Annotated in this window: 56 protein-coding genes and 1 pseudogene (1 of these 57 running past the window's edge); 31 read left to right on the top strand and 26 right to left on the bottom strand. The window is 71.6% G+C overall.

Features of this window, described 5'->3' with window-relative positions; all coding sequences use genetic code 11:
* On the bottom strand, window positions 1-355 hold the 5' portion of the coding sequence (locus Air01nite_RS23305; RefSeq protein ID WP_203705178.1) for a flavin reductase family protein. It extends 212 nt beyond the left edge of the window; the window shows 355 of its 567 coding nt (coding positions 1-355); the start codon lies at window positions 353-355; its stop codon lies beyond the left edge, outside the window.
* 106 nt (window positions 356-461) lie between these two features.
* Window positions 462-1,256 carry a hypothetical protein gene (locus Air01nite_RS23300; RefSeq protein WP_203705176.1) on the bottom strand — a complete coding sequence of 265 codons (795 nt, stop codon included), beginning with the start codon at window positions 1,254-1,256 and terminating at the stop codon, window positions 462-464.
* Between the two features lie 76 nt (window positions 1,257-1,332).
* On the opposite strand from Air01nite_RS23300, the gene Air01nite_RS23295 reads away from it, so the two are divergent.
* Complete coding sequence (locus Air01nite_RS23295) at window positions 1,333-1,872, top strand: hypothetical protein (protein WP_203705174.1); 540 nt, start codon at window positions 1,333-1,335, stop codon at window positions 1,870-1,872.
* A 152-nt stretch (window positions 1,873-2,024) separates the two neighbouring features.
* On the opposite strand, the gene Air01nite_RS23290 is transcribed toward Air01nite_RS23295, so the two are convergent.
* The 5 genes from Air01nite_RS23290 to Air01nite_RS23270 form a co-directional block, all read right to left on the bottom strand.
* Entirely contained in the window at window positions 2,025-3,260 is a 1,236-nt protein-coding gene (locus Air01nite_RS23290) for an FAD-dependent oxidoreductase (RefSeq protein WP_203705248.1), read from the bottom strand.
* A gap of 203 nt (window positions 3,261-3,463) precedes the next feature.
* A complete protein-coding gene (locus tag Air01nite_RS23285) occupies window positions 3,464-3,655 on the bottom strand; it encodes a DUF397 domain-containing protein (RefSeq protein WP_203705172.1) in 192 nt (63 codons plus the stop codon).
* 180 nt (window positions 3,656-3,835) lie between these two features.
* The gene (locus tag Air01nite_RS23280) at window positions 3,836-4,036 is read right to left on the bottom strand and encodes a DUF397 domain-containing protein (protein WP_203705170.1); all 201 of its coding nucleotides are present in this window, start codon (window positions 4,034-4,036) and stop codon (window positions 3,836-3,838) included.
* 657 nt (window positions 4,037-4,693) lie between these two features.
* Window positions 4,694-5,521 carry a helix-turn-helix domain-containing protein gene (locus Air01nite_RS23275; RefSeq protein ID WP_203705168.1) on the bottom strand — a complete coding sequence of 276 codons (828 nt, stop codon included), beginning with the start codon at window positions 5,519-5,521 and terminating at the stop codon, window positions 4,694-4,696.
* 273 nt (window positions 5,522-5,794) lie between these two features.
* On the bottom strand, window positions 5,795-6,244 hold the full coding sequence (locus Air01nite_RS23270) for a DUF6232 family protein (protein ID WP_203705166.1): 450 nt from the start codon (window positions 6,242-6,244) through the stop codon (window positions 5,795-5,797).
* 160 nt (window positions 6,245-6,404) lie between these two features.
* On the opposite strand from Air01nite_RS23270, the gene Air01nite_RS23265 reads away from it, so the two are divergent.
* Window positions 6,405-6,881: an NUDIX hydrolase gene (locus Air01nite_RS23265; protein ID WP_203705164.1), complete on the top strand. Its 477-nt coding sequence runs from the start codon at window positions 6,405-6,407 to the stop codon at window positions 6,879-6,881.
* On the opposite strand, the gene Air01nite_RS23260 is transcribed toward Air01nite_RS23265, so the two are convergent.
* A complete protein-coding gene (locus Air01nite_RS23260; protein WP_203705163.1) occupies window positions 6,878-7,456 on the bottom strand; it encodes a phosphoribosyltransferase family protein in 579 nt (192 codons plus the stop codon). The two genes, Air01nite_RS23265 and Air01nite_RS23260, sit on opposite strands and share 4 nt — an antisense overlap.
* A gap of 157 nt (window positions 7,457-7,613) precedes the next feature.
* Between Air01nite_RS23260 and Air01nite_RS23255 the strand changes: the two genes are divergently transcribed.
* Together Air01nite_RS23255 and Air01nite_RS23250 are read left to right on the top strand one after the other, a co-directional pair.
* Window positions 7,614-8,261 (top strand): septal ring lytic transglycosylase RlpA family protein, encoded by a 648-nt coding sequence (locus Air01nite_RS23255; RefSeq protein ID WP_203705162.1) that lies wholly within the window; start codon window positions 7,614-7,616, stop codon window positions 8,259-8,261.
* A gap of 73 nt (window positions 8,262-8,334) precedes the next feature.
* Window positions 8,335-9,456 carry a PP2C family protein-serine/threonine phosphatase gene (locus Air01nite_RS23250; protein WP_203705161.1) on the top strand — a complete coding sequence of 374 codons (1,122 nt, stop codon included), beginning with the start codon at window positions 8,335-8,337 and terminating at the stop codon, window positions 9,454-9,456.
* A gap of 6 nt (window positions 9,457-9,462) precedes the next feature.
* Here Air01nite_RS23250 and Air01nite_RS41630 read toward each other — a convergent pair whose 3' ends face one another.
* Window positions 9,463-9,597 (bottom strand): hypothetical protein, encoded by a 135-nt coding sequence (locus Air01nite_RS41630; protein WP_275408303.1) that lies wholly within the window; start codon window positions 9,595-9,597, stop codon window positions 9,463-9,465.
* Window positions 9,598-9,866: 269 nt separating this feature from the next.
* Between Air01nite_RS41630 and Air01nite_RS23245 the strand changes: the two genes are divergently transcribed.
* On the top strand, window positions 9,867-11,708 hold the full coding sequence (locus Air01nite_RS23245) for an acyl-CoA dehydrogenase (protein ID WP_203705159.1): 1,842 nt from the start codon (window positions 9,867-9,869) through the stop codon (window positions 11,706-11,708).
* A 19-nt stretch (window positions 11,709-11,727) separates the two neighbouring features.
* Window positions 11,728-13,548: an NHL domain-containing thioredoxin family protein gene (locus tag Air01nite_RS23240; RefSeq protein ID WP_203705158.1), complete on the top strand. Its 1,821-nt coding sequence runs from the start codon at window positions 11,728-11,730 to the stop codon at window positions 13,546-13,548.
* A gap of 10 nt (window positions 13,549-13,558) precedes the next feature.
* Here Air01nite_RS23240 and Air01nite_RS23235 read toward each other — a convergent pair whose 3' ends face one another.
* The 3 genes from Air01nite_RS23235 to Air01nite_RS23225 are packed head-to-tail and all read right to left on the bottom strand — an operon-like array spanning window position 13,559 to window position 15,790.
* The gene (locus Air01nite_RS23235; RefSeq protein ID WP_203705155.1) at window positions 13,559-14,314 is read right to left on the bottom strand and encodes a LamB/YcsF family protein; all 756 of its coding nucleotides are present in this window, start codon (window positions 14,312-14,314) and stop codon (window positions 13,559-13,561) included.
* The gene (locus tag Air01nite_RS23230) at window positions 14,298-15,191 is read right to left on the bottom strand and encodes a 5-oxoprolinase subunit C family protein (RefSeq protein ID WP_239090901.1); all 894 of its coding nucleotides are present in this window, start codon (window positions 15,189-15,191) and stop codon (window positions 14,298-14,300) included. Before Air01nite_RS23230 ends, Air01nite_RS23235 begins: the two co-directional genes overlap by 17 nt.
* The gene (locus Air01nite_RS23225; protein WP_203705152.1) at window positions 15,188-15,790 is read right to left on the bottom strand and encodes a 5-oxoprolinase subunit B family protein; all 603 of its coding nucleotides are present in this window, start codon (window positions 15,788-15,790) and stop codon (window positions 15,188-15,190) included. The genes Air01nite_RS23230 and Air01nite_RS23225 overlap by 4 nt, the downstream gene beginning before the upstream one ends.
* A 91-nt stretch (window positions 15,791-15,881) precedes the next feature.
* Between Air01nite_RS23225 and trhA the strand changes: the two genes are divergently transcribed.
* Window positions 15,882-16,562 carry a PAQR family membrane homeostasis protein TrhA gene (trhA, locus tag Air01nite_RS23220; protein ID WP_203705150.1) on the top strand — a complete coding sequence of 227 codons (681 nt, stop codon included), beginning with the start codon at window positions 15,882-15,884 and terminating at the stop codon, window positions 16,560-16,562.
* Window positions 16,563-16,605: 43 nt separating this feature from the next.
* Here the strand turns inward: trhA and Air01nite_RS23215 are convergent, their stop codons facing one another.
* A complete protein-coding gene (locus Air01nite_RS23215) occupies window positions 16,606-16,902 on the bottom strand; it encodes a DUF6458 family protein (protein ID WP_373310447.1) in 297 nt (98 codons plus the stop codon).
* A 72-nt stretch (window positions 16,903-16,974) separates the two neighbouring features.
* Here Air01nite_RS23215 and Air01nite_RS23210 point away from each other — a divergent pair, with 72 nt between their 5' ends.
* On the top strand, window positions 16,975-17,481 hold the full coding sequence (locus Air01nite_RS23210; protein ID WP_203705148.1) for a SixA phosphatase family protein: 507 nt from the start codon (window positions 16,975-16,977) through the stop codon (window positions 17,479-17,481).
* 3 nt (window positions 17,482-17,484) lie between these two features.
* Here Air01nite_RS23210 and Air01nite_RS23205 read toward each other — a convergent pair whose 3' ends face one another.
* On the bottom strand, window positions 17,485-17,958 hold the full coding sequence (locus Air01nite_RS23205) for a hypothetical protein (RefSeq protein ID WP_203705147.1): 474 nt from the start codon (window positions 17,956-17,958) through the stop codon (window positions 17,485-17,487).
* Window positions 17,959-18,453: 495 nt separating this feature from the next.
* Here Air01nite_RS23205 and pdhA point away from each other — a divergent pair, with 495 nt between their 5' ends.
* From pdhA to Air01nite_RS23180, 5 genes are all read left to right on the top strand, one after another.
* Entirely contained in the window at window positions 18,454-19,578 is a 1,125-nt protein-coding gene (pdhA, locus tag Air01nite_RS23200; RefSeq protein WP_203705145.1) for a pyruvate dehydrogenase (acetyl-transferring) E1 component subunit alpha, read from the top strand.
* On the top strand, window positions 19,575-20,564 hold the full coding sequence (locus Air01nite_RS23195) for an alpha-ketoacid dehydrogenase subunit beta (RefSeq protein ID WP_203705245.1): 990 nt from the start codon (window positions 19,575-19,577) through the stop codon (window positions 20,562-20,564). The genes pdhA and Air01nite_RS23195 overlap by 4 nt, the downstream gene beginning before the upstream one ends.
* A 5-nt stretch (window positions 20,565-20,569) precedes the next feature.
* On the top strand, window positions 20,570-21,970 hold the full coding sequence (locus tag Air01nite_RS23190) for a dihydrolipoamide acetyltransferase family protein (protein ID WP_203705143.1): 1,401 nt from the start codon (window positions 20,570-20,572) through the stop codon (window positions 21,968-21,970).
* 204 nt (window positions 21,971-22,174) lie between these two features.
* Window positions 22,175-22,318, top strand: a complete 144-nt coding sequence (locus Air01nite_RS23185) for a hypothetical protein (protein ID WP_203705142.1) — start codon at window positions 22,175-22,177, stop codon at window positions 22,316-22,318.
* 191 nt (window positions 22,319-22,509) lie between these two features.
* The gene (locus Air01nite_RS23180; RefSeq protein WP_203705141.1) at window positions 22,510-25,467 is read left to right on the top strand and encodes an LppU/SCO3897 family protein; all 2,958 of its coding nucleotides are present in this window, start codon (window positions 22,510-22,512) and stop codon (window positions 25,465-25,467) included.
* A 55-nt stretch (window positions 25,468-25,522) separates the two neighbouring features.
* Here Air01nite_RS23180 and Air01nite_RS23175 read toward each other — a convergent pair whose 3' ends face one another.
* The 3 genes from Air01nite_RS23175 to Air01nite_RS23165 are packed head-to-tail and all read right to left on the bottom strand — an operon-like array spanning window position 25,523 to window position 30,258.
* Window positions 25,523-26,740 carry a hypothetical protein gene (locus Air01nite_RS23175; protein ID WP_203705140.1) on the bottom strand — a complete coding sequence of 406 codons (1,218 nt, stop codon included), beginning with the start codon at window positions 26,738-26,740 and terminating at the stop codon, window positions 25,523-25,525.
* A 51-nt stretch (window positions 26,741-26,791) separates the two neighbouring features.
* Window positions 26,792-28,492, bottom strand: a complete 1,701-nt coding sequence (locus Air01nite_RS23170) for a GTPase (RefSeq protein ID WP_203705139.1) — start codon at window positions 28,490-28,492, stop codon at window positions 26,792-26,794.
* Window positions 28,489-30,258 carry an ABC transporter gene (locus tag Air01nite_RS23165; RefSeq protein WP_239090900.1) on the bottom strand — a complete coding sequence of 590 codons (1,770 nt, stop codon included), beginning with the start codon at window positions 30,256-30,258 and terminating at the stop codon, window positions 28,489-28,491. The genes Air01nite_RS23170 and Air01nite_RS23165 overlap by 4 nt, the downstream gene beginning before the upstream one ends.
* Before the next feature lie 146 nt (window positions 30,259-30,404).
* Between Air01nite_RS23165 and dnaK the strand changes: the two genes are divergently transcribed.
* From dnaK to Air01nite_RS23140, 5 genes are all read left to right on the top strand, one after another.
* On the top strand, window positions 30,405-32,300 hold the full coding sequence (gene dnaK / locus Air01nite_RS23160) for a molecular chaperone DnaK (RefSeq protein ID WP_203705138.1): 1,896 nt from the start codon (window positions 30,405-30,407) through the stop codon (window positions 32,298-32,300).
* Window positions 32,301-32,334: 34 nt separating this feature from the next.
* The gene (grpE, locus tag Air01nite_RS23155) at window positions 32,335-33,111 is read left to right on the top strand and encodes a nucleotide exchange factor GrpE (protein WP_203705137.1); all 777 of its coding nucleotides are present in this window, start codon (window positions 32,335-32,337) and stop codon (window positions 33,109-33,111) included.
* Between the two features lie 39 nt (window positions 33,112-33,150).
* Window positions 33,151-34,350 carry a molecular chaperone DnaJ gene (gene dnaJ, locus Air01nite_RS23150; RefSeq protein ID WP_203705136.1) on the top strand — a complete coding sequence of 400 codons (1,200 nt, stop codon included), beginning with the start codon at window positions 33,151-33,153 and terminating at the stop codon, window positions 34,348-34,350.
* An 8-nt stretch (window positions 34,351-34,358) separates the two neighbouring features.
* Window positions 34,359-34,820, top strand: coding sequence for a heat shock protein transcriptional repressor HspR (locus Air01nite_RS23145; protein WP_203705135.1), 462 nt, complete (start codon window positions 34,359-34,361; stop codon window positions 34,818-34,820).
* Between the two features lie 100 nt (window positions 34,821-34,920).
* On the top strand, window positions 34,921-35,775 hold the full coding sequence (locus Air01nite_RS23140; RefSeq protein ID WP_203705133.1) for an alpha/beta fold hydrolase: 855 nt from the start codon (window positions 34,921-34,923) through the stop codon (window positions 35,773-35,775).
* On the opposite strand, the gene Air01nite_RS23135 is transcribed toward Air01nite_RS23140, so the two are convergent.
* The 3 genes from Air01nite_RS23135 to Air01nite_RS23125 all read right to left on the bottom strand — a co-directional run bounded on the left by Air01nite_RS23135 (window position 35,772) and on the right by Air01nite_RS23125 (window position 38,139).
* Entirely contained in the window at window positions 35,772-36,203 is a 432-nt protein-coding gene (locus Air01nite_RS23135) for a hypothetical protein (protein WP_203705240.1), read from the bottom strand. The two genes, Air01nite_RS23140 and Air01nite_RS23135, sit on opposite strands and share 4 nt — an antisense overlap.
* Before the next feature lie 153 nt (window positions 36,204-36,356).
* Window positions 36,357-37,631, bottom strand: a complete 1,275-nt coding sequence (locus Air01nite_RS23130; protein ID WP_203705131.1) for a cation:proton antiporter — start codon at window positions 37,629-37,631, stop codon at window positions 36,357-36,359.
* A 7-nt stretch (window positions 37,632-37,638) separates the two neighbouring features.
* A complete protein-coding gene (locus tag Air01nite_RS23125) occupies window positions 37,639-38,139 on the bottom strand; it encodes a cation:proton antiporter regulatory subunit (RefSeq protein WP_203705129.1) in 501 nt (166 codons plus the stop codon).
* 70 nt (window positions 38,140-38,209) lie between these two features.
* Between Air01nite_RS23125 and Air01nite_RS23120 the strand changes: the two genes are divergently transcribed.
* The 8 genes from Air01nite_RS23120 to Air01nite_RS23085 all read left to right on the top strand — a co-directional run bounded on the left by Air01nite_RS23120 (window position 38,210) and on the right by Air01nite_RS23085 (window position 46,083).
* Complete coding sequence (locus Air01nite_RS23120) at window positions 38,210-39,298, top strand: beta propeller repeat protein (RefSeq protein WP_203705127.1); 1,089 nt, start codon at window positions 38,210-38,212, stop codon at window positions 39,296-39,298.
* 85 nt (window positions 39,299-39,383) lie between these two features.
* Complete coding sequence (clpB, locus tag Air01nite_RS23115) at window positions 39,384-41,981, top strand: ATP-dependent chaperone ClpB (RefSeq protein WP_203705125.1); 2,598 nt, start codon at window positions 39,384-39,386, stop codon at window positions 41,979-41,981.
* Window positions 41,982-42,067: 86 nt separating this feature from the next.
* Window positions 42,068-42,766, top strand: a complete 699-nt coding sequence (locus Air01nite_RS23110; RefSeq protein ID WP_203705124.1) for a hypothetical protein — start codon at window positions 42,068-42,070, stop codon at window positions 42,764-42,766.
* Window positions 42,767-42,825: 59 nt separating this feature from the next.
* Window positions 42,826-43,509: a hypothetical protein gene (locus Air01nite_RS23105; protein ID WP_203705123.1), complete on the top strand. Its 684-nt coding sequence runs from the start codon at window positions 42,826-42,828 to the stop codon at window positions 43,507-43,509.
* An 8-nt stretch (window positions 43,510-43,517) separates the two neighbouring features.
* The gene (locus Air01nite_RS23100; RefSeq protein ID WP_203705122.1) at window positions 43,518-44,285 is read left to right on the top strand and encodes an SDR family NAD(P)-dependent oxidoreductase; all 768 of its coding nucleotides are present in this window, start codon (window positions 43,518-43,520) and stop codon (window positions 44,283-44,285) included.
* 111 nt (window positions 44,286-44,396) lie between these two features.
* Window positions 44,397-44,936, top strand: coding sequence for an orotate phosphoribosyltransferase (gene pyrE, locus Air01nite_RS23095; RefSeq protein ID WP_203705121.1), 540 nt, complete (start codon window positions 44,397-44,399; stop codon window positions 44,934-44,936).
* Window positions 44,937-44,993: 57 nt separating this feature from the next.
* The gene (locus Air01nite_RS23090) at window positions 44,994-45,374 is read left to right on the top strand and encodes an ArsR/SmtB family transcription factor (protein WP_089254755.1); all 381 of its coding nucleotides are present in this window, start codon (window positions 44,994-44,996) and stop codon (window positions 45,372-45,374) included.
* 31 nt (window positions 45,375-45,405) lie between these two features.
* Window positions 45,406-46,083, top strand: a complete 678-nt coding sequence (locus Air01nite_RS23085; RefSeq protein WP_203705119.1) for a class II aldolase/adducin family protein — start codon at window positions 45,406-45,408, stop codon at window positions 46,081-46,083.
* 13 nt (window positions 46,084-46,096) lie between these two features.
* Here Air01nite_RS23085 and Air01nite_RS23080 read toward each other — a convergent pair whose 3' ends face one another.
* The 4 genes from Air01nite_RS23080 to Air01nite_RS23065 form a co-directional block, all read right to left on the bottom strand.
* Window positions 46,097-46,882 carry a DedA family protein gene (locus Air01nite_RS23080; protein WP_203705116.1) on the bottom strand — a complete coding sequence of 262 codons (786 nt, stop codon included), beginning with the start codon at window positions 46,880-46,882 and terminating at the stop codon, window positions 46,097-46,099.
* A gap of 74 nt (window positions 46,883-46,956) precedes the next feature.
* Window positions 46,957-47,595 (bottom strand): hypothetical protein, encoded by a 639-nt coding sequence (locus Air01nite_RS23075; RefSeq protein ID WP_203705113.1) that lies wholly within the window; start codon window positions 47,593-47,595, stop codon window positions 46,957-46,959.
* A gap of 178 nt (window positions 47,596-47,773) precedes the next feature.
* A complete protein-coding gene (locus Air01nite_RS23070; protein ID WP_203705110.1) occupies window positions 47,774-49,333 on the bottom strand; it encodes an LPXTG cell wall anchor domain-containing protein in 1,560 nt (519 codons plus the stop codon).
* A 29-nt stretch (window positions 49,334-49,362) separates the two neighbouring features.
* Window positions 49,363-50,841 carry a hypothetical protein gene (locus Air01nite_RS23065; protein WP_203705107.1) on the bottom strand — a complete coding sequence of 493 codons (1,479 nt, stop codon included), beginning with the start codon at window positions 50,839-50,841 and terminating at the stop codon, window positions 49,363-49,365.
* Between the two features lie 166 nt (window positions 50,842-51,007).
* On the opposite strand from Air01nite_RS23065, the gene Air01nite_RS23060 reads away from it, so the two are divergent.
* Complete coding sequence (locus Air01nite_RS23060; protein ID WP_203705238.1) at window positions 51,008-51,496, top strand: SigE family RNA polymerase sigma factor; 489 nt, start codon at window positions 51,008-51,010, stop codon at window positions 51,494-51,496.
* The gene (locus Air01nite_RS23055) at window positions 51,493-52,539 is read left to right on the top strand and encodes an LCP family protein (protein WP_203705104.1); all 1,047 of its coding nucleotides are present in this window, start codon (window positions 51,493-51,495) and stop codon (window positions 52,537-52,539) included. The genes Air01nite_RS23060 and Air01nite_RS23055 overlap by 4 nt, the downstream gene beginning before the upstream one ends.
* On the opposite strand, the gene Air01nite_RS23050 is transcribed toward Air01nite_RS23055, so the two are convergent.
* Entirely contained in the window at window positions 52,536-52,715 is a 180-nt protein-coding gene (locus tag Air01nite_RS23050; RefSeq protein WP_203705102.1) for an Rv3202a family protein, read from the bottom strand. The two genes, Air01nite_RS23055 and Air01nite_RS23050, sit on opposite strands and share 4 nt — an antisense overlap.
* A 111-nt stretch (window positions 52,716-52,826) precedes the next feature.
* On the opposite strand from Air01nite_RS23050, the gene Air01nite_RS23045 reads away from it, so the two are divergent.
* From Air01nite_RS23045 to Air01nite_RS23035, 3 genes are all read left to right on the top strand, one after another.
* Complete coding sequence (locus Air01nite_RS23045) at window positions 52,827-53,204, top strand: phage holin family protein (RefSeq protein WP_203705100.1); 378 nt, start codon at window positions 52,827-52,829, stop codon at window positions 53,202-53,204.
* A gap of 96 nt (window positions 53,205-53,300) precedes the next feature.
* On the top strand, window positions 53,301-54,326 hold the full coding sequence (gene fbaA, locus Air01nite_RS23040; protein WP_203705099.1) for a class II fructose-bisphosphate aldolase: 1,026 nt from the start codon (window positions 53,301-53,303) through the stop codon (window positions 54,324-54,326).
* Window positions 54,327-54,393: 67 nt separating this feature from the next.
* Entirely contained in the window at window positions 54,394-55,401 is a 1,008-nt protein-coding gene (locus tag Air01nite_RS23035) for an SEC-C domain-containing protein (RefSeq protein ID WP_203705097.1), read from the top strand.
* On the opposite strand, the pseudogene Air01nite_RS23030 reads toward Air01nite_RS23035, so the two are convergent.
* Window positions 55,398-55,703: pseudogene (locus Air01nite_RS23030) on the bottom strand (hypothetical protein); the annotation flags it as partial. The gene Air01nite_RS23035 and the pseudogene Air01nite_RS23030 sit on opposite strands and share 4 nt — an antisense overlap.

Genomic DNA, 55,703 nt, shown 5'->3' with positions numbered 1-55,703 from the left:
ACTCGGCGACCAGCGGCGCCTTGACGTGTCGCGCCTTCTTCTCCGTGAGCGCGAACCGCTCGAACTTGTCGACGTCGAAGCCCGAGCAGTTGCCGATGTCGACGACCTGCTCGGCCAGGTCGACTCCCGGCACACCGATCACACACTCACCGGTCTCGGCCAACGACTCCTGCGAGAAGTCCCCGGGCGAGATGACCGCGGCGAGCACGCCCTCGTGCGAGATCACCATGTGGAAACCCACGGTCATCAGATCGGCCCGCCCCGCCTTGTTGCGGGTCGAGACGAGGATGGTGGGTCCGGATTCGAGCACCCGGTAGGCCTTCGCGCCGGGCAACTTCCGCCAAGAGTCGGCCATGATCGCGCCCCCTCACCTGCGACCTTAGGTCGCGCCAAGGGCTTCGTGGGCAGAAATGTCCGTCTCGGACGCGGATCTGGCCGACGCGCCGGCCTCGATCCGGCCGTCACTTCGCGATCGACGCCAAATGGGCAACCGTTGCGTCGTCGGGGACCACTCCGGCTGCCTGTTCCGCTGCGCGTACCCGATGGATGATCTCTTCTGGGCCCAGGGTTTTGAGCGTGAGCAACGTCTGTGCCCAGTCGGCCAGGCCGAAGCGGTCGACGTAGCGGCTGGCGCCATTGGTCAGCAGCGCCGCGTCGGTGACCTCGCCGATGGGCAGCGTGCCGGTGATCGCCTCAGCGGCCGCGCGCGGATCGTCCTTGGCGAGCCAGAACCCGCCAGGCTGGTTGCGGTTGGCCCGCAACGCCTCGATGTAGACGCGCCGCGCCTCCACCCACTCGGCGCTCCCCTCGGCCGCGGCGTCGTAGACAACCTGATAAGGCTGCCGGAACGCGACCTCCCGGCGGTCGTCGACGACGAGCGCCCGAGAGCCATTGAGCAACAGAACCGAATCACCGAGTACGAGGTAGTCCGCCCGACCACCACCAAGGCGGAGAATGGCCACGGTCGCCGACGGGCTGCTCGGATCGGCCAGATCGCAGGTGTGCCGATGCGTGGCGGCAACGGCTTCGATGGCGTCGCCCAACAGTTGCGTGAGCGGCCCGCGCTCGAACGCCAGGCGCGCAACCAGTTCACCGCCGAGGCGCGTGGTGTACCAGGCCACACCGTGCCGGCAGATCGCCTCGATCCCGCGCGTCCCGGCACCGTCGAGCAACACCGCGAACCCGGGGCCGGCGAGAAAGAGGTCCTCGTTGACCGCATCCGGCGCACTCACGGAGGTGGCCATCGCCACGCGCATCGACACCCCTCCTCACCCACTCTGGCCGAAGGATAGAGCCTGAGGGCTAGACCAGGAGCCGGGTACGGTCGCGGGCATGTCTGACCGTGAACTGCTGGAGCACATCCGCGCGACGCCCTGGATCGCGCAGGCGTTGGCCGAGTTCGACTTCGATCTGTCCCGTGTGGACAACGGACCCGCGGAGGAGGTCCACCTGGCCAGCGGCGAACGGCTGGAGATGATCGCGGGTGACGCCGCCGGTGGCGCGTTCATGCTGGCCGGCGACGGTGCCGACCGCCCGGTCGTCTACGTGGGCTCCGAAGGCGAAGGCGGCCTGATCGCAACAACGCTGCGCGACGCGCTGGCCCTGATAGTCGGCCTGTCCAGCATCCACGACGCCACGGCTCACCCACTCGGCGACGACGGCGGGGCGAAGCTACGCGCCTGGCTGGCCGAAGCGGACGACGAGATCCGCGCCGACTGGCCCGACCTCGACGCGGCCCGCCAACGCCTCCGGACCGAGCTGCGGCTGCCCGCAGGGACCGACCTGCTCGCGGACCTGCACGCGGCCGCGGCCGACGACCGCTACCGCCCGATCAGCGACGCCGGCGACGCCTACGAGGCGATGGTGCATTGAGCCAATCCTTCGCGACCTTCGCCACGAATCCCCAGTGTCCTATCGGGAAGCTCGAGGAGGAGTCATGCGCAACCTCGTCCGCCTGGTCATCGCCGCGGCGGTGACCGGGCTGCTGGTCTGGCTGCCCACCGCTGCCCAGGCCGGCATCACGCTCAACGCGATCGACTGACGAAGTGCTCGGGCCGGACGCCCAGGCCGACCGCCCGCGCGGCGAGGCGTTGCAGCCACGGCGTCCGGTCCAGCACACGCAACGGCGCGGGGACCTTCACCGCGCCGGTCGTCGCCAACAGCGGGTCGACCACCCGGCGTTGGGCCAGCCGTTGCGCGCCCTGGGTGACCACGGTCGGAAAGCGGCGCCGGCGTTCCACCTTGGCCAGGTCGGCGTCGCGCAGCGTGCCGGCGGCCAGCGCCGGGCCGAGCAGGCGGGCTGTCGCCACCGCGTCCTGGACCGCCAGGTTGATGCCGACCCCGCCGATCGGGGACATCGCGTGCGCGGCGTCGCCGATCAGCAGTGCGCCCGGCACCGACCAGTGCCGCAACCGGTTCAGCTGGACAGTCAGCAACCGCACGTCGGCCCAGGTCGCCAGCTCACCCAACCGGTCAGCGAACCGCGGCGCCCGCGCCGCGACCCGCTCCCGGAACGCGTCGAGCCCGGCCGCCCGCACGGTCTCGTAGCCGCCCTTGGCGATCACGTACGCGCACTGGAAGTAATCCCCGCGGTCGATGCAGAGCATCAGCCCGCCCGCACCGACCAGCATGTCGAGCCCGGCCGGCTCGTCGGGACGCCGCGAGAGCCGGAACCAGAGCACGTCCATCGGCGCACCGAACTCGCGGGGCCGCAGCCCGAGCAACTCCCGCACCGCCGACGTCCGCCCGTCGCAGCCGACGGTGAGACGGGCCCGGACCTCCCGCCCATCGGCCGTGCGCACGCCGACGACTTGCGGACCGTCACGCAGCACGGAGACCACCTCGGCCGAGCGCAGCAGCGTGAAAGACGGCAACGTCTCCGCGGCGGCGGCGAGCAGATCGAGGAAGTCCCATTGCGGCAGGAAGAGGATGTGCCGGTGCGGGCCAGGCAGTCGGCTGAAGTCGGCGACCCGCACCGTGCCGTCGTCGAAGGTGACCCTCAGGTCGTCGACCGCGCGCCCGGGCCGCTCCGCCAGGGCCGCGCTGAGCCCGATCTCGTCGAGCAGGTTCAACGTGGACGGATGGACGGTGTCGCCGCGGAAGTCACGCAGGAAGTCGGCATGCTTCTCCAGCACGACGACCTCGACACCCTGCCGTGCCAGCAACAGCCCCAGCACAACGCCGGCTGGGCCACCACCCACGACACAGACCGTTGTCTCGACGACGACCTCCCTGCGGCCGTCACCAGAGTACGGCCGCAGGCGCAACGGCGGTCAAGGCGCGACGGACGGCGGTGTCGCGGTGAGCGCCTTGACCGGCTTCGCGAATGTCGGCGGATTTGGCGTCGCAACAGCGCAGGGCCCTCGTGACCTTGCGATGTGCACTGATCTCGGGTCATCTCCGCCGGCGGCGGTTGGGGCGGGGATGACGGAGCGATTCGGCGGGTCGCTCCGGATGCACCGGGCTAGCGGCGCGGCTCGTACTGGCGGATACCGGTGAGGAACTCGCTCCACGCTGAGCGAGTAAAGAGCACCACTGCGCCATCGGGGTCTTTCGAGTCACGCACGGCGACGGATCGGCCCACTTCGGCGACCTCGACACAGGCGCCGCTGGCGCACCTGCGTCGCCACTCAATCCTGGGCGGATCAATTGGCATTTGAACCAGCCTCCTTGTGTTCCCAAGAAGTTAGCGTAAGCAACTGCCGGGACAGAAGGAACGGAATGCCACGTCTTTGCGCCGGACAAATGCGATATGCCGCTTATGCCGTTACTGCGCTGGCGAACCCTGTCGGGCGAGGCGCGCTATTGCCTCCGGCGCGCCTCGCTCGAGTGCCGCTCAATTGGCGTCGAATTCGCCATTCTTCACGCCGAAAAGGAAATCGTTCCAGCCCAGGCGGCCGAAAGCCAGCGCTGGCGCCTCGGGCGTCTTGGAGTCACGCATCAGCACGGCGTCCGACACGTCAGCCACTTCGACGCATGCTCCGGTCGCGCAACGGCTGCTCTTGCGCCAGTTGGGCGCCGTCGTCGAGTTCGTCAACGTTCAACCTTTCTCACAATAATTGCGAATGCCAGTTATGTGACGCCGTGCCAAACTGCCGTTTTGGGCTCACGGTTGGCTCGGTATTCGATCACGGCGGCGAAATAGTTGCGCAGCACGGAAGTCGATCGAAGATCTCGTGACGCCTTTGGATCTTGTCCGCGTCATCGACGAGGTTGTGGTGCCGCCTTGCCTGTATCGCCACGTGGTGGTGCCCGCCGGCCAAGAGGTGGGAGCTCCAAAGTGGCGAGTAGCGAACGCAGGCTGCGTGCGACCGACCCCGCGGCGGACAGGAGAGCCCGTCACCGCAGGTGAGTCGCTTGAGGCCGCCATGGCGCTCCTATCAGATGACCAGCACGCGAGGCACAGCGATTTCACGCGGCGGTGGTGAGTCGGATCTTCGCCTAGCCAGTTGCCCTGCCAGCCTAAGTTGCCAGGGTTGGCCTTGTCCGCAGGACGCGCAGGTTGCCCGAGGGGCGGGCGTACCGAACGATTACGGACCAAGCCGGGGCGGTAACAGCCTGCCGCCCCCGCGGCGACTGGTCATCCGTCCATTATGCACGGCGAGATCCCTTCCCGCCATCCCGCTATCTGCCATATCGCAGGTTGGCACGTCAGGACTAGTTCTGTCCGCGAAACGGGAAGACCGGTTGTCGATCAACGTAGCGCGTCGGCGTGGTCCTTGAGGAGGCCGGCCGATGAAGTCTCGTCGTACGCGCCGATCCAGACCCGTTCGAAGATCTCTCGATGCCGTCTGAGCTTCTCCGGGTCTTCGACGATCTCGTCGAGAGTGTCGCTCTCCCGGTAGAGGATCTCCCCACCGTCCGCGAAGTTGTGGATCTCGTACGTCGCGAACATGGGGATCAGCGACTGCACCTTGAACGGAACGATCCGGAGTGCGATCCGTTGTGCTCCGATCAGGTCGAGCAGGTGTTCGAGCTGCTCACGAAGGACGTCGGCCCCACCGACCTGGCGGTGCAGGACTGACTCGTCGAGAACCACGAAGATGTCCTGGTGCTCCGTGGGCGACAGGAACTGCTCCCGGCGCAGCTCGCGCATCCGGACCCGGGCCTCGACGGCCTCCTCGGTCAGCTCGCCGGCGAACGTCTCCATGATGGCGCGGGCATACGCCGGGGTCTGCAGGCGACCGGGCACCACCATCGAACAGAAGTAGCGGGTAACTTGCGCGGCCACCTCGAAGCCCATGAGCTGGACGATCGACGGCGTCAGCAGTTCGCGGTATTGCGGGGTCTCCCACCACTGCACACGCTGCTTGGAGAGTTTTGCCGACGCGACCAGCGACTCGACCTTCGCGCGTTCCTTGACGCCGAGGTAGGCGAGCAGCGGGCGCAGGTCGTTCTGCGAAATCGTGACTTCGCCACTCTCGATCCGCATCACTTTGGACAGCGACCACTCCATGGCCTCGGCCACTTCGCTCTGGGTCGCGCCTTTGGTCTCGCGGGCACGCCGAATCGCCAATCGCACGCGACGACGCGCTACATAGGGCGAGTCGGCCATCGTGGGCGCTCTCCTGTCATGTTGAGAGCGCGCGTCGGGCATACGCCGGCCCTCGGGCCAAGGTGTCGCTGCCGGCGACGGAAGTCAGTGGTGCAACTGTCAGCCGAACGCGCGGATTGGACAACATTATGCACCGCGATGTTCCTTCTCGCCATCGTGCAACCTGCCATATCGCAAGCTGGCGCACACGCTGAGACGCCGAGGGTGGGCCGGTCCACCCTCGGCGCCGATCGGGGCAGCTCAGCGTTCGATCTCGCGCAGCCACGTTGCTGTCGAGCGCTGGCGGTGTTGCTCTTCCACGGCTCTGACCAGGGCCCGCCGAACCTGGCCGAACCGCGCTGGGTGCGTGCTGCTGTAGAGGCAGACGTCCGCCGACTCGTGCACGGCCCATAGCTGGTAGGTGCGCGGTGCCGCACGGAAGCACGCGCCCGTGACCAGCACGGGGATGGCGATCGCGATCAGGATGGCGACGTGTAGGACCAGGGAGTCGTGCATTCCCCAGCTCACCGTGCCCGCGACCGCGGTGCCGATGGCGAAGCGGCCGGTCACCACTCCAGCGGGGTGCCGGTCGCCACGGACGACATAGGGGTCGACCAGGTCCCTGATGCGGAACCGGATCGGTCGATCGCCCAGGACGGTGAACGCCTCGTCGGTGATTCGCACGTCCGGACCGGGATAGTAGGTGGGCATCTGACCTCCTCCCGGGGTGTGGCTACACATATTGCACCCGAACTACATCGCTCTCCGGTAGACGCCAGTCTGCGATATGGCAGATAGCGCTATACCAGTCTGTGATCTCCCCGGGTGGTAGCTGGCTCTAGCTGCGCGAATGGTCGTTTAGGGTGCCCCCGTGGCGACCCCGCGCTTCATAACCGACATCCGCGCCCACATCGGGCACACCCGCCTCTGGCTCCCCGGCGTCAGCGCCGTGGTCCGGAACGCCGCCGGCGAGCTCCTGCTCGGCCGCCGCGCCGACACCGGCCGGTGGTCGTTGATCTCCGGCATCCCCGAACCCGGCGAGGAGCCCGCCACCGCGATCGTGCGGGAGGTCTTCGAGGAGACGGGGGTGCGCGTCGCGCCCGAGCGGATCAGCTCGGTCACCGTCAGCCCGGTGGTCGAATATCCGAACGGCGACGTTGCCCAATACCTGAACGTCACCTTCGTCTGCCGCGCGCTCACCACCGCCGCCACCGTCAACGACGACGAGTCGCTCGAAGTCGGCTGGTTCCCGGTCGACGACCACCCGCCCCTCGACGAGCTGGCCAAGCTGCGACTCGAGCAGGCCTTGGCCGGAGACCAAAAGGCCTGGTTCGCCCCGCCGAGCTAACCGAGATCCGCCGCCGTCAGCAGCGAGCGCAACCCCAGGTCCGCGGTCACCGGAGGCGGGCACGCGTCGACGATCGCCGCGCACCCGACGGCCGTCGCACCGCGCAGCGCCACCACGTCGTAGAGCGCCCGCACCTGCGCACCCGTCGCCACCCAGTCGTCGACCACCAGCACCCGATCGTTCGCGCGGATCTGCCGATCGCGCACGCCCAGCCGCAGCTCCCGACCGCGATAGTCCGGCGGCGTCCGCGCCCAGGTCACCCGGTCGACCAACCGCCGGTCGCCGCCGTCCTTCACCGCCGGCGCGAAGCCCACGCCCAACGCCACCGCCACCAACGGCCCGACCAGGAAGCCCGTCACCTCCGGCGAGACCACGAGCGTCGGCGCGGCGTCCGCGAACAGGTCGGCCAGGGCAGGACCGACGGAGGCCAACAACGAGGGCGAATGCCACCAACCGGACACGTCGCTGACCAGGTGGTCGCTGTGCGCTCCCGGGTCGAACCAGTGGAACGCCTCCGCGAGGGCGGCGCGCAACGAGTCGTCCCGCAGCGGTGCAGAGGAGGCCACGACAACCATCCTGCACACCGGGACGCACGGACCAGCGCGGGGTCAGTCGATCGGTTGAACGTTTCCGTCCATATTCGGGCGAAAGCCAATGATCACGTTGACATCCGACGTACGACGCTCGGTAGCGTCCGCAACGGTTCACCCCCGGTGAGAGGAGCCCGAGATCGTGGCGGGTAGGCATACCAGGCGACCGGCGACAGCCTCGCTGTTCGGACCGGTCGCGACCGCGGTCGTCGTGCTGGCGCTGCTGGTCAGTGGCGCTTTCGGTGCATTCAAGCTGACCGAGGAGAAGGCCGCGTCGACGGTCGGCCGGATCGATTTTCCACAATCGACCGACGCGACACCGACAGCGGAAGCGCCATCACCCACAGTGACGGCAACCCCCTCGGCAACCGCGAAGCCCAAACCCACGGCAACGCCGAGCCGCTCGCCCGAGCACGCCTCCCGCGGCGCCGTCCGCTCCCCGAGCACCAAGAAGCCGACCCCGGCCAGGACCACCAGCAAGCCGGCCACCGGCGGCACCGTGGTCAGCAGCGGCACCTGCGGCGCGTCGTACTACGACGAGGGGCAGATGACCGCCAACGGCGAGGTGTTCGACCCGGAGGCGCTCACTGCGGCGCACAAGACACTGCCGTTCAACACGCGCGTACGGGTGACCAACCCGAGCAACGGCAAGTCCGTGGTGGTCCGGATCAACGACCGGGGCCCGTTCGTCGAAGGCCGGTGCATCGACCTGTCCCGTGCCGCGTTCCGCGCGATCGCGAGCCTGAGTCAGGGCGAGTTGACCGTCAAGTACGACGTCCTCGACAACTGACGGAACCGGCCGGGTTGGTCAGAACCGGATGGCCGAGGGGCCAACTTCGTTCTGTACCGCACGTCCATCAGGCATGCTGTTCCGCGTACCCATGCACTTTCGCCCGCCGGGCCGTCGCCCGCTCAGCCCTGGTTCCCGCGCCGGCCTCGGCGCGGCCCTCGTGCTGCTCGCGATCGTGTCCGCAGTGGAGATCGCGGACGGCTCCAGCGCCAACTACGTCGGTCTGGTCGCGGCCGCCCCGTTCCTCGCGGCGGCGTTCGCCTCCTGGCGGATGGTGCTCACGATCGGCGTGCTCGCCACGGTCGTCGGCATCGCCTTCGCCCTCGCCGCCCGTGGCGTGACGATCTCCACGGGGGTCAACGTCGCCGGCGTCGCGCTGGCGACCGCGATCGCCGCCGTGGTCGCGGTGATCCGGGAGCGCCAGGCGGCCCGGATCGCGGAACTCTCCAAACTGGCCCAGGTGGCCCAGCAGGCGGTGCTGCGCCCGATCGGGCCGCAGATCGGCTCGCTGCAGGTCGCGGGCCGGTACATCTCGGCCACGGCGACGGCGGAGATCGGCGGCGACCTCTACGAGTGCCTGGATACGCCGTACGGCGTGCGGATCATCATCGGCGACGTGCGCGGAAAGGGCCTCGACGCCGTGCGCACCGCGAGCATCGTGCTCGGCTCCTACCGGCACGTGGCCTACGAGCGGGCGGACCTGCGCGCGATCGTCGCCGACCTGGACCGGGCCGTCGCGCGCAGCGTGGGCGACGAGGACTTCGTCACCGCGGCGATGGTCGAGGAGCGCGGCGGCACGCTGACGATCGTCAACTGTGGGCACCCGGCGCCGCTGCTGCTCCGGCGCGGCGAGGTGATCCCGCTGGAGCCGCCGGCGCCGGCGCCGCCGCTGGGTTTCATGCCGGTGGTCCGCCCGCGGGTCGAGCGGCTCGAGCCGGGGGACCGGTTGTTGCTGTTCACCGACGGCCTGGGCGAGGCACGCCGGGAGGGCGAGTTCTTCCCGATCGCCGACCGCGCGTGGCGGCTGCTCGGCCACGGCACGGTCGGCGACGGGCTGGCCTCACTGGAGACGGCGCTGGTCGAGTGGGTGCACGGCCGGCTCGACGACGACATCGCGGTCGTCCTCATGGAGTACGCCGGTGCGCGCCCCGTCACCACCGCCAGCGTCCCCAGCTGGGAAGTTGGCAGCGAATAGCGCTCTTCAGGGCTGTTTGACGGTCACCAGGCGCGGCACCCGGGCCGTGGCGACAACGCGGTCGGCGTCGGGTGCGCGGTGCCGGCCGACGTAGCCGGCACGCGGGTTGAGCAGCAGGGCAGCGAGATGGGCGAGAGTCATCGGGGTCCTCCTGCGTCCGTGCGCCCTGCGGGCGCGGGTAACCACCAAACGACCTCCGGCCGGCTACGGTGACGCGATTGTCGGCGCGCCGACTTGACTTCCACCCGATATTGACCCCCATAAGCGAATAAAGCGTTTCAAATGGGACGCCACTTGCGAAGTACTGTGGCACCGGTCACCGGCTGTGCCTCTTTGTGAGTTCTACTCGCGGGTAATAACCTTGGTTACCGCCTAGTAACCACTGTCGCCGGATCGGGGAACCCAGGCACATGACGCACTACAAGAGCAACCTGCGCGACATCGAGTTCAACCTCTTCGAGGTGTTCGGCGCCGACCAGGTCCTCGGTCAGGCCCCGTTCGCCGACGTCGACGTCGACACCGCCCGCAACTTCATGGTCGAGCTGGACCGGTTCGCCCGCGAGGACCTCGCCGCGAGCTACGCCGACAGCGACCGCAACCCGCCGGTGTTCGACCCGGCGACCCACAGCGCGCCGCTGCCCGAGGCCTTCCGCCGCTCGTACCACCGCTTCATGGACGCCGAGTTCTGGCGCCTTGACCTGCCGGCGGAGCTCGGCGGCACGTCGGCGCCGCGCGCCCTGTGGTGGTCGCTGGCCGAGCTGATCCTCGGCTCCAACGCGCCGATCTGGATGTACGCGTCCGGTCCGTCGTTCGCGACCACGCTGCACCGCGAGGGCACCGCACGGCAGCAGAAGTGGGCCGAGCTGTTCATCGAGAAGGGCTGGGCGTCGACCATGGTGCTCACCGAGCCCGACGCGGGTTCGGACGTCGGCGCCGGTCGCACGCGGGCGGTCCCGCAGCCCGACGGCTCGTGGCACATCGAGGGCGTGAAGCGGTTCATCACCTCGGGCGAGCACGACCTCGCGGACAACATCGTCCACTACGTGCTCGCCCGGCCGGTCGGTGTCGAGGGCGCCGGTGGGCCGGGCACCAAGGGCCTGTCGCTGTTCGTCGTGCCGAAGTTCCACTTCGACGAGGAGACCGGCGAGCTGGGCGAGCGCAACGGCGTGTTCGCGACCAACGTCGAGCACAAGATGGGCATCAAGGTCTCCAACACCTGCGAGCTGACCTTCGGTGAGCACGGCGTCCCGGCCAAGGGCTGGCTGATGGGCGACGTGCACGAGGGCATCAGGCAGATGTTCCTGATCATCGAGTACGCGCGGATGATGGTCGGCACGAAGGCGATCGCCACCCTGTCGACGGGCTACCTGAACGCGCTGGAGTACGCGAAGTCCCGGGTGCAGGGCGCCGACCTGCTGCGGCAGGGCGACAAGGGCGCGCCGCGGGTGACGATCGCCCACCACCCGGACGTACGCCGTTCGCTGATGCTGCAGAAGTCCTATGCGGAGGGCATGCGCGCCCTGGTGGTCTACACGGCGAGCTGGCAGGACAAGATCAAGCTGGCCGCGCACGCCGGCGACGCCTCGGCCGAGCAGCTGGCCAAGCGGGTCAACGACTTCCTGCTGCCGATCGTGAAGGGTCTCGGCTCGGAGCGGGCTTACGAGCTGCTCGGCTCGGAGTCCCTCCAAACCTTCGGTGGTTCGGGCTTCCTGCAGGACTACCCGCTGGAGCAGTACGTCCGCGACGCAAAGATCGACACCCTGTACGAGGGTACGACCGCGATCCAGAGCCTGGACCTGGTCTTCCGCAAGATCGTCAAGGACCAGGGCCGCGCGCTCCTGGCCGTGGCGGGCGAGATCCAGCAGTTCATCGAGTCCGAGGGCGGCAACGGCCAGCTCAAGGAGGAGCGGGTCGCGCTGGGCAAGGCCCTGGCGGAGACCCAGGCGATGCTCGGGGTGATGACGGGCTGGCTCGGTGAGGCCGCGACCGACCCGCGCGCGATCTACAAGGTGGGCCTGACGAGCCGCCGCTTCCTGCTGGCGATGGGCGACCTGATCGTGGGCTGGCTCCTGCAGCGGCAGGCGGACGTCGCGCTGCGCAAGCTGGCGGAGGGCCCGGACGCCTTCTACGCGGGCAAGGTGGCCGCGGCCCGCTTCTTCGCCCGCGAGGTCCTGCCCCGCCTGGGCGCCGACCGCCGCATCATCGAAGCCACCACCCTGGACCTGATGGACCTCCCGGAAGAGGCGTTCTGAAGGCTGGCAGGATTGGCGGGTGACTCCTCGCGTGCGGGCGCCTCAGCTCAAGGGGCGTGGCTGGCTCAACACCGGCGGCAAGGCCCTGTCGATCGGCGATCTGCGCGGCAAGATCGTCCTGCTCGACTTCTGGACCTTCTGCTGCATCAACTGCCTCCACGTGCTCGACGAGCTGCGGCCGCTCGAGGAGAAATATGGCGACGTGCTGGTCGTCGTCGGGGTGCACTCGCCGAAGTTCGAGCACGAGCGTGATCCCGAGGCGCTGCGGGCCGCCGTCGAGCGCTACGAGGTCGACCACCCCGTGCTCGACGACCCGGAGCTGATCACCTGGGACCAGTACGCCGCCAAGGCGTGGCCGACGCTCACCGTCGTCGACCCCGAGGGGTACGTCGTCGCCACCATGGCCGGTGAGGGCCACGCCGAAGGGCTCGGCCGGCTGATCGACGAGCTGGTCGCCACCCACGAGGCCAAGGGGACCCTGCACCGCGGCGACGGGCCCTATGTCGCCCCCGCGCCCGCCGACACCGCGCTGCGCTTCCCCGGCAAGGTCGTCGTCCTGCCCGACGGCAACCTGCTGGTCTCCGACTCCGCGCGGCACTCGATCGTCGAGCTCGCGCCGGACGCCGAAACGGAGATCCGGCGGATCGGCAGCGGCACCCGAGGGCGCGCCGACGGCGGGCCGGACAAGGCCGAGTTCGCCGAGCCGCAGGGGCTCTGTCTGCTGCCCGCCGAGATCGCCGAGGCCGTCGGGTACGACATCGTCGTCGCCGACACCGTCAACCACCTGCTGCGGGGGCTGCACCTGGCCACCGGCGAGACGCACACCATCGCGGGCACCGGGCGGCAGTGGCGGTCGACGCCCGACGACCACGCGCACGACGCCCTGGCCAGCGACCTTTCCTCGCCGTGGGACGTGGCCTGGTACGACGGCCAGGTGATCATCGCGATGGCCGGCATCCACCAGCTCTGGTGGTACGACCCGATCAAGCGCACCACCGGCGTCTACGCCGGCACCACCGTCGAGGCGCTGCGCGACGGGACCCTGCCCGACATCTGGATGGCGCAGCCCTCCGGCCTCGACGCCTCGCTCGACGGCAAGCGGCTCTGGATCGCCGACAGCGAGACCAGCGCGCTGCGCTACGTCGAGGACGACGCGATGCACACCGCGGTCGGCCAGGGGCTCTTCGACTTCGGCCACATGGACGGGCCTGCCGACCAGGCGCTCTTCCAGCACCCGCTCGGTGTCCACGCGCTGGCCGACGGGTCCGTGCTCGTCGCCGACACCTACAACGGCGCGGTGCGCAGGTACGACCCCGTCAGCGACTCCGTCGAGACCGTGGCCGACGGGCTCGCGGAGCCCAGCGATATCGCCGTCACCGCCGACGGCACCGTGCTCGTGGTCGAGTCGGCCGGGCACCGGTTGACCGCGCTGGCGACGGCGAGCGCGTCGACCGCACCCGGCACCCGGCACCGCACCGAGCGCCCGCCCACGACGGTCGCCGCCGGCGAGGTCACGCTCGACGTGATCTTCACCCCCGCGCCCGGGCAGAAGCTCGACGAGTCGTTCGGCCCGTCGACCCGGCTCGTCGTCTCCGCCTCACCGCCGGAGCTGCTGCTGGAGGGCGAGGGCACCACCACCGACCTGCGCCGCCGCCTGGTGATCGCCGAGGGCATCGAGGGCGGGGTCCTGCAGGTGGTGGCCCAGGCGGCCACCTGCGACGCCGAGGCCGAACACGCCGCCTGCCACCTGACCCGCCAGGACTGGGGCGTCCCGATCAAGGTCACCACCGACGGCCAGAACCGCGTCGCGCTGGTGCTGCGCGGCCTCGACGAAGGCTGAGGACCGAGGGTCAGGCGCCCGCGAAGGGGGTCAGCGGGACGCCGGCGCCGGTCAGGGCGTCGCGGATGCGGCGGGCCAGTTCCGCCGCGCCCGGCGTGTCGCTGTGCAGGCAGATCGAGGAGACCCGGACCGGGATGACCGAGCCGTCGACCGCCGTCACGGTGCCCTCGCGGGCCAGCCGCAGTGCCCGCTCAGCCACCGCCGACGGGTCGTCGATCACCGCGCCCGGCTGCGAGCGCGACACCAGGCGGCCGTCCGGCTCGTACGCCCGGTCCGCGAAACCCTCCGCCACCACGGTCAACCCGGCCCCGACCGCCAGCTCTGCCAGCGTCGACCCCGGCGAGCAGACCAGCGGCAGCGACCGGTCGTAGTCGCGCACGGCCGCGACCACCGCCGCCGCCTGGGCCTCGTCCACCGCGGCGACGTTGTAGAGGGCGCCGTGCGGCTTCACGTACCGCACCGACTTGCCGGCCACCCGGCAGAACCCGTCCAACGCGCCGATCTGGTAGATCACGTCGTCGCGCAGCTCGTCGAACGCGTAGTCGATCCGCCGCCGGCCGAAGCCGACCAGGTCCCGGTAGCTGACCTGGGCGCCGATCGCCACGCCGCGGGCCGCCGCGGTGGCACACACCCGGCGCATCGTGGCCGGGTCGCCGCCGTGGAAGCCGCACGCGACGTTGGCCGACGTGATCACGTCGAGCAGCGCGTCGTCGTCGCCCAGCCGCCAGATGCCGAAGCCCTCGGCGAGATCAGCGTTCAGGTCCATGAAATCTGACGGTACTGCCCGGACGGGCCTGTGCCAGGGCGGTTACGTCGGTGACCACGGCGATCACCGGATATCCGCCGGTGGTGGGGTGGTCGGCCAGGAACACCAGCGGCTGGCCGTCGGCCGGCACCTGCACCGCGCCCAGCACGACACCCTCGCTGGGCAGCTCGCCGGCGAAGGCGTCCGCGCGGGTCAGGGCCGCGCCGGCCAGCCGCGCACCGACCCGGTTGCTCTGCGGGCTCACGGTGTACGGCGTGCTCAGCAGCGTCGCGACCGCCGAGGCGGTGAACCAACCGTCCCGCGGCCCGAGCCGCACCGCCAGTGAAAGGAACGGTCCGTTCCTAACGCTTTCCGTATAGGAACGGACCGTTCCTAACGCCGCGTCAGCGGCGGCGAGTCCTGACGCCGCGTCAGCGGCGCCGAGTGGGAGGCGGTCGCCGTCGCGGAGGCGTGCCGGGCCGAGCCCGGAAAGCGTGTCGGTCGACCGGCTGCCGAGCACCGGCGGCACCGCGAGGCCACCGCCGACGGCTACGTACGAGCGCACCCCGTCGGTCGCCCGCCCTACGTCGACCAACCCGCCGGCCGGCACCTCGACCGCTGCGTCCGACGGCGCCTCCACCCCGTCGACCCTGACCCGGGCGACCGCGCCACACACCGCGACCAGGCCGCCGGTCGGCAGCCGGAACCCGCACCCGGTCAACGTGGTCTCCAGCCCCGCGGCGTCCTCGGGGTTGCCGACCAGCGCGTTGGCCCGGCGCAACGCCGGACCGTCGAGCGCGCCGGACCGCGGCACGCCGAGATGCGCGTACCCGGGGCGCCCGAGGTCCTGCACCGTGGTCAACGCGCCGGCCCGGACGATCTCCAGCACCCGGTTCACGCCGCCACCAGCCGCACGACCGTGCCGGGCACTAGCAGCGCGGGCGGATCCCGCGAGACGTCGAACAAGGTCACCGACGTGCGCCCGACGAGCTGCCAACCACCGGGCGAGGCGGTCGGATAGATCCCGGCGTACGGCCCGGCGAGCCCGACGGACCCGGGCGGCACGGAGGTCCGCGGTGTGGCGAGCCGGGGCACCGACAACGCGGCGGGCAGGCCGGTCAGGTAGCCGAAACCGGGAGCGAAGCCGCAGAACGCCACCCGAAAGGTCGTCGAAGCCAGGCGCGAGATCACCGCGGGTACGGGCAGCGACCACAGCGCGGCGACGGACGACAGGTCAGGGCCGTCGTACACCGTAGGTATCTCGACCAGGTCGCCCGACGCGGCGCCGACAGCCGGCGGTGGTGCCCAACTCATGATCAGGTCGGCCGCGAGCGGGTCGACGCCGTCCAGCAGCACGGTCCGCGCCCCGGGCACGATCTCCGCCACGCTCAGTGAGCCCGCCGAACGGCGCCGCCACAGCTCGGCCCGCCACGCCTCGACCTCGTCGGCCGGGCACTCGATCAGGAGGGCGGTCGCGCCGACCGGGTGGATGCGCACGGCTCCATTGTCGACGGCTGGTGCGCTGCTTCACACCCGCGGTCGCGCGGACTTGCAGACTCCTCCCAGTGCAGGTCGGTAGCCTGATCCGGTGACCACGTCCACCCGATCCCGGATGCGGCCGGTCGACCTCGGCAAGCCGCGGATGCGTGGTTGGCTCCACGCGTACGCCTTCTTCGTCGCGGTCGTGGCCGGTGTCGTGCTCTGCGCGATCGCGGCGACGCGGCCCGGATGGTCCCCGTTCGTCAGCTGTGTCGTCTACAGCGTCACCGTGTGTGCGCTCTTCGGCACCAGCGCGTTGTATCACCGTCGGGTGTGGTCCGAGCGCGGCTACCAGGTCATGCGCCGGCTCGACCACTCGATGATCTTCATCTTCATCGCCGGCACGTACACCCCGTTCGCCGTGCTCCTGCTGCCGACGCGCACGGCGACGATCATCCTCGGCATCGTCTGGGCCGGTGCCATCGGCGGGGTGACACTGAAGCTTTTAAGACCGCACGGGTCGCGGTGGCTGTCCGCGCCCCTCTATCTCGCGCTCGGCTGGGTCGCCCTGGCCGTCATCCCCGACATCCTCCGCAACGGCGGGGTGGCCTGCGTCCTGCTGCTGCTCGCGGGCGGGCTCGCGTACACCGTCGGCGCCGTGTTCTATGCCCTGCGCCGCCCCAACCCCTGGCCGACCGTGTTCGGCCACCACGAGTTCTTCCACGCGTGCACGCTGATCGCGGCGATCTGCCACCACGTCGCGATCTACCTGGCCCTTTTCGCGAAATGAGCGTGGCCCCCCGCCAGGTGGGGGGCCACGGGATCATCGAACGTCAGTACGCGCGGTCGTCCCGGCGCACCTCGTGGTACTCCTCGACCCGCGCGGCCGGGGGCGGCGGGGCGGTGGTCCCGTACGGGGCGCGCGTTTCCCGCACGACGGTGGTCCGCCGGCGGCTCTGCCACCACCACGTGGTGAGGATCAGCCCGACGACGCCGGCGAGCATGAGCACCCACCCGACCACGTCGAGGTCGAGCCAGCCCACGTTGACGTCCAGTGCGAACGCGAAGATCGCGCCGACGGCGATGAGGAAGATGCTGCCACCAATGCCCACTGTGGTCGCCTCCTTCATGATGCGTAGAGCGGGCGGGCACAGTCCGTCTTACCCATGTGCCACACGCGCCAATCAGGCAAGCTTGGTGGCATGACGGAGCGACGGATCCTGTTGGTGCGCCATGCGAAGGCCGACCGGCCCGACGGCGTCGCCGATGTCGATCGCCCGCTCACCGCTCGCGGGCACGCCGACGCGGGTGCGGTCGGCGCCTGGCTCGCCCACCGCGACTACCGGCCTGACCTGGTCATCTGCTCGCCGTCGAAGCGCACCCGGCAGACCTGGCACGGCATCGCCCTCGGCATGGCCGACGCGGCGGGCGCCGACGCCGCGGCGCCCGAGGTCGACTACCGGGCCGAGGTCTACGACGGCGACGAGGACGACATCCTCGACCTGATCCAGGGCGTCGACGACGCGGCCGACACCGTGATGATCATCGGGCACAACCCGTCGGTGTCGGAGACGTCCGAGCTGCTCGACCCCGACAACGGTGCCGACCTGCGCACCAGCGGCATCGCCGTGCACGGCTTCGACGGCACGTGGGCCGAGTGCGGCGGGGGCGCCGCGCCGCTGCTGGAGACCCACACCGCTCGCGGCTGAGGGTCAACGACCGCGGCGCCGACCGTGGGGCGCCGCCGTGTGCACCTGCCGGTGCTTGCAATGGCCGACCGATGCCGTCGGCGAGCGGCGCCACTGCCGGTGCTTGTGCACCACGCGGGCGGCCTCGGCGCGCGGCCGGCCCTCGCGCACGCGCGGCGTCTTCGGCTCGACCTGCCGCCACGCCCGGTCAGGCTGCGCCTCCGCCGGCCGCTGGTGGCGGTGGTGGGTGACTGTCCGCTTGACGGGTCGCCGGGGCGGGGCGGCCGTGCCGGCCGGCGCCGGCAGCTCGACCAGCGGCGGGGGCGTGTCCAGCACTCCGGGGCGGATCGGGATGACCACGACCGGGTCGGGCGAGGGCGGGGCGATGAACGGCGTCGTGCCGGTCATGTCGTCGCCGGCCACCGCGGAGCCGATCTGGCCGGCACCCGGCCCGATCGCGGCGAGGATCGGCAACGACGAGGTCACGGCCAGGGCCATCACGATGAGCGTGTAGCGCCGACCTGGGCCGGAAAGGCCGGTGGCGCGATGTCGACCGCCCGGCGGGGGCCAGGGGGCATGGTCCGGCACGGCCGAACTCCTCGTCTGCAGATGGCTAACCGGAACGGGCCCAATTGGTCCTATTCGGTCATCCCGTTCGGCAACCAGGGTTGCGCAGTTACGCTCGGTCTGCCAGCCACCTACAGCGTGTCTATGTGCCAACTTTCACCCTGCTGGACCAGGCCAGCTCGATCATGGAGAGTGTCAACCGACCTGTGGGACCGCCTCCGGCAATGCGAGGATGGAGGCGACGGCAACGTGGCCGTGGCCTCATGCACCTCCTGCGGCGGGCGCGGAACGCGATGTCGGCTCCCAACCGCGCGGCGGCCCCACCGGGTCAGGCGCGGTGGAAAGAGGGCCGGTCGGCACAGCCGGCAGGCGACAAGCTGCGCGGCCGGGACACCCCCGGCGCCGCACCACAGACAGGGAGACACGATGGCCAAGGGAGGCTCGCCCCCCGACGGGGAGCTTGTCCAGTTACTCACCCCTGAGGGTGAGCGGATCGAGTCGGTGACCGGATCCGACGGCACGGTCTACCGTGCCGACTTCACCGATGAGGAATACCGCGGTCTCTACCGCGATCTGGTGATCGTCCGGAAGCTCGACGCCGAGGCCACCGCCCTGCAGCGCCAGGGCGAGCTGGGCATCTGGGCCAGCCTGCTCGGCCAGGAGGCAGCCCAGGTTGGTTCCGGTCGCGCGCTGCGTTCCCAGGACATGGCCTTCCCGACCTACCGTGAGCACGGCGTCCTCTACTGCCGCGGCATCGACCCGATCATGCCGCTCGGCCTGTTCCGCGGCGTCGACCAGGGCGGCTGGGACCCCAACGAGTTCAAGTTCAACATGTACACGATCGTCATCGGTGCGCAGACCCTGCACGCGACTGGTTATGCGATGGGCGTGACCATGGACGGCAAGACCGGCACCGACGACGGCGAGGCGGTTATCGCCTACTTCGGCGACGGCGCGACCAGCCAGGGCGACGTCAACGAGGCGTTCATCTGGGCCGGCGTGTTCAACGCCCCGCTGGTCTTCTTCTGCCAGAACAACCAGTACGCCATCTCCGAGCCCCTCGAGCGGCAGACCCGCATCCCTCTCTACCGCCGTGCGGGCGGTTTCGGCTTCCCCGGCATCCGGGTCGACGGCAACGACGTGCTGGCGAGCTACGCGGTCACCCGCGCCGCGCTCGACCACGCCCGCCTCGGCCAGGGCCCGACCCTGATCGAGGCCTACACCTACCGGATGGGCGCGCACACGACCAACGACGACCCGACCCGCTACCGCATCGCGAGCGAGGTCGAGGCCTGGCAGGCGAAGGACCCGATCAAGCGGGTACGCGCGTTCCTGGAGCGGGAGCAGGTCGCCGACGCGGCCTTCTTCGCCGAGGTCGACGAGCAGGCCAAGCGCGAGTCCCTGCACCTGCGCGAGCGGGTCCTCGAAATGCCCGACCCGTCGCCGATGACGCTGTTCGACAACGTCTACCCCAACGGCTCGCCCCTGGTCGACCAGGAGCGGGAGCGGTTCGGGCAGTACCTTGCCTCGTTCGAGGGGAGCGCGCACTGATGGCCGAGAAGCTGACACTGGGTAAGGCGCTCACCACCGGCATGCGCCGGGCGCTCGAGAACGACCCCAAGGTCATCATCATGGGCGAGGACGTCGGCAAGCTCGGCGGCGTCTTCCGGATCACCGACGGCCTGCAGAAGGACTTCGGCGAGGACCGGGTGATCGACACGCCGCTGGCCGAATCCGGCATCATCGGCACCGCCGTCGGCCTCGCGATCCGCGGCTACCGCCCGGTCTGCGAGATCCAGTTCGACGGGTTCGTCTATCCCGCGTACGACCAGATCGTCTCGCAGGTCGCGAAGATGCACTTCCGCTCTCAGGGCAAGGTGCGGCTGCCGATCGTCATCCGGATCCCGTTCGGTGGCGGCATCGGTGCGGTCGAGCACCACTCGGAGTCGCCGGAGGCATACTTCGCGCACACCGCCGGCCTCAAGGTGGTCGCCTGCTCGTCGCCGGAAGACGCGTACTACATGATCCAGCAGGCGATCGCGTCCGACGACCCGATCGTGTTCCTGGAGCCGAAGCGGCGCTACTGGGAGAAGGGCGAGGTCGACCTCGGTCTGGACCTGGCTTCCGCCTACCCGCTGCACGCGTCCCGCACGGTGCGCACGGGCACGGACGTGACCGTTCTCGCATACGGGCCGATGGTGCGCACCGCGCTCGACGCGGCCGCCGCGGCCGAGGAGGACGGGCGCTCGCTCGAGGTGATCGACCTGCGCAGTCTCTCGCCGCTCGACATGGGCCCGGTCTACGACTCGGTGCGGCGCACCGGCCGGTGCGTGGTCGTGCACGAGGCACCGAGCAACGTCGGCGTCGGCGCGGAGTTGGCGGCCCGGATCACCGAGGAGTGCTTCTACTCCCTCGAGTCCCCGGTGCTGCGGGTGACCGCTCCCAATACGCCGTATCCCGCGGCTAGGGTCGAAGAGGAATACCTGCCCGACCTCGACCGGGTGCTCGACGCCGTCGACCGCTCGTTCGGCTGGTGACCGCGATGTCCCGGATCAAGCATTTCAACCTGCCCGACCTCGGTGAGGGGTTGGTCGAGGGCGAGATCATCAAGTGGCTCGTCCAGGTGGGCGACGAGATCGAGCTCAACCAGCCGATCGTCGAGGTCGAGACGGCCAAGGCAGCGGTCGAGATCCCGGCGAAGTGGGGCGGCAAGGTCGTCCAGATCCACTACCCCGAGGGTACGACCGTCGAGGTCGGCAACCCGATCATCTCGATCGACACCGACCCGGCCGCCGGCGAGGCTCCGGAGCCGTCGGCCGCCTCGCTGGCCGCCGTCGAGGTGGCGCCCGCGGAGGGGTCCGTCGAGCCGGGTCTGATCGGCGGCCCGGCGCCCAAGGCCAACGCGGTGCTCGTCGGCTACGGGCCGAAGACGCCGTCCGCCAAGCGGCGGCCGCGCAAGACCGACGGGGCTCCCGCTGCGGCCGCGGCCCCGGTCGCGCCGGTGGTTCCCGCGCCGGCCCCTCCGGTCGAGCCACCGGCACCCGCCCCCGGCGCCGGACGCTCAGACCAGGTCGCGCTTGCCAAGCCGCCGGTCCGCAAGCTGGCCAAGGACCTCGGTGTCGACCTGGGCACCCTGGTCGGCTCTGGCCCGCAGGGCTCGATCACCCGCGACGACGTGCTGGCCGCACAGAACGGCGGGGCCGCGCCCGTGGCGGCGCCCTCGGTGGCGGCCGTCCCGGCCGGCGCGCGGGAGCAGCGCATCCCGGTCAAGGGCGTGCGCAAGCTGACCGCCGAGAACATGGTGGCCTCGGCGTTCACCGCGCCGCACGTCACCGTGTTCCTCACCGTCGACATGACCCGCACGATGCAGGCGATCGACCGGCTGCGGGTCCTGCCCGACTGGCGCGAGGTGCGGATCTCCCCGCTGCTCCTGCTGGCCAAGGCCGTGCTCCTGGCGGCCAAGCGGCACCCGATGGTCAACTCGACCTGGGCCGGCGACGAGATCATCGTCAAGGACTACGTCAACCTGGGCATCGCGGCGGCGACCGAGCGTGGGCTGATCGTGCCCAACATCAAGGACGCCGACCGGCTGTCGCTGCGCGGGCTGGCCGACGCACTGACCGCGCTGGTGCAGACCGCCAAGTCGGGCAAGACGCCGCCGGCGGACATGTCCGGCGGCACGCTGACGATCACCAACGTCGGGGTGTTCGGCGTCGACGCGGGCACGCCGATCCTGCCGCCCGGCGAGTCGGCGATCATCGCGTTCGGAGCCGTGCGCGAGATGCCCTGGGTGCACGAGGGTCAGATCCAGATCCGCCAGGTCACCCAGCTGGCCATGTCGTTCGACCACCGGATCATCGACGGTGAGCTGGGCGCGAAGTACCTGCGCGACGTGGGCGCGTTCCTCAGCGATCCCGAGGCGACATTGCTCGCTTGGACCTAGTTCACGGCATTTGTCGAGAGCCGGCGTGGCCTTCGGGCCGCGCCGGCTCTTGCGTTTCTTCGTCCGTCCACCTTGCCGATGACCTTTGTTTGTTCGGCTGGTGGCGCGGCTCACCTAATAATCGTTGGCGGTTGGCGGCCTGGTGCGGTTAAATAGATATCGACACCGGTTGGGGCGAGACCGGTGCGGGACCAGGGAGCACCGATGGAAAGCACCATGTTGGACCGTTACCGCGCACACCGTGAGCGCATGCGCCGGGCCCGTGCCCTCGAGCGCGCGCTCAGCCAGACGCACTCGTCGGCCGTTCGCGCCGAGATCATCGCGATCTCGCAGCGCAACCACTACTGACACCTGCGAACAGAGAGGCCCGTCCGGCTCGTCCGGGCGGGCCTTTCGTGTTGGCGCGATTACCGATCCGCCGCACCGATGCTGCTCACAGCACCGGGATTCCTACCCGTCGCACCGCCCGGTACGGTTGGGCGGGCTGCCCTCCGTCGGCATGACGGGTGGGCCGCTGTTCCGCGATCGAGGAGGCGCAGATGACGTCCGAGGGTCCGCAGCATCCCGGCTACGAGCCGGACGAGGCTGCCCCGGACGCGGGCGGTCCCCGGCGCGGCGAGTTGGATCCCCGGCGCCGGCCGGCAGGGGAGTCCTGGGCGCCGCCGGGCTACGACCCACCACAGCGGACCGACCAGTGGAACCCACCGGGCGCCCAGCCGGCGCCGTGGGGCGCCGGTCCGGCGCAGGGTCACCCGGGCGACAGGTTCGGCGGCCAGGCCGACCACGGCGGCGCCAACGGCCGCCGGCCCGGCCCGGCCGACCCACCGCCGTACACCCCGGCTCCGGCGCCGATCCCCCAAGCCGCCGAGCCGACCCCGCTGCCACCCCAGCAGACCCGGGTTCCGGGCGCGTCGTTCGGCGCCTTCCCGCCCGGCGAGGCACCGTCCGACGGTGGCGGCTTCGGTGCGATCGACTACCACGGCAGGACCGAATACCCGCCGAGCGTGCCGCAGCCGCGCACGTCGAGTGACAGCTCCGCCACCGGCCGCGTGCAGATCCCGCAGCCGACCGACTCCGGCGACGACCAGCCGTCGTCCGGCGGGCCCTCCTACGGCGCGCCGAACGGCTTCGCGCCCAGCGGCTGGGCGCCCACCTCCGACGGCGGCCCCGGCGCCGCGCAGCCCGGCGGCCGGCCGGGTGGCGACCCGGGTGGGTTCGCCGGTTTCGCAGCGCCGCCCGTGCCGCCGCAGGGCACGTCGCCGACCAGCGGCGGCCCGCCCGGAGCGGGCCCGATGGGTTCCGCGTCCGTGGGCTCGGCCCGCGTCGGCGGCTCCGCGTCCGTGCCTATGGGCGCCGTCCGGGTCGACCCCGGCCAGTTCGGTGGCCCCCCGGAGCCGCAGGTCTCCCGCTTCGTGGCCGAGGCCGAGGAACGGGCCGGCCACGTGCCCAGCCAAGGCGGCCCGGGCCAGACGTCCGGCCCGCCGAGCGGTCCGCCGTCGGCCGGCCGCGCCGTCAGCGCCAGTGCTTCGGTGCCGACCGCGAGCCGGGTCCAGCCGGCGACCGACGAGCCGCTGCCGCCCACCGCGGCGACCCCGCCGCAGCCGCGGGTCTACGGCCGCGCGGTGACCGCACCGGCGGAGTCCGCGGCGCAGCCCGACCCGTCGGGCTTCGGCGCGCCGGCGGGTGAGCCGCTGCGCGGCCCCAGCGGCTTCGGCGACCAGCCCGACGGCTTCGGCCGCGCCGGCTCCGCCTCCCCGGGCTCGCCGGCCGGCGGCAACCGGTTCGGCGTCGTGCCGGGCGACGACGGCACCAGCTTCCCCGGCTTCGGCGAGCCGCCGAACCGCGACGGCGGCGAGCAGCAGGGCGGCTTCCCCGGCGCGCCGGGCCGGCCTGGCGAAAACGCGTACGGGGGCCAGCAGCCCGGCTTCCCGCCCGGCTTCCCGGGTTCGCCGGCACGCGACGAACACAGCTTCGGCGGTCCGCAAACCGGTTTCCCGGGCCGCCCTGACGAGGGCTTCGGCGCCCAGCAGCCGGGCTTCCCGGTCCGCGGCGACGAGGGCGGCTTTGGTGGCCCGCAGGGCTTCCCGGGCCGGCCCGACGAGGGCCAGCCCGGTTTCCCGGGTCGCGGTGACGAGGGCGGTTTCGCGGGCCAGCAGCCTGTTTCATCTGGTCGCAGCGGCGAACACGGCTTCGGCGGCCCGCAGCCTGGTTTCCCGGGCCGCGCCGACGAGGGCGGCTTCGGCGGCCCGCAGCCTGGTTTCCCGGGCCGTGGCGACGAGGGCGGTTTCGGTGGACCGCAGCCTGGTTTCCCGGGCCGTGGCGACGAGGGCCAGCCCGGTTTCCCCGGTCGCGGTGACGAGGGTGGTTTCGCGGGTCAGCAGCCTGTTTCACCTGGTCGCAGCGGCGACGCCGGGTTCGGCGGTCAGCCGTCCGGCTTCCCGCAGCGCGGCGACGACGCCGGTTTCGGCGGACCGCAGCCGGGCTTCCCGGCCGCGCCGGGCGGCCAGGCCGGTTTCCCAGGGCGTGCCGACGAGGGCGGCTTCGGTGGCCCGCAGGGCTTCCCGGGGCGGCCGGACGAGACCGGGTTCGCCGGCCAGCCGGGTTTCCCGGGCCGTGACGACTCCGGCTTCGGCGGTCCGCAGCAGCCCGGCTTCCCCGGCCGGTCCGACGACTCGCCGTTCGGTGGCCGCCCGGAAGGCTTCGGCCCCGGCGACGCGCAGGGCCCGCCGACCGCGTTCGGTCCGCCGATCGAGGTGCCACCCCCGCCGCCCGGCCCGCCGGGCACGTTCCGCTCCAGCGCCCGGGTGGCGCCGCCGGACGGTCGGCCGGGTGGCGACCTGCCCGAGGGACCGCAGGGCATCCGCCCGCCGGGCGGCTACGCCGGCAGTGTCGGTGTCCCGCCGGCGCCCGGCTCGCCCGGCTCACCGCAAGCCGGCCCGCACGGCCGGATCAGCGGGCCCATCAACACGGGCCGGCCGCTCGGCGCCGTCAACCGCCCCGGCAACGCCGGCGGCCCGCCGACCGCGACGTGGTCGGCCGGGCCACCCGACGCCGACCAGAACCGGTTCGACGCGTTCCGCCCGGACGCCGAGGCGCCGGCGGCCGCGCCGGCCAAGACCGACGACAAGCCGGACCCGCCGGTCAAGGAGCGCAACGGCCGGGTGCTGGCGATGGTCCTCGGCGCGGCGGTGCTGCTGCTGGTCATCCCGCTGGCGGTGGTTTACGCGTTCACCCGCCCGAGCGGCGACAGCTTCAACCCGGCGATCGGTGAGTGCGTCCGCCAGTCGGGTGGCTCCGCGGAGTCGGCGCTCTGCACCGAGCCGGACGCCTTCGAGGTGGTCGCCCGGGTCGACGACGCGGCCAAGTGCCCCGACAAGGGCCAGCCGTTCGTCGAGGTCTCCGGCGGCCGCTCCGACAACGTGCTGTGCCTGAGCCCCAAGGCGGCGGCCCCGCCGACCGGCGGCACCAACAGCCCGTCGCCCGAGGCGACCAACTGACGGAACAGACAGCGAAAGGGGCGGCCGGAATCCGGCCGCCCCTTTCGCATGCTGGTCAGTCGTCCAGGCGGTCCCGGTTTTCCGCCAGCCAGGCGTCGAGTGCCGCCGGGTCGTTGAGGTCGACCCCTTCGGCGATGAGCTGGGCCACGGCGGCGGTCGCGGGGCTGCGCCGCTCACCGGTCGTGTAGAGGCGGACGAACTCCGGCACGGTGTCCTCCACCGCCTGGTCGGTCGCGGCCACGGCCTCGGCCGGCAGGCCGCGCACGCGTGACGCATAAGCCGCCCAGCCCCGCACCACCCGCGGCAGCAGCGCGGCGTCGTCCATGTCGAGCACCGCCCGCCGGTGCACCCAGTCGAGCAGGAACAGCTCGACCACGATCGGGCTCCACCGCATCGGGTCGGCGTCGGGCAGGCTCGCCGCGTGGTCGAGCACCAGGCTCAGGCAGAAGTGCAGCGAGCCCAGGTCGCCTTCCGGCACCTGGTCGAGCTCGAAGCGGGCGGCTTCCGGCGACGACAGGAACGTGCGGATCAACGCCGACCGCTGCTCGTCGCCGAGCGGCTCGGGCAGGTCGGGCACCGGGCGCAGCGCCGGCGCCGGCAGCAGCGCCAGGCGGGCGCCGACCAGGGCCCGGTCGGTGGCCAGCGAGCCCTCGCCGGGCAGGTCGCCGAGCTCGTCGGTGATCCGCAGGTGCCGGGCCACCTCGTCGCGCAGGGTCCGCGGGTCCTCCTCGCGGAACCAGGTCAGCCCGTCGGCGGCACACATCCGCCGGACCTGGTCGAGGATCCGCTCCGCCGGCCCGCCGACGAACACGTCCTTGGTGATGCCGATGTTGTGGTCGACCAGCGCCACGACGGCGTGTTCGGGGCCGCCCTCGGCGTCGTCGTCGTAGGCGAACGTGGCGAGGTAGGACGTCTGGTCGCCGTACACGTCGCCATAGGCATAAGCGCCCGTCGGTCGCACCCGCCCGAGCTGGCCGGACCACGACGGCGCCTGTGCGCCGGGCTTGACCGCGGCGGCACCCGTCGCGTCGGGCACGAGCGAGGCGAAAACGGACCGGATGGTGGTCGCGGCCGCGGCGCGCCGCCGGGAGGTGGCGGTCAGGAAACCTTCCACGAAGGTACGCACGGCGCCGGCGCGGTCCTCTTCCGCGATCGCGTAGACGCTGCCGAGCAGTGCGGTGCCGAGCATTTCGGCGTCCAGCGCGCAGTCGAGCTTGTCGACGTCCCGCGCGGCCTTGAGCACGGCCTCGAAGGGGGTCTGTGGCGTCGCCATGTGACGACCCTACGCTGGTCCGCCGGAGCGGGCACTAGTGCCGAAAGGCCGCTATCGGGGCGGTCCGGCGGCGGCGTACGCGTCGCGCGCGGTCGTGTAGTCGCGCAGGACCAGCCTGACCGGCGCGATCACGTGATCGCGGCCCACCTCGGCGACCGACTCCCGCATCCGCGCCTCGGCCCGTCGCCGGGCCCGCCGTGCACCCAGACGGATGAACGGCTTCACCAGGATGGCCAGCAGGATGCCCGCGACCAGACCGCCGATCAGCCCGACGGTGGGCAGCGGCACGTCGCCGAACATCGGGTAGTCGAACCTGGGCAGCCCGAGCGCCCGCACGATGTAGCCGGCGACCAGCCAGCCGAGCCCGGCCACGGCGACCAGGGTGAGCAGCCACTGGAGCAGGCCGACGGCTCGCCACCAGGCGCGCTTGCGTTCGACGCCGAGCTCGGTGCCGGCGACGGCCTTGTCGAGCGCGTCGGGCAGGTCGCCCAGCCGGGACCGGGCCGCGTCGCCGACCGCGGCCCGCCAGGCCTCGGGCAGCTCGCCGGCCGCGTGGTCGGTGACGCCGCGCAGCGCGATGCCGAGCGAGGCCCGCTGTGCCGCGGTCGGGTCGGGCAGCGAGGTCGCGGCGGGCGTGGGCGGCTCGCCGCCGCCGGCGGCGAGCTCGGTGTTCGCCACGGGCGGCGTGTGCAGGTGTAGCCGGCGCAGCGGGTCGGGCCGCAGCTTGCGCCAGAACTTGACCAGCGGCCAGCCGGTCGCCGTGCCGGCCCGGTGCCGGTAGGCGCGTTCGGTGGCGTCGGCCACCGCCGGCACGCCCGCGACGCCGGCCAGCGCGTCGGCGAGCCCGCGGACGGTGGCCCGGTCGACGTCGTCGGGCGCGGGGCCGCCGACGAGGTCGTCGAGGCGGGCCAAGGTGGCGTCGACGTCACCGCTGAGCCGGCGCAGCGCGGCCTGGCGCTCCGCCACCGTGCGTTCGAGCAGCCGGCGCAGCTCGACCATGGCCGCGTCCTGGACGGCCGCGGTGGCCAGCACCGGCACGCCGCCGAGACCGTCCTCACCGAGCAGCCGGCGCAGGTCGCCGAGCACCTTCGGCAGGTCGGCGGCGGAGAGGCGGTCGGCCTGGTTGAGCACGACCACGGTGACGTCCTTGTGGCGGTGGAACTCGCGCAGGTAGGCCTCGTGCACCACCCGGTCGGCGTATTTCTGCGGGTCGACCACCCAGACGATCAGGTCGACCAGGCCGAGCAGGCGGTCGACCTCGACCCGGTGCGACGCCTCGACGGAGTCGAAGTCGGGCAGGTCGAGCAGCACCAGACCGCGCAGGGCGGCCTCGTCGTCGCCGTCCAGCGGGCTCTCCCGGGCGAACCGGTTGCGGGGCAGCACCCCGACCCAGTCGAGCAGGCCGCCGGCGCCGTCGGCCGCGCCCCAGACGCAGGCGAACGCCTGGCCCGTGGTCGGCCGGCGCACGCCGACCGGCGAGAGGCGCATGTGCGCCAGCGCGTTGAACAGGCTCGACTTGCCGCTGCCGGTGGCGCCCGCGAGGGCGACCAGGGTGTGGTCGCGGGACAGCGCGAGCCGGCCGGTGGCCCGTTCGACCAGCGTGTGCGCCGGCACCAGGCGCTCCGACGGCAGGTGGCCGTCGGCGGCGTCGAGGAAGCCCTGCACCGCGTCGAGGCGGCCGAGCAGCACGTCGGGGTCGACACGGCGGCTGCCGCGCAGGGTCTCCCGGACCCGCCCCAGGAACTGGGTCACTGCGCCGCCCCCGAACCTCGCTCTGGCAGCGCCAGCTTGACGCCGCTGGTGAGCGCCGCCGCCGACCGCGCCCGCTCGACCTCCTGGGCCGCCGCCCGCAGCTCGCCGGCGGGATCGGCGTCGACGCCGACGGCCTCGATCCGGTCGAAGTAGCGGGCCGCCTCGTCGGCGAGCAGCACGTCGACCCGGTCGAGGAGGTCCTGCCGGGCCTTGGCGGCGAGCCGGCGGATCGCCTGGTCGCCGAAGATCGCTTCGAGCACCTTCTGCGCGGCCAGCGTGGTGCCGGCGGCGGTGCCGATCTCCAGGCCGGTGGGGATGAACGCGGTCGACGCGAACACCGCGATCATGACGGCCAGGCCGGTCGCGTTGACCGCGTACGCCGCGGTGCGGGCGACGAACCGCTTGTCGCTGCCCTCCTGGCGGACCAGCTCCAGCACGCCGCGCTGCCAGTCGCGGACCAGCCGGTCGGCCCGCTCGGCCAGGTCGGGCGTCGGCCGGGCCAGCGACGGCTCGAGCAGCGCGGCGCCGGCCGGATGCGCCTGCCACCCGGTGTATGCGTTCTCGGCGGCGTCCGCCGCCACGCCCCGCAGAAGCGTGGTGAGCTGGGACTCGATCGCCGACTTGAGCCGGTTGCCGGGCTGCGGCCGGCCGGTGACGGCGGCCGTGATCCGGTCGCGCAGCCGGCCGACCCGGGCCTCCAGGCCGCGGAAGAAGTCGCCCGTGCCGACGAACTCGTGCCAGCGGTTGAGCACCTCGCCGCGGAGCAGCCGGCCGTCCTTGAGGCTGCGCTCGACGGTCTCGGCGGCGCCGCGGTAGGCCAGGCGCACCCGGTCGCGCAGGGCCCGGGCCGCCGCGGCCTGCTCGTCGGCCGCGGCCGCGAGCCCGTCGGCGGCCGGCCGCAGCGCTGCCACGGCGCCGTCGAGCGTCCGCCGGACCACGGCCGCGCGCGCATTGGCGTCGCTGGCCAGCCGACCGAACCAGGCCCGCAGCTCAGCGGTGTCGCGGTGCGGCAGCAGGCCCTGGCCGTCCACGTCGGTCTCGGGGAGCACGAACAGCGGCGCCTCGGCGAGGTCGTTGGCCTCGAGCATCTCGGCCAGGTGGGCGGTCACCTCGTCGCCCGCCTCGGGCGGCACCCGGTCGAGCACCAGGGCGATCACCGTGCCGCGGAGCTGGGCGGTGCGCAGCAGCCCCCATGGCACCGCGTCGGCGTAGCGCGCGGCGGTCGTGACGAACAGCCAGAGGTCGGCGGCGGCCAGGAGCTGGGCGGCGAGCTGCCGGTTCTGGTCGACCACCGAGTCGATGTCGGGCGCGTCGAGAAAGGCCAGCCCGGGGGTGAGCGCGGGCGCGGCGACGAGCTGCAGGGTGTGCGGGTCGTCGCTGGGCTGCGTCGTGCGGGTCAGCCCGGGCAGCAGGTCGCCCTGGCGGAACCAGACACTGTCGGACGGGTTGCAGACGAGGACCGGTGCCCGGGTGGTCGGCCGGAGCACCCCGGGCGCGCTCACCCGGGCCTGTACCAGGCTGTTGACCAAAGTCGACTTGCCGGCGCCGGTGGATCCGCCGACCACGACCAGTAACGGCGCGTCGAGCCGGGCCAGCCGGGGCAACAGATAGTCGTCGAGTTGGTCGAGCAGCGCGGCGCCGACCTTCCGGGCCTCGGCCGCGGAGGTCAGGGACAGGGGGTAGTCGGCCGCGGAGATCGCCGCCCGTAGTCGGCCCAGTGCGCCGGGTAGCCCCTCTGGTGCCACCGCCGCTGCCTGCGTCGTCACGGGTAAAGCGTGCCCGATCTATGCGGCCTGTTCAACAGGAACGCGGCGGTTGAAGTTGCGCGAACCACACTCAACCCGATTTGACGAGTGGCGTGATCGTGGCATCATTGAGCCCGATCCACTCAACTTGAGATAAGGAAGTAGCCATGGCACGTGCGGTCGGCATCGACCTCGGCACGACGAACTCGGTCGTCAGCGTCCTCGAAGGCGGTGAGCCCACCGTCATCGCAAATGCGGAGGGTGCGCGCACGACCCCCTCGATCGTCGCGTTCGCCCGCAACGGCGAGGTGCTCGTCGGTGAGGTCGCCAAGCGCCAGGCGGTGACCAACCCGGATCGGACGATCCGTTCGGTCAAGCGGGAAATGGGCACCAACTGGTCGATTGACATCGATGGCAAGAAATACACCTCGCAGGAGATCTCGGCCCGCGTCCTGATGAAGCTCAAGCGGGACGCCGAGGCCTACCTGGGCGAGCAGATCGCCGACGCGGTGATCACCGTCCCGGCGTACTTCAACGACGCCCAGCGCCAGGCCACCAAGGAGGCCGGTGAGATCGCTGGGTTCAACGTGCTCCGGATCGTCAACGAGCCGACCGCGGCCGCTCTGGCCTACGGCCTCGACAAGGGCTCCAAGGAGCAGACCGTCCTGGTCTTCGACCTGGGCGGCGGCACGTTCGACGTGTCCGTCCTCGAGCTCGCCGAGGGTGTCGTCGAGGTCAAGTCCACCTCGGGCGACAACCACCTCGGTGGTGACGACTGGGACGAGCGGGTGATCGAGCACCTGGTCAAGACGTTCCGCGGCCAGCACGGCATCGACCTCGCACAGGACAAGATGGCGCTGCAGCGGCTGCGTGAGGCCGCCGAGAAGGCCAAGATCGAGCTTTCCGCGGCGACCACCACCAACATCAACCTGCCCTACATCACCGCCGGCCAGGCCGGCCCGCTGCACCTCGACGTGACCTTGTCCCGGTCGGAGTTCCAGCGCATGACGCAGGACCTGCTCGACCGCACCAAGCAGCCGTTCGAGTCGGCCATAAAGGACGCGGGCGTCAAGGTCGCCGACGTCGACCACGTCATCCTGGTCGGTGGTTCGACCCGCATGCCGGCCGTGACCGACCTGGTCAAGCAGCTCACCGGCAAGGAGCCCAACAAGGGCGTCAACCCCGACGAGGTCGTCGCGGTCGGTGCCGCGCTGCAGGCCGGCGTGCTCAAGGGCGAGGTCAAGGACGTCCTGCTCCTCGACGTCACCCCGCTGAGCCTGGGCATCGAGACCAAGGGCGGCATCTTCACCAAGCTGATCGAGCGCAACACCACGATCCCGACGAAGCGCTCCGAGGTCTTCACGACGGCCGACGACAACCAGCCGTCCGTGCTGATCCAGGTCTTCCAGGGTGAGCGCGAGATCGCCGCCTACAACAAGAAGCTCGCGACGTTCGAGCTCACCGGTCTCCCGCCGGCGCCGCGGGGCGTGCCGCAGATCGAGGTCACCTTCGACATCGACGCCAACGGCATCGTCCACGTCAACGCCAAGGACCTGGGCACCGGCAAGGAGCAGTCGATGACGATCACCGGTGGCTCCGCGCTGCCGAAGGACGACATCGACCGGATGATGCGCGACGCGCAGGAGCACGCCGACGACGACAAGCGCCGGCGCGACGAGGCCGAGACCCGCAACCTCGCCGAGCAGCTCCAGTGGCAGACTGAGAAGTTCCTCGCGGAGAGCGGCGACAAGCTCCCGGGCGAGTCGCGTGAGCAGATCAACGAGGCGCTCGGCGACCTGCGCAGCGCGCTCGGCGGCACCGACATCGAGAAGATCAAGTCGGCGCACGAGAAGCTGGCGCAGGTCTCGCAGCAGGCCGGCTCGCTGCTCTACTCGCAGCAGCAGGCCGAGCAGCAGGCGGGCCCCGGCGCGGCCGGCCCCGGCGGCACCGCCGGCCCTGGCCCCGACGGCGCGGCCGGCCCGGGCACCAGCGCTCCGGGCGGCAACGGCAACGGTCCGGACGACGTCGTCGACGCCGAGATCGTCGAGGACGACAAGAAGTGACCCGAGGGCACGCGACGTCAGTGAGGATGTCCGCATGACGGAAAAGCCACGAGCCGCCGACCCGGTCGAGGCCGGGTCGGCGCCGGGTGGCACCGAGCGCGACCAGGCCGACGGCAAGGGAGCGGAGCGGATCGTCATCCGGGACAAGCGGCGGATCGACGCGACCGGCAAGCTCAAGAACGAGAAGGACGAGCCTGCGGAGCCGGCCGCCGAAGAGGACACCGAGGTGCCTGGCCCGCAGGCACCGGCCGATCAACAGCCGGTCGACACGCCGGCACCGGCGGCCGACGCCGGCGCCGACGTCGAGGAGCCAGTGGTGGAGCCGGCCGAGCCGGCCGAGCCGGTGGTGGTGCCGGCCGAGCCCGCCGGCGGGCTGGGCGCCGAGCTCGAGTCGCTGCGAGCCGACCTGGAGGAGCGCACCCGCGACCTCCAGCGGGTCTCGGCGGAATACGCCAACTACCGCAAGCGGGTCGACCGCGACCGGGGGCTGGCGGCCGAGCAGACCACGGGCCAGGTGATCAGCACGCTGCTGCCGGTGCTCGACGACCTCGACCGGGCGCGGGAACACGGCGACCTGGTCGGACCGTTCGGAAGTGTGGCGGAGCAGCTCGTCACGGCACTGGGCAAGTTCGGGCTGACCGCGTTCGGCGAGAAGGGCGACCCGTTCGACCCGACCCGCCACGACGCGGTGGCCCACCTGACCTCGGCCGAGGTCACGGAGCCGACGTGCATCGACGTGATGCGCCGCGGCTACCAGCTCGGCGACCGGTTGCTGCGACCGGCGCTGGTCGCGGTGGCCGACCCCGAGTGAGGCTCAACCTGTTAGCAGTCGGAAGGGAGGCGGACTGACGTGGGCTCCAAGGACTGGCTGGAGAAGGACTTCTACGCCGTGCTTGGCGTTCCGAAGTCCGCCTCCGCCGACGAGATCAAGCGCAGCTACCGCAAGCTGGCCCGGGAGCTGCACCCCGACCACAACCCCGGCAACAGCGAGGCGGAGGACCGCTTCAAGGCGGTCTCCGAGGCATACGACGTGCTCTCCGACACCAGTCGGCGCAAGGAGTACGACGAGATGCGCTCGCTGTTCGGCGCGGGAGCGTTCCGGCGCGGCGCGCGCACCGGCGGCGGGCCCGGCCCGGGTGGTTTCGACCCCTCGGACCTGTCGGACCTGTTCGGTGGCTTCGGCGGCGGCGGCGGTGGCGGCCCGACCACGGGCACCGGCCGCGACGGCCGGTTCGGTGGTGCGGGCTTCTCCGACCTGTTCGGCTCGATCTTCTCGGGCGGCCGGAACGCGCAGCCTCGTGGTCCCGCCCGGGGTCGCGACGTGGAGGCGGAGGTCACGCTCGACTTCGGCGACGCGGTCCGCGGTGTGACGCTGCCACTGACGTTGCGGGCGCCGGGCGTCTGCGACACCTGCCACGGCAACGGCGCCAAGCCGGGCACCCAGCCGCGCACCTGCCCGCAGTGCCAGGGCTCCGGGCTGGTCACCCGCAACCAGGGTTCGTTCAGCTTCTCGGAGCCGTGCCGGGAGTGCCAGGGCGTCGGCTCGATCGTCGACGAGAAGTGCCCGGAGTGCCACGGCACCGGCGGCGTCACCAAGGCCCGCACGCTCAACGTGCGGTTCCCGTCGGGCGTCTCCGACGGGCAGCGCATCCGGCTGGCGGGCCGGGGCGAGCCCGGCGACCGCGGCGGTCCGCCCGGTGACCTCTACGTGCTGGTCCGGGTCCGTGCCGACAACATGTTCGGTCGGTCCGGCAACGATCTGACCATCACCGCTCCGATCACGTACGCGGAGGCGGTGTTCGGCACCGACCTGCGGGTCCCCACGCTGGACGGCTACGTGACGCTGCGGGTGCCGCCGGGCACTCCGGCCGGCCGGGTCCTGCGGGCCCGGGGCAAGGGTGTCGTCAAGCGCGATGGACAGGTCGGCGACCTCCTCGTCACCATCGAGGTGGCCGTGCCGACGGCGTTGACCGACGAGGCCCGCGAGGCGCTGGAGAAGTTCGCCGTGCTCTCGCCGGACGCGGGTCGCGACACCTTGTGGCGGAGGTGAGACGTCCGATGACGTCCTACGAGGAAGAGGAAATCTCGGTCACGATCGAAGCGTCGTCCGACGCCAAGATCCTGATCATCTCGGTCGCGGCGCGGATGGCCGGCATGCATCCGCAGACGCTGCGGCAGTACGACCGGCTCGGGCTGGTGCAGCCCGGCCGGGCCGCCGGTGGCGGGCGCCGCTACAGCACCCGCGACGTCGAGTTGCTCCGCGAGGTGCAGCGGCTCAGCCAGGACGAGGGCGTCAACCTCGAGGGCATCCGGCGGATCATCGGCCTGGAGCAGACGGTGGGCGACCTCAGCGACCGGGTCGTCGAGCTCGAGGCGGCGCTGACCGCGGCCTACCAGCGGATCGCCGAGCTCGAGTCGGTCGGCCCCTACTCGCGGGGCGACCTGGTGCCGACCGCCCGCACGTCGACCGCGCTGGTGGTGTGGCGGCCACGCCGAGCGGCCGACCCGCCGACGCGATAAGCGCCCGCACAAGTCGGCGAAGGACTAATCTCACCATATCGGACAAGGAAGGCCGGGATCCACGGGGGGTCCCGGCCTTCCGCGCCCGGGGAGCTCGAGATTGGACATTCAACATCGCCGCCTGGCCGCCAACGACGCCGTGCACCACTACGCGGTCGTCGGCGAGGGCCCGCCGCTGATCCTGCTGCACGGCTTCCCGCAGACCTGGCGTGCCTGGGTGCGGGTCGCCGAGCTGCTGGCCGGCGAGTTCCGGATCGTCATGCCCGACCTGCGCGGGCTCGGCGGCTCGCCCGGCCCGGCCAGCGGCTACGACAAGCACAGCCTGGCCGCCGACGTGCGGGCCATCGCCCGGGCCGAGTTCGGCACCACTCCGGCGCTCGTCTGCGGGCACGACGTGGGCGGCTACGTCGGTTTCGCGTACGCGCTGAGCCACCGCGACGTGACCGCGGCCCTGGTGCTGGTCGAGGCCGCACCGCCCGGCACCTCGCAGCTCGACCACCAGATGACCAACCCGCGGCAGTGGCACCTGTCGTTCCACGCCAACGCCGACGTCGCGCACCTGCTGATCGGCGGGCGCGAGCGGGCGTACGTCGACTTCTTCATCCGGTCCCGGATCTACGACGCCGGCGCGATCGGCGCGGCGGAGGTGGACCGCTACGCGGAGGCGTACGCGGCACCGGGCGCGCTGCGGGCCGCCCTGGAGATGTATCGCTCGCTGGCCCTGGACCGGCAGCTCAACCTGGCCGCGCTGGCCGAGGACGGCCGGCTGACCATGCCGGTCACCGCGGTGGGGGCGGCGCCGGCCGCGACCACGGCCGCCCTGCGCGAGATGGTCGCGGAGGTCGCCACGGACGGGCGGGCGGAGCTGGTGGAGGAGACGGGCTACTGGATCCCGGAGGAACGACCGGCGGCCCTCGCCGAGATCATCCGCGGCGCCGCCCGGAGCAGAGGCTAGGAGAGCCGGCGGCCCGACCTGACCAGGCCGCCCTCGCACCAGTCGCGGTAGTCGAACAGGTCGGGCTTGGCCAGCAGCACCCGGCTGTTGTGTGCCCAGGTGCGCATCAGGTCGTCGCCCAGCGACTCGGCCTGCTGCACGAGCTTGCGCAGCCGCCGCTTGGGGTGGGCGCGGAACTTCGTGCGGATGCCGTCGGCCGCGTAGATGTAGAGGCAGTGCAACGCGAACCGCCGGGCCGGGCACGACCGGTCCATCGCCAGCTCGAACAGCGTGGTGACCAGATGGTCGCCGGAGACCAGCAGGTCCCAGTCGGGCGGCATGGAATTCAGCGGCACCGTGTCGGGATGGTAGGCCCAGGCCCGTAGCTCCGCCGGTGTCGGATCGACGGGGTTGGCGAACCCGCTGAACGATGTCGACTGCACGCTCACGGACACCTCGCTCCGCATGGTCATGCGTCGATCTCGCCCAATGGTCGATCTTCCGCTGCAGGACCCCTCTGCGGCGTCACCGTAGCGCTTGGCGCGAACCGGCGGAAGGGGCCAAAGGTTAAGACCCGGGCACGATCGGCTGGGCGCGCTCTGTTACTGGCTAGTAGCGTCCGGTGTGTGTCGACTTAACGGATCGTCAGTGTCGGTGAGCCGCGGCACCGGCGATCCGTCCGCCCCGGCCAGCGCGGGCGTGGCCGCCGGTCGTGGCCGCAGCAGCGCCTTGAACCACTCGAAGTCGGGCACGCGCGCGATGATCGGGCCGACGACGACGGTGATCAACACGTACGCGGTGGCGAGCGCGCCCAGCTTCGCCGGGATGCCCGGTGTGGCCACCGCCAGGCCGGCGATGACGATCGAGAACTCGCCACGTGGGGTCAGCGAGAACCCGGCCCGCCAGCGGCCGCGCACCGCGATGCCCGCGCGCCGCGCCGCGACGTACCCGGTGAGGGTCTTGGTCGCGATCGTGACGACGGCGAGCGCGATCGCCGGCAACAGCACGGGCGGGATGTCGGCGGGGTCGGTGGTCAGGCCGAAGAACACGAAGAACACCGCGGCGAAGATGTCCCGCAGGGGCGAGAGCAGTTGGGTGGCGTGGTGTGCGACGGGTCCGGAGACCGCGATGCCGACCAGGAACGCGCCGACCGCCGCCGACACCTTGAGCTGCGCGGCGACGCCGGCGACCAGCAGCGTGAGGCCGAAGACGCCGAGCAGCAGCGCCTCCGGGTCGCGGGCGGAGATCGCGTTGGAGATCCAGCCGCCGTACCGGATCGCCACCACCAGCACGATCGACACCGTGCCGACGGCCACGATCAGCGCGACACCGCCGCCGAGCAGGCCGGTGCCGGCCAGCAGCGCGGTGAGCAACGGCAGGTAGAGCGCCATCGCCAGGTCTTCCATCACCAGCACGGAGAGCACCACCGGGGTCTCCCGGTTGCCCAGCCGGCCCAGGTCGGCGAGCACCTTGGCGACGACGCCGGAGGAGGTCACCCAGGTGACGCCGGCGAGCACCACCGCGGCCACCCAGCCCCAGCCGAGCAGCAGCGCGAACGCGGCGCCGGGCAGGGCGTTGAGGGCGGCGTCCAGCAGGCCCACCGGGGCCGCGGAGCGGAGGTTGCCGACCAGCTCGTCGGCCGAATATTCGAGGCCGAGCAGCACGAGTAGAAGGATCACGCCGAGTTCGGCGCCGACCGAGAAGAACTCCTCGCTGGCGTTGAGGGGCAGCAGGCCGCCGTGGCCGAAGGCCAGCCCGGCGAGGAGGTAGAGGGGGATCGGTGAGATGCCGAAGCGACGGCTGAGCCGTCCGAGCAGGCCGAGGAGGAACATCAGCGCCCCGACCTCGATCAGCAGGACCGTCGTGCTCTCATGCATCGCGGGCTCAGCCGTCCGGGTCGTTGTTGGCGAGGATTCGGGTCAGCGCGTCGAGCCCCTTGCGGGTGCCGACGGCCACGATCACGTCACCGCTCTCGAACCGGAAGTCGGGGCCGGGCGACGGGATGACCCGGGCCGCGCGCAGGACAGCGACGATGGACGCGCTGGTGCGGGTACGCGCGCGGGTGTCACCCAGCGGCCGGTTGACGAACGGGGAGCTGGCGGGCAGCGCGATCTGCTCGGTGAGCAGCCCGGCGGCCTGGTCGCGCAGGCCGGCCAGCTGGCCGAGCATCAGCGACGCGCCGAGCAGGTCGGCGAGCGCCTCGGCCTCGTCGTCGGTGAGCTGGATCGCGGCCAGCCGCGCGTCGGGATCGTCGCGGTCGTAGACGATCAGTGCGCGGCGTCCGTCGCGATGCGACACCACGCCGAGCCGCCGGCCCGCCTCCGTGACGAAGTCGTGCCGCACCCCGATACCGGGTAACGATGTCTGTTCCACCCGTACTCGCACGCTGGCAACCTATCTAAAGATCGGGAACCGTGCCCATCGCCCGGGACTCGGACCTACGCGGGGAGGTCTCATGCGCGGACGGATCGTGGTGGCGGCGGCCGCCGTGCTCGCGCTGCTCGGCGGGTGTTCGATCGGCGACATCCGGCGCAAGCCGCCGCCACCGCCGACCCAGCCGGCACCGTCGCCGACCGCTGCGGCGTTCGAGGTGCGGGCCGGCTCGGTGCCCGTGCCGCCCAGCTACCACCTGCAGCAGGTCGAGTTCGTCGACCAAGCGCTCGGCTACGCGCTGTTCGCCCGGTGCGGTTCGGGCAGTGCCGCGCCCGGCCCGGCGGAGACCTGCTCGGCCGCCGTGGTGCGCACCGAGGACGGCGGGCGGACCTGGCACCAGGCGTACAACCCGGTTTCGGCGGCCAAGGGCTACTCGATCGAGGCCGACCGCCAGCGGTTGGTGCTCTACGCCGAACCTAACGGCTACTACGTCTCGCTCGACCGCGGCGTGACCTACGTGCACGCGGACGTCGACAGCGCCGCGGTCCGCGGCGTCCGCGGCGAATATCAGGTGTGCTGCGACGACGAACGGCAGCGGGTGGTCCGGTTCGGTCCCGACGGCAAGTCGCACCCGACCCCAGCGCAGCCCGAGGTCCCGGGCCTGCGCGCGGTCGCCTCGGCCGCCATGTGGCTGCTGGCGGTCGGCATCGACGACAACGGCCGGCCGATCTCGGCGGTCTCGAACGACGAGGGCGCGACCTGGCGTCAGGTGCCGGTCGCCGGGGCGAGCGGACAGGTCGTCGCCGTGCGGATCGCGGTGGACCGCACCGGCGCGTACCCGTGGCTGATCGGCCAGACCGACCTGATCTCGTGGCCGTCGATCTGGTTCTTCGACGGCCAGGGTTGGCGGCTCATGGGCGCGGCCGGGCACCCGGAGCGGTTCACGTCGGCGGTGCCGCTGCCGGACGCCTCCCTGGCGGTCACCACGCCGGAGCGGCCGGGCCGGGTCTCCGGCGGCGCCTTCGCCTGGGTGGACTGGCCGGTCGGCGACTGCTACCTGCGTGGTCTGCCGGACGGCACGCTGTTCTGCACCGGCGGCGCGGTCAACTGGCTGGGCGTCGAAGGCTTCGGCGAACGGAAGTGGATCAGGGTGCTGGTCGGCAACGAGTGACGCAGATCACAGGCCTCAGGTTGAGCGGAATAGACTCAACTCTGGTTTCGTCGTTCCTAGTGGACGCCAGCTACCAGGGGAGCCCATGAACACCGAACGTCTGACGACCAAGAGTCGTGAGGTCATCACCGGCGCCGCCGCCAGCGCGACGCAGCGCGGGAACGCCACCGTCGAGCCGTGGCACCTGCTGCTCTCGCTGCTCGACACCGGCGGCTCGACCGCCGGTGGCCTGCTACGCGCCGTCGGTGCCAACGCCGCCGACATCCGCCGCGCCGCCGCCCGTGCCGTCGAGAGCCTGCCGACCGCGCAGGGCCCGAGCGTCGCCGAGCCCAACCTGTCCCGCGAGTTCGTCAACGCCATCGGCGCGGCCGAGCAGATCGCCCGCCCGCTAGGCGACGAGTTCGTCTCCACCGAGCACCTGCTCGCCGGCCTCGCCCGCGTCGGCGGCGCCGTCGCCGAGGTGCTCAAGCAGGCGGGCGCCACCGAAGACAACCTGGTCGCCGCGTTCCCCGCCATCCGCGGCGGCGACCGCCGGGTCACCAACGCCGACCCGGAGCAGACCTACCAGGCCCTCGAGAAGTACGGCGTCGACCTCACCGCCCGCGCCCGGGACGGCAAGACCGACCCGGTGATCGGCCGCGACTCCGAGATCCGCCGCGTCATGCAGGTGCTCTCCCGCAAGACCAAGAACAACCCGGTGCTGATCGGCGAGCCGGGCGTCGGCAAGACCGCGATCGTCGAGGGGCTCGCCCAGCGCATCGTGGCCGGCGACGTGCCCGAGTCGCTGCGCGACAAGAAGCTCGTCGCCCTCGACCTCGCCGCGATGGTGGCCGGTGCGCAGTACCGCGGGCAGTTCGAGGAACGGCTCAAGTCCGTCCTCGAGGAGATCAAGAACTCCGACGGCCAGGTCATCACGTTCCTCGACGAACTGCACACCGTGGTCGGTGCCGGCCGCGGCGAAGGGTCGATGGACGCCGGCAACATGCTCAAGCCCATGCTGGCCCGCGGCGAGCTGCGGATGGTCGGCGCCACCACGTTGGACGAGTACCGCCAGCACATCGAGAAGGACCCGGCGCTCGAGCGGCGGTTCCAGCCGGTGGTGGTCGGCGAGCCGTCGGTCGAGGACACCATCGGCATCCTGCGTGGCCTCAAGGAGCGCTACGAGGTGCACCACGGCGTGCGGATCACCGACGCCGCGCTGGTCGCCGCGGCCGCCCTCTCGGACCGCTACATCACCGACCGCTTCCTTCCCGACAAGGCGATCGACCTCGTCGACGAGGCCGGTTCGCGGTTACGGATGGAGATCGACTCGCGGCCCGTCGAGGTCGACGAGGTCGAGCGGGCCGTCCGCCGGCTCGAGATCGAGGAGATGGCGCTGGAGAAGGAGCCCGACGTGGCCTCCGCCGAGCGCCTGGCCCGGCTGCGCAAGGAGCTCGCCGACAAGCGCGAGCAACTGACGGCCCTGTCCGAGCGGTGGCGGTTGGAGAAGGAGCACATCACCAAGATCTCCACGGCCAAGGAGGAGCTGGAGCGGCTGCGCGGCGAGGAGAGTCTCGCCGAGCGCGACGGCGACTTCGCCCGCGCGTCGGAGCTGCGCTACGGCCGGATCCCCGAGCTCGAGGCGGAGCTGACCGCGGCCGAGGCCGAGCTGGTCTCGCTGCAGAGCAGCGGCGCGATGCTGAAGGAAGAGGTCAGCGCCGACGACATCGCCACCGTGGTGGCGTCCTGGACCGGCATCCCCGCCGGGCGGCTGATGGAGGGCGAGACCGCCAAGCTGCTGCGGATGGAGGAGTCCCTGTCGTCCCGCGTGGTCGGGCAGCCCGTTGCCGTCAGCGCGGTCGCCGACGCCGTGCGCCGCGCCCGGGCCGGGATCGCCGATCCTGACCGGCCGACCGGTAGCTTCCTGTTCCTCGGCCCGACCGGTGTCGGCAAGACCGAGCTGGCCAAGGCGCTCGCCGGGTTCCTGTTCGACGACGAGCGGGCCATGGTGCGCATCGACATGAGCGAGTACGGCGAGAAGCACAGCGTCGCCCGGCTCGTCGGCGCCCCGCCCGGCTACGTCGGCTACGAGGAGGGCGGGCAGCTGACCGAGGCGGTGCGCCGCCGGCCGTACTCGGTGATCCTGCTCGACGAGGTGGAGAAGGCCCACCCGGACGTCTTCGACGTGCTGCTGCAGGTGCTCGACGACGGCCGGCTGACCGACGGCCAGGGTCGCACGGTCGACTTCCGCAACGCGATCCTGATCCTGACGTCCAACCTGGGCTCGACGCTGATCGCGGACCCGACGCTGGGCGAGGAGCAGCGCCGCGAGGCGGTGCTGGCGGTGGTCCGCGCGCACTTCAAGCCGGAGTTCCTCAACCGGCTCGACGACATCGTGGTGTTCTCCGCGCTGTCGGGCCCACAGCTGCGGGCGATCGTCGACATCCAGCTCGACCTGCTGTGCAAGCGGCTGGCCGAACGACGCCTCACGCTCGACGTCACCGAGGCGGGGCGGGCGTGGCTGGCCGAGCACGGCTACGACCCGGTCTACGGCGCGCGGCCGCTGCGCCGGCTGGTCCAGTCGTCGATCGGCGACAGCCTGGCCAAGGCGCTGCTGGCCGGCGAGATCCGCGACGGTGACACCGTCTCGGTCGACCTGGCCGACAGCAAGGACGGGCTGACGGTGATGGCGCTGGTCGCCTGATCGCCGGCAACTCCCTGGGGCGACAGAGTGGCGCGGTACCGGTACCTTGATCTTCACTCATTGTGATGTATCGAGGAAGGAGCGCCGTGTCGGAGTTCGCCCCCGGTCCGGACCGTGCCCGACCGCCGGGCACGGTCCGGATTTCCAGCTACCTCCTTTACGCCGTCGCGGTGGTCGAGGTCATCAGCCTGATCGTGACCCTGGCGACGCTCAGTTCGTTCCGCCAGGCCTTGAGTGACGCCTACGCGGGCACGGAACTCGAAGGCAGCGCGGACACCGCCGCCGTCGCCGTCGCGGTGGTCGTCGGCATCATCGCGCTCGTGATCGGCATCGGGCTGGTCGTGCTCGGCTTCCTGAACCTGCGCGGCAAGAACGCGTCCCGGATCGTCACCTGGGTGGTCGGCGGCCTGTTCGTGCTCTGCTGCGGGCTCAGCGCGGTCGGCAACGCCGCGGGCGGTGCGGTGAACTTCGAGAGTTCGGGCGACGTGCCCGACGTGCAGGGGAAGATCGACGCCGCGATGCCGGGCTGGTACGACCCGGTCAACGTGGTGCTGCTGGTCGTCCCGATCCTGTGCGTGCTGGTCGCGCTGATCCTGCTGGCGCTGCCCGCCTCCAACGAGTGGTTCAAGCCCCGCGCCGCGAACTGGGAGCCGCCGACCCCCGGCTACCCGGTGATGCCCGGCACGAGCTACCCGACGCCGCCGTTCCCGACGCAGGGCGGCGAGCCGCCGCTGCCGCCGGCGCCGACCGCCGAGCCGCCGGAAACACCCGCACCGCCCAGGTAGTCAGCGCGACCGGGGCCTTCCGAGTAGGTTCAGCCACAACGGACGTACCGGAGGGCCCCGTGTCGTACCCAGCGCAACCGATACAGCAACAGCCACTGACGCCCGCGCGGCGCGCGCCGGGGCCGGTCCGCGGCGCGGCCGTCCTGCTGATCCTCATGGCGGTCGGCGGCCTGGTCTACGGTGCGATCGGCCTCGCGCTGATGCCCGGCATCGTCGAACGCTTCCAGTCGGCCGCCGAGGCCGGTGGGGTCCCGGTCGACGACGTCAACGGCGGCACGACGCTGCTGCGCGGCGTGCCGATCGCGGCCGCGTTCGTCAGCGTGGTGGCCACCGTGCTGCTGGTCGTGCTCGCGATCGGCATCGCGCGGGGCACCGCAGCCGTGCGCGTCGCGACCTGGGTGGTCTGCGCCATCGGTCTGGTCTCCGGCGCGGTCGCCGCGCTCTTCGGCTTCGTGCAACGGGTCGGCTCGTTCGACAATGACGCGGTGCTGGTCGCGATCGACGGGGCGCACCCGTCGTGGTGGCCCTGGACCAGCGCGGCCCTTTCCGTGCTGCAGGCGCTGGGCTACGTTGTGGTGGCGTTGCTGCTGGCCCTCCCGGCGTCCAACGCATACTTCAAGCGCACGCCGTCGTTTCCCCCGAGCCCGACCGGCACGCCGCAGACAGCGCCACCCCCGCCCACGGTCGACCCGACGGACTGGCAGCGCCCGGACCCGCCGGCGACCACCCCCGCCGCCATGTGAGGGTCCCTGTGCCGACCGCACTCGTGACCGGTGCCAGTTCCGGTATCGGTGCGGCGTTCGTCCGCCGCCTGGCCGCCGACGGTTACCGGCTGGTACTCGTCGCCCGTGACGCCGACCGCCTCGCCGAGGTCGCCGCCAGGTCCGCCGGCGCCGCCTCCACCGAGGTGCTCTCCGCCGACCTGGCCACCGAGGCCGGCCTGACCGCCGTGGCGCAGCGGTTGCGCGACGACGAGGTCGACCTGCTGGTCAACAACGCCGGCGCGACCCTCAACCGGTCGTTCCTCCGGTCGACCGCGGACGACGAGGAATGGTTGCTGCAGCTCAACATCCACGCGGTCATGCGGCTCACCCACGCGGCGCTGCCCGGCATGACCAGCCGCGGCACAGGGGCTGTGATCAATGTCTCGTCGGCCTCGTCGTTCGCGCCGGTCATGCCGGGCTCGACCTATCCCGCCAGCAAGGCCTGGGTCACCCATTTCAGTGAGTCGATCGGGCGCGCGGTCGGCCGGTTCGGGGTCCGGGTGATGGCCTTGTGTCCGGGCTATACGCGCACCGAGTTCCACACCCGAGCCGGCATAGACATGTCGAAAACACCGTCCTGGATGTGGTTGAAGGCGGACGACGTGGTCGCACACGGGCTGCGCGACCTCGACCGCGGCCGGCTGGTGAGCGTGCCCGACTGGAAATACAAGGTCGCCGTGTTCGGCATGCGCCACGCGCCGCGCGGTGTGTTCGCCCGGGTCGCCAAGGACACCCGGGGTCGCGACGCTCGGTGACCATCGACACGGGAGTCCGTGATCCGTCAGAGTTCGCTATCGGGCGAAATTTCCCGATCGCTGGTGGGGCGCCCAGCAGGTTCACAGGATCGACCACTACGCTTGTCCCCTATGGGGGACCACGACGACCTGCGTAAATTCATCACTGAGCTTGCCATTGTGCACGGCCGGGTGGTGCTGTCCTCGGGTCAGGAGGCCGACTGGTATGTCGACCTCCGTCGCGTGTCTCTTCACTATGCGTCCGCACCGTTGGTCGGACGTGTCATGCTCGACCTGACTTCCGACTTGGACTTCGACGCTGTGGGTGGCCTCACCCTCGGTGCCGACCCGGTGGCGACCGCCATGATGCACGCGGCGGCGGCAACCGGGCGGCCACTCGACGCGTTCGTCGTCCGCAAGACGGCCAAGGCGCACGGTCTCCAACGCCGGATCGAGGGTCCTGATGTTGCCGGACGGCGGGTGCTGGTGGTGGAAGACGCCTCCACTACCGGGGGAAGCCCGTTGACCGCAGTCGAGGCGCTCCGGGAAGCCGGGGCCGAGGTCGTTGGCGTAGCGGTTATCGTCGATCGGGGAGGTGGCGCCGCCGTTCGGGCGGCGGGTCTCACCTATAAGGCGGCCTACTCGATGGCTGACCTCGGCCTAGTGGCGTAAAAGTTTGCCGATTCGGACCTGCTCATATGCAGGCGGGTCGATGCTGTAAGTGGAAGGATGGAATACGTGGGAACTGCGTTGGCTGAAATGACCATGCCTCAGATCTCGCCGCTAGCCGGCGAGCCAATCGAACGCGCCGACGCCGAGCGCCTCGCCGGGGTGCTCAAGGCGCTCGCCGATCCGGCCCGACTGCGGCTGCTAAGCCTCATCCAGTCGGCACCGGAAGGCGAGGCCTGCGTCTGCGACCTGACCGCACCGCTCGGCTTGTCACAGCCGACCGTTAGCCACCACCTCCGGATCCTGACCGAGGCGGGGCTGCTCGAGCGGGAGAAGCGCGGCGTGTGGGCCTACTACCGGCTCGTGCCGTCGGCCATCGCGACGATCGCCGACCTGCTGACCCCGCCGCGCAAGCGGGCCACCAAGAAGGCCGCTCGCTGAGGCGGTGACCGCCACCGGCCCGGCGCCGACCATGAGACTCGACGCCGGGTCCGATGACGAGCGCGACCTCTGCGACCAGCTCGCCGAGGTCGGCGCTGCGGTGGTCCGTGCCGGCCTGGTGGTCGGCTCCGGCGGCAACCTGTCCGCCCGCTTGCCGGGCGCGGATGCCTGCTGGGTGACCGGCGCGGGCACCTGGCTCGACAAGCTCGCTCGCCCGTCGTTCGTCCGGGTCCGGATCGACGACGGCGGCACCCTGACCGCCGGCGGCGCACCGCCCGCCGGCCCTACGGCGTACCCGCCGCTGGCGCCGAGCTCCGAGGTCGCGCTGCACCTCGCCACCTATCGCGCCCGGCCGGACGTGACGGCGATCATCCACCTGCATCCCCAGACGGCCCTGCTGCTGGACGCCCTGGGCGAACACATCCGCCTCGTGACCACCGACCACGCCTTCTACGTGCGCCGGGTCGCCACCGTGCCGTTCTTTCCGCCGGGCTCCACCGAGCTGGCCGAGGCCGCCGCGGACGCCGTGCGGGACGGCACCAACTGCGTGATCCTGAGCCGCCACGGCTGTTCGGTCCTGGCCGACAGCGTCGAGCTGGCGCACAAGCGGGCACACAACCTCGAAGAGGCGGCCCAGCTCACCTATCGGGCGCTCGCAATCGGTCGTGCCACCGAGCTGCGGGACCAGCCGCCGCCGGCCAGCGCCTGACCGGCCCGGTTAGCTATTCGGCGCGGTGGCTGCCCCGGTGGCCGCGGTGGCGCTCCTCCGAGATCGCGTCGGCGATGCCGGCGACCGGCGAGACGCCGATGACCGCCAGCTCCTCGGCGCGCTTGCGGGCGCGGCGGTCGCGGACCACCTCGATGATGATCGGCAGCACCGAGATCAGCACGATGAGCAGCACGAACGGCAGGATGTAGCGGTCGATGTGCGTGCCGATGGCGGCGTAGATGCGGCCGGCCAGCAGGTAGCCGACCAGGATGATGCCGTCGGTCCAGAGGATCGCGCCGACGACGTTCCAGAGGAAGAACTGCTTCGCCGGCATGCCGAGGACGCCGGCGACGGGGTTGAGGAACGTGCGGACGATCGGGATGAACCGGGCCAGCACCACGGCCTTGGCGGGGCCGAACTTCTGGAAGTAGTGCTCGGCCTTCTCGACGTACTCCCGCTTGAACAGGCGGGAGTCGGGCTTGTCGAACATCCGGGTGCCGTACCGGGCGCCCAGGAAGTGGCCGAGCTGGGCACCGACGATCGCGCACAGCGGCGCGCCGATCAGCAGGCCGGCCAGGGACAACCGGGTGCCGTCACCGAAGATCGCGTCGGCGACCGGCGTGGCCGCGACGCCGGCGAGGAAGAGCAGCGAGTCGCCGGGGAAGAAGAAGCCGACCAACAGGCCCGTCTCGGCGAACAGGATCGCCCAGATGCCGTACAGCCCGAAGGTGTGCACCAGTTCCTTCGCGTCCAGCGGGTTGAAGGCGAGGTTCTCGGTGAGGGCGCGGGTCGTCTCCACGGGTAGGAAGGCTACAGGCCTTGGCAAGCCCGGGCGGGCAAGGCGGCAGAACCCGCCCGGGACAGGCGCACCGGTCAGCCGGCGGGACGGGCCCGGCGGCGGCCGGCCACCACGGCGCCGACCACGCCGGCGAGCAGCAGCAGGCCGCCCGCGCCGAGGATCACACCGGCGGCGCCGCCCGAGATCGGCAGGCCGCCGCCGGCGGCGCTGGTGGCGACGACGGTGTTGACCACGACCTCGATCGGCGCGGTGTCGTTGCCGGCGTTGGCGTCGACGTTGTCACTGTCGCACTGGCAACGGACGTTGATCGTGACCGAGCCGGGCGCCACCTCGGCGCTGTCGATGCGCAGGACGAACGGGAACGTGATCGTCTGGCCGGACGTGGCGACCGGGCCGGGCGAGCAGCGGTACGCGCCGGCCGCGCCGGGCTGGCACTCGGCCGGCACCGTGACCGCCGTCGTGCCCTTCGGCAGTGCGATGTCGACGACCGAGACGTCCCCGGCACTGTTGCGGCGGTCCACCGTGGCCGGTCCCTGGTTGTGGAAACCGAGCTTGACCTGCGCCTGGTCGCCGACGACGCCGGTGATGCGGGCGCCCTGCGCGACGAAGTCGAAGTCGACCGGCGCCGCGGCGGCCGGCGACGCGGCGGTGACCAGCAGCGTGCCGGCCGCGCCGAGCCCGGCGAGCACGCGCCGGACAGGGGTGAGTCGCATGGTTGTCTTTCTCCCCGTTGGATGGAGCTGGCTGGCGCGGGTGCGGGCCAGAGCCGGCCGGTGCGCCCGTAAGGGGAAGACGCGGGCCGTCCGCGCGCGGTTGCATGGGCAGGGCGGCCGATAAAACGACGGAACGCCCCGCCGCGATGGTCGCGGCGAGGCGTTCCGGAGGGTTGGGTCAGGCGACGAACCGGGTGCGGCGGCGCCAGGCCACCACGACCCCGCCCAGACCGGCGACCAGGAGCAGGCCGCCAGCACCGGCGATCAGGCCGGCGGCCGGGCCGGTGATCGGCAGGCCACCGTCATCGCCGCCGCCACCAGTGCCACCGCCGGCGGCGTTGACCTCGATCGGCGCGGTGTCGTTGGCGGAGTTGATGTCCGACTGCCGGCCCTCGCACTCGCACTTCGCGTTGATGGTGACCAGGCCGCGCTCGGGCTGGGCCTGGTCGATCCGCAGGCGGAACGGGAATCCGACCGTCTCACCGGGGGTCACCAGGTCACCGGGGAAGCAGCGGTAGACGGGAGCACCCGGCTCGCCCGGCTCGCCGTACTCGCCGGCGTCGTTCGCGGGCTTGGGCACGCACTGGTCGGAAACCTCGACAACCGTGGTGCCCTTCGGCACGGTCACGTCGACGAGGGTCACGTTGCTGCCGAGGCGACCGGAGTCGGCCGCGGCCGGGCCGTCGTTGCGGAAGCCGAGGTCCACGTCGGCGACGTCGCCGACGTTGCCGGTGATGCGCGCGCCCGCGGCCACGAGGTCGTAGCCGTTCTTACCGGTCACGGTGATGTTCACACCGCTCCAGTTGTTCTCGGGATCGACATCGGCCTGCGCACCCCGTCGGGCCAGGTTCGCCGGCGCCGCCGTCAGCTCGAAGGTGCCGTCCGTGCCTGGCTTGCCGATGTCGGCGCCGAACTGCTTCACATACCCGCTGAAGTCCTCGAACTCGGCGCGGGTGAGCAGGGTGAGGAAGCCGACCTGGTGCCCGGGCGCCTCGGTGTCGGCGCCGAGCCGGTAGGGCAGGTCGCCCTGGAACGTCTCGCCCGGCTCGATGGTGACGTCGAAGGCGCAGGTGCGAAGTTCGTCGCCCACGTAGGTGCAGTTGGTGAACTTCTTGGCTGCCCGGATCGCGTAGTTGTTGTCGAAGATCGCGTTGAAGCCTTCGATGGTCGCGTCGCCGGCGTTCTTGACCGAGACGTGGTGGCTGAACGCGCCGCCGGGCGCGACCGAGACATCGGTGTCCGGGCCACCGGCCAGGTCCACGCCGGTGCCGACGCGCACGGTCGACTCCGTGGTCACCGAGTCGTAGCCGGACACCTCGAGCGTGGTCTTGAGCGTGCCGGTGCCCTCCGGCCCGCCCGCGACGCCCCTGATCACCACGTTGAAGTCGCCGCCGGCGCCGAACGGGTCCGCCCAGGTCTCGAACCGCGTGCAACGCAGCTCGTGTGCGGAGGTCTTCGTGCAGTCGGGCCCGATGCCGTCCTCGGGAACGACCTCGGCGACGCCGGCCAGATCGGCGAAGTCGAAGATGACCGCCGCGTCGACCAGGGCGGTCGGCTCGTCGGCGTAGAGCACGGCGCCATCGATGACACCGGGTGCGCCGACCGCGACCGTGTGGTCGGGCATGTAGAGGCCCAGCTTGGCGGTGGGGGCCGCCGCGGCCGGCAGCGCGCCGGTCGCGACCAGCGCGCCGACGACGCCTATCCCGGCGAGCAGCCGCCGGGCAGGGGTGAGTCGCATGGTGTGGTTTGTCTCCCCGTTCGAGTGGGCTAACCGGCGCGGGTCCGCGCCAGAACGACGGCGCACGCGCCGACGACGATCATGATCGTGCCGAGTCCCGCCAGGAGTCCGGCGGGTGCGCCCGTGATGGGCAGGCCGCGGGCAGCGGCGGGCGGTGGCGTGGTGATGGCGCGGTTTACCGTGATCGCGGCCTGGTCGTTGGTCGCGTCGAGGTCTTCCGTGCCCGTGAGCCGGACCCCGCCGTCGGCCGGCTGCGCCCGGTCGATGCGCAGCTCGAAGGTGAACTCGACGATGAAGTCGGCGCGCACCAGCGGGCCGGGCCGGCAGCGGTAGGCGGGGGCACCGGGTGCGCCGTCGGCAGCCGGATCGGTCAGCGGCGCGCACTCCGGTGACACGGCGGTCGCGGTCGTGCCCGGCGGGATCGTCACCTCGACCGTGGCGACGTCGCCGCCCAGGTGTTCTGCCGCCGCCGGGCCGTGGTTGCGGAAGCCGACCAGGGCCGGCACCCGCGCGCCGACCGCGCCGTGCACCGCGGCCCCGGACGCGGCCAGGTCCAGGCCGTTCTGGCCGGTCACCGCGACGGACAGCGTGCTGCGGTTGTTGGCCGGCACGGTGTCGGCCTGGGTCGCGGCCCGCAGCGTCAGCTCGGGAACCAGCGTGAGCTCGCCGTCGGTGCCCAGCTCGCCGCCGTTGTAGCCGTGGCCCGTCAGGAACGTCTCGTAGTCCTCGGCCTCGGCCGCGGTGAGCCAGAGCGCCTCGACGCTCTTCGTGCCGGGCGCGGCGGTGTCCGTGCCGAGGGCGAACGGCAGCACCGCGGTGTAGCCGGCGCCCGGCGGGAACGTGGCGTCGAACCAGCAGTTGCGGATCCGGTCCTCGACGTAGAGGCAGTTGGAGAACTTGCGGGTGGCGCGGAACGCGTACACCTCGGTGAAGTAGATGTTGGGTTTCTCGACCGCGGTGGTGCCGGCGACGTCGACCCGCAGCGGGAACGTGAACGCCTCGCCCGGCCGGCGGGTCAGCTCGGTGCCCGGGCCCGCGACCAGGTCGACCCCGGCGCCGACGCGCACCCACGAGTTGCTGAACACGGGCCGTCGCCCGGCGGCGCTCACGCCCACCTGCAGCGGCCCCTCACCGACCTTCGCACCGTCGACCGCGCGGACCACCACGTCGAACTGCCCGGGCAGGGGCGCGCTGCCGAGCCGCACCTCGTCGCGCGCGCACCCGAGGATCGTGGTGTCCACGAGCGCGCAGCCGGGCGCGACCACCTCGGCCACGCCGACCAGCGCGCTGAAGTCGTAGGTGACCACCACGTCGTCGAGCGCGACCGGCGAGGCGGAGATCAGCGTCGCGCCGGCGACGACACCGGGGTGGCCCACGGCGACGGTCACGTCGCGCATGTTGATCGCGATGTCCTCGGGCGCGGCCAGGGCCGGCGGCGCGGCCAGGAGGACCGCGGCGAGCACCGCACCGCATCCGGCGGCGAGCTGGCGTATGACACAGCGGCGCATCCGGCGTCCTCCCCAGGGATCGACGCGGAGCTTAGTCAGTGGAGATCAAGACCGCGATAGCGCTGACGGTAGTCTGGCCGAACGGCTGAATATTGGTGATCTTCGCAGCGGTTTCGGTGCCGGAGCGCGTCGTCCTGGCAGAGCCACCCCGGAGGTACCTGTGACGCTGACGTACGAGGAGTTCGCCGAGGTGCAACTCGGCAACATGCTCCGGTACGCCGTGATGCTGTGCGGGGACCCGCACCTGGCACAGGACCTCGTGCAGGAGACGATGGTCCGGGTCCAGCTCAACTGGCGGAAGGTGGCGCGCGCCGACGCACCGGAGCGGTACGTCCGCCGGATGATCACCAACCAGTACCTCGACTGGCGGCGCGGTTCCTGGCTGCGCCGGGTGCTGTTACGCGCCGAACCGGACGAGGCGGCGAAGGTCGTACCCGTCGACCACGCACAGGCCACCGCGGACCGCGACCAGATCTGGTCGTGGCTGGCCCGGTTGCCCAAGGCGCAACGTGCGGCCCTGGTGCTGCGTTACTACGAGGACCTGCCCGACGCCGAGATCGCCGAGATCCTCGGGTGTGCCGTCGGCACCGTCCGGTCGTCGATCTCGCGTGCGCTCGCGACGCTGCGGGCCGAGCTGGTGGAGACCTACCCATGATCGAAGATCAACTGCGCGCGACGTTCGAGCGGCACGAGACACTCGCGCCGCCGACGGCGCCGCTGCGCGAGGCCATCGATCGTGTGGTCGTACGCCGTCGCCGGAAGCGCCGCCTGACCAACCGGTTGGCGTCCGCGACGCTGGCCGTCGTCGCCGCGGTGGCGATGCCGTTCGCCCTCCGCGACGCCGTCGACCAGCCGTTCACCGGCGAGACCTTCCTGCCCGGCGGCGCGACCGTCGCGGACCGGCCGCTGACGGTGGCCGTGCTCGGCGTCGACAACGACGGCGGCCGCAGCTACCGGGCCGACACGGTGCTGCTCGCGCACGTGCCGGCCGGCAGCCACACGGCCTACCTGGTCTCGCTCTCCAGCGACCTGCTCGTGGAGATCCCCGACCGGGGGCGTGCCCGGCTGGGCGAGAGCTTCTATTTCGGCAGTGAGCGGCACGGTGCGGGGCCGGACCTGGCCGCGGGCGCCAAGCTCACCGCCGACACGATCACCGCGACCACCGGGCTGCGCGTCGACGCGACGGTGACCGTGCGCTACTCGGGTCTGCGCGCCGTGACCGATGCGCTCGGCGGCGTCGAGATCTGCGTCGAGCGGCCGGTGACCTCGCGGCACACCGGCCGCGTGTTCCCCGCCGGGTGCCAGCGGCTCGACGGCAAGGGCATGGTCGACCTGCTCCGGCAGCGCTACGGCCTGCCGCACGGCGCCTACGACCGGGACGCCAACGGGCGGGCGTTCGTCCGCGCGCTGATCGGCACCGAGATCCGGGACCCGGTGCGGCTGGCCCGGGTGGCGCAGGCCGCCTCGGCCGGGATCGACGTGGCCGGCGCCGGCATCAGCACGCCGCAGCTGCTCTCGATCGCCGCCGGGGTCGACGCGGTCAAGTCGGTAGATATCGGGTCGAACTTCCGCGGCGTCACCATCGGGCGGGTCTCCTACCAGCGGCTCGACCCCGCGCTCAGCACTCCGGTGTTCGCCGCGATCAAGGAGAACCGGCTGACCGAGTGGGCCGAGGCGAACCCGCAGTCGGTGCGCTAGCGATAGTCGTCCTCAGGGCCGACGGCGAGGGACTGTTCGACCGCGTCGGCCTCGGGCACGTCCGGGCGCACGTGGACCACGTCGTCGTCGGGGTCGCTGTCGGGCTCCGCCGGGGTGGCCTGCTCCGTGGCGTCGGCTTCGGGTGCTTCCGGGTCACGCTCTTCGGGCTGGCTCATCGGCGCCGCCTCCCTTCCTGTTCACCGTACGGCGGAAGCGGGTTGTCCGGCCGATCACCCTGGCAAACCTCGGGGCATCGTGGGGTGCGGGCCGGTGCCACGATGGGTGCCATGGGAATGCTGATCCGGGTGGCCATCAACGCGATCGCCCTGTGGATCACGGCGCTGGTCGTGCCCGGCATCGACATCGGCGGCAGCGACGCCGGCCGGACGGTGCTGACCGTGGTCGTCGTGGCGGTCATCTTCGGGGTCGTCAACGCGGTCCTCAAACCGATCATCAAGGTCGTCGGGTGCGTTTTCTACATCCTCACGCTGGGGTTGATCGCCCTCGTCGTCAACGCGCTCCTCTTCCTGCTCACCGACTGGATCGGTCACCAGTTCGACCTCCCGTTCTTCATCGACGGTTTCTGGCCCGCGTTCTGGGGCGCCATCGTGATGGCCGTGGTGAGCTGGGTGTTGAGCCTGATCGTGCCTGAGCCGCGCGACTGACCTGCTTGTCGGTGCGATCCGCCGTTGCGGGATACTGCAAGACGGAGGACAGCGCGGTCCGGCATCCGTGACCGGATTAGACAAGGAGCGGCAGACATGCCCATCGCTTCGCCCGAGGTGTACGCAGAAATGCTCGATCGCGCCAAGGCTGGCGCGTTCGCGTACCCCGCAATCAACGTGACCTCGTCGCAGACGCTCAACGCGGCGTTGCGCGGTTTCGCCGAGGCGGAGAGCGACGGCATCATCCAGGTCTCGACCGGCGGTGCCGAATACCTCTCCGGCCCCGCTGTCAAGAACATGGTCACCGGTGCCGTGGCGCTCGCGACCTACGCGCACGAGGTGGCCAAGAACTACAACGTCAACATCGCGCTACACACCGACCACTGCCCCAAGGACAAGCTCGACAAGTACGTCCGGCCGCTGCTCGCGATCTCCAAGGAGCGCGTGGCGCGCGGCGAGGGCCCGCTGTTCCAGTCGCACATGTGGGACGGCTCGGCCGTGCCGCTCGCCGAGAACCTCGACATCGCCGCCGACCTGCTCGACGAGTCCGCCGCGGCGCACGTCGTGCTGGAGATCGAGGTCGGTGTCGTCGGCGGTGAGGAAGACGGCGTCGAGAACGCGATAAACGAGAAGCTCTACACCACCGTCGAGGACGGGCTCGCCATGGTCGACAAGCTCGGCCTGGGCGAGAAGGGCCGCTACATGGCGGCGCTGACCTTCGGCAACGTGCACGGCGTCTACAAGCCGGGCAACGTCAAGCTGCGCCCGGAGATCCTCAAGGAGATCCAGGACGCGGTCGGCGCCCGCACCGGCAAGGAGAAGCCGCTGTCGCTGGTCTTCCACGGCGGCTCGGGCTCGCTGCTCTCGGAGATCCGCGAGGCGCTCGACTACGGCGTGGTCAAGATGAACATCGACACCGACACGCAGTACGCGTTCACGCGCCCGGTGGCCGACCACATGCTCAAGAACTACGACGGCGTCCTCAAGATCGACGGCGAGGTCGGCAACAAGAAGCAGTACGACCCGCGCGCCTGGGGCAAGTCCGCCGAGATCGGCATGGCCGAGCGGGTCACGCACGCCTGCGAGAACCTGCGCTCGACCGGCACCACCCTGTCCAAGTAGTCATCCGTGAAATGGCCGGTCCCGCTGTTCGGGGCCGGCCATTTTCTTCGATTGTCGAGGTAGTCGCGTGACCATCGCCTCCACACTGAGCGTCGACGAGCTGGACGCGATCGCCGAAGGGGCCGCGGAGCGTGGTGAGCCGGCGGCCGGCGCGGCCGAGCTGGTGGCCATCGTCGACGGTGGCCGACTGGCCGACCCGCGGGACGACGTCGTCGCCCTGGGCATGGCCGCCGAGCTGCTGTTCAACGCCGATGACCCGGCGGGCAGCCTCGACCTGACCGACCGGGCGATCGACGCCCACCGCCGGCACGGCACGGCGGCGGACTTCGCCCAGCTGTTCCGAGCCCGGTTGTTGTTCGAGCTCGACCGCGCCGACGAGGCGATGGCCGAGCTGACTCCGCTGCGGCCGCTGCTGACCACCGACCCCGACGCGGCGGCGGAGATCGCCGAAGCGCTGCTGGCCGGTGGCCGTGGCGAGACCGCACACGAGTGGCTGAGTGTGGCCGTCGACGAGGCACGCGCGGCGCTGCCCGAGACGGACGACCTCGATGACGCCGGTGAGCTGGCGACCGTGATCGTGTACGCGCTGATCACCCAACGGCACGCCGTGCGCCACGAGTTGGGCCTGCCGCACGACGCGCTCGACGAGATGGCCGAAGAACTGGAGGCGGCGGCCGAGGAAGAGCACCAAGCCGAGCTGACGGCGGCGCTGAGCGGGCCCTTCCTGTTCCTTCCCGCCGCCGAGTTCGCCCGCCTGGCCGAGCGTCGGCCGGACCTGGCCGAAAGCTGTGGTCCGACTTGGGAAGCGCACCGCGCCGACATCGAGCACATCCTCGCGACCGTCGCGGAAACCGGGATCACCGGCGCCCGCGGAATCGTGCGTGGCACCGCCGACGAGCTGGTCCAGCTGAGCGAGCGGCGCGGCGACGACCCGGTGGACGACGTACTCGACGACTACGCCGACGAGCTCGACGGACGGGGCCTGAACGTCCCGTGGCCGCCGGCCCGCAACGACGTCTGCTGGTGCGGCTCGGAGGTCAAGTACAAGAAGTGCTGCCTGCCGCGATCCCGTTAGGACGGTTTGGTCAGCACCCGGACGGCTTCCTGGACGTCGTCGGTGACGTGGATGGTGTCCGACAGGTCGCCGAAGCGGGACAGCGCCATCAGCGGGCGCAGCAGCGTCTCGATCGGCAGGGTCTTGGTCCAGTAGGCGCTGTCCAGGAACACGTACGCGCCGCTCGATCCGTCGGTGCCGTAGAAGGTCTTGGTCGCGGCCTGGAAGACCTCCTGGACCGTGCCGGCGCGGCCCGGCGCGAAGACGATGCCGCCGCGGGCCAGCCGCAGGATCATGTCCTCCCGGATCGCGTTGGAGAAGTA

The organism is Asanoa iriomotensis (assembly GCF_016862515.1).
Classification (GTDB): Bacteria; Actinomycetota; Actinomycetes; order Mycobacteriales; family Micromonosporaceae; genus Asanoa; species Asanoa iriomotensis.
Note: the sequence above shows the minus strand (reverse complement) of the source record. Positions and strands in the feature narration are given on the sequence as shown.

Bases quoted from the DNA above. Each gene is read 5' to 3' on its own strand.
- Air01nite_RS23300 (WP_203705176.1), bottom strand. From the start codon at position 1,256: ATGCGCGTGGCGATGGCCACCTCCGTGAGTGCGCCGGATGCGGTCAAC.
- Air01nite_RS23295 (WP_203705174.1), top strand. From the start codon at position 1,333: ATGTCTGACCGTGAACTGCTGGAGCACATCCGCGCGACGCCCTGGATC.
- Air01nite_RS23285 (WP_203705172.1), bottom strand. From the start codon at position 3,655: ATGCCAATTGATCCGCCCAGGATTGAGTGGCGACGCAGGTGCGCCAGC.
- Air01nite_RS23270 (WP_203705166.1), bottom strand. From the start codon at position 6,244: ATGCCCACCTACTATCCCGGTCCGGACGTGCGAATCACCGACGAGGCG.
- Air01nite_RS23260 (WP_203705163.1), bottom strand. From the start codon at position 7,456: ATGGTTGTCGTGGCCTCCTCTGCACCGCTGCGGGACGACTCGTTGCGC.
- Air01nite_RS23250 (WP_203705161.1), top strand. From the start codon at position 8,335: ATGCTGTTCCGCGTACCCATGCACTTTCGCCCGCCGGGCCGTCGCCCG.
- Air01nite_RS41630 (WP_275408303.1), bottom strand. From the start codon at position 9,597: ATGACTCTCGCCCATCTCGCTGCCCTGCTGCTCAACCCGCGTGCCGGC.
- Air01nite_RS23245 (WP_203705159.1), top strand. From the start codon at position 9,867: ATGACGCACTACAAGAGCAACCTGCGCGACATCGAGTTCAACCTCTTC.
- Air01nite_RS23235 (WP_203705155.1), bottom strand. From the start codon at position 14,314: ATGGACCTGAACGCTGATCTCGCCGAGGGCTTCGGCATCTGGCGGCTG.
- Air01nite_RS23215 (WP_373310447.1), bottom strand. From the start codon at position 16,902: ATGAAGGAGGCGACCACAGTGGGCATTGGTGGCAGCATCTTCCTCATC.
- Air01nite_RS23210 (WP_203705148.1), top strand. From the start codon at position 16,975: ATGACGGAGCGACGGATCCTGTTGGTGCGCCATGCGAAGGCCGACCGG.
- Air01nite_RS23205 (WP_203705147.1), bottom strand. From the start codon at position 17,958: ATGGCCCTGGCCGTGACCTCGTCGTTGCCGATCCTCGCCGCGATCGGG.
- pdhA (WP_203705145.1), top strand. From the start codon at position 18,454: ATGGCCAAGGGAGGCTCGCCCCCCGACGGGGAGCTTGTCCAGTTACTC.
- Air01nite_RS23190 (WP_203705143.1), top strand. From the start codon at position 20,570: ATGTCCCGGATCAAGCATTTCAACCTGCCCGACCTCGGTGAGGGGTTG.
- Air01nite_RS23185 (WP_203705142.1), top strand. From the start codon at position 22,175: ATGGAAAGCACCATGTTGGACCGTTACCGCGCACACCGTGAGCGCATG.
- Air01nite_RS23180 (WP_203705141.1), top strand. From the start codon at position 22,510: ATGACGTCCGAGGGTCCGCAGCATCCCGGCTACGAGCCGGACGAGGCT.
- Air01nite_RS23175 (WP_203705140.1), bottom strand. From the start codon at position 26,740: ATGGCGACGCCACAGACCCCCTTCGAGGCCGTGCTCAAGGCCGCGCGG.
- dnaK (WP_203705138.1), top strand. From the start codon at position 30,405: ATGGCACGTGCGGTCGGCATCGACCTCGGCACGACGAACTCGGTCGTC.
- grpE (WP_203705137.1), top strand. From the start codon at position 32,335: ATGACGGAAAAGCCACGAGCCGCCGACCCGGTCGAGGCCGGGTCGGCG.
- Air01nite_RS23145 (WP_203705135.1), top strand. From the start codon at position 34,359: ATGACGTCCTACGAGGAAGAGGAAATCTCGGTCACGATCGAAGCGTCG.
- Air01nite_RS23130 (WP_203705131.1), bottom strand. From the start codon at position 37,631: ATGCATGAGAGCACGACGGTCCTGCTGATCGAGGTCGGGGCGCTGATG.
- Air01nite_RS23120 (WP_203705127.1), top strand. From the start codon at position 38,210: ATGCGCGGACGGATCGTGGTGGCGGCGGCCGCCGTGCTCGCGCTGCTC.
- clpB (WP_203705125.1), top strand. From the start codon at position 39,384: ATGAACACCGAACGTCTGACGACCAAGAGTCGTGAGGTCATCACCGGC.
- pyrE (WP_203705121.1), top strand. From the start codon at position 44,397: ATGGGGGACCACGACGACCTGCGTAAATTCATCACTGAGCTTGCCATT.
- Air01nite_RS23090 (WP_089254755.1), top strand. From the start codon at position 44,994: ATGGAATACGTGGGAACTGCGTTGGCTGAAATGACCATGCCTCAGATC.
- Air01nite_RS23085 (WP_203705119.1), top strand. From the start codon at position 45,406: ATGAGACTCGACGCCGGGTCCGATGACGAGCGCGACCTCTGCGACCAG.
- Air01nite_RS23075 (WP_203705113.1), bottom strand. From the start codon at position 47,595: ATGCGACTCACCCCTGTCCGGCGCGTGCTCGCCGGGCTCGGCGCGGCC.
- Air01nite_RS23070 (WP_203705110.1), bottom strand. From the start codon at position 49,333: ATGCGACTCACCCCTGCCCGGCGGCTGCTCGCCGGGATAGGCGTCGTC.
- Air01nite_RS23065 (WP_203705107.1), bottom strand. From the start codon at position 50,841: ATGCGCCGCTGTGTCATACGCCAGCTCGCCGCCGGATGCGGTGCGGTG.
- Air01nite_RS23055 (WP_203705104.1), top strand. From the start codon at position 51,493: ATGATCGAAGATCAACTGCGCGCGACGTTCGAGCGGCACGAGACACTC.
- Air01nite_RS23050 (WP_203705102.1), bottom strand. From the start codon at position 52,715: ATGAGCCAGCCCGAAGAGCGTGACCCGGAAGCACCCGAAGCCGACGCC.
- Air01nite_RS23045 (WP_203705100.1), top strand. From the start codon at position 52,827: ATGGGAATGCTGATCCGGGTGGCCATCAACGCGATCGCCCTGTGGATC.
- fbaA (WP_203705099.1), top strand. From the start codon at position 53,301: ATGCCCATCGCTTCGCCCGAGGTGTACGCAGAAATGCTCGATCGCGCC.